Raw genomic sequence first — 55983 nt, 5'->3', positions numbered from 1 at the left:
GGGTGTTCATCGGCTACGTCGCCACCACCCCCCAGCTCTCCGAGCTGGTCGAGGCGCTGCGCGAGCGCGGCGGCTGGACCGAGCCGCGGGCCTGGGAGTCGCTGGTGCGCGACTGGCACGCCGAGGGACTGGCCGTACGCCCCGACCACCGGATGATCGCGCACACCGCGTTCCTGGTCTCCGCCCGCAAGCTCGCCCCCGGGGTCACCGCCCCGCCGCGCCGGCGCAAGCCCAGCAAGGGCGCCGAGGCGTACGCCGAGCGGCGGCAGGCGCTGCGCGCCGCCGAGGCGGCCCGGCAGGCGGCCGTCGAGGCCGAGCAGACCACCCCGGAGCCGGAGCAGTCGTGAGGCCCACCGGCGTGACCAGGAACGACGGGAACCGCCGCCGAAACCTGGGCAGCCGGTGGGTGAGCGAGGCGCGCAACCGCGTATCCTCGCCCGCGGCGTGGACCGGCCCTGGGGAGGGGGTGGCATGAGCGTGCGCAACGGCGTCCGGCGCGGCGCGGTCGACCGGTCGGAGGCGACCGCGTGAGCCGGGCCGGCTTCAACGGCGACGTGTCCGCAGTCTTTCCCGACTGGTCGCCGTACCAGGACCTGGAATCGGCCGCCCGGGCCTACCTGCGCGACCCCGACGTGGCCCTGGAGGCCCTCGGTGGGGTGCTGCGCGGCGCCTCCGTGCTCGGCTTCACCCTGGAACGCTTCGTCAACGAGGTCAACGGGGTCTGGCAGGAGGTCGTCGTCTGCGACGGCAGCCGGCTGGTGCTCTGGCACGGCGAGGACGTCCCGCCGGGGGAGGGGCCGCCGGGCTCGATGACCTCGTCGCTGCGGGTGGTGCCGGTGACCACCGTCACCGAGGTCGGCTGCCGGCGGCGGCTCACCCGGGCCGAGAGCGGTGAGATCCGGGTCGACAGCATCGACGTCTACCTGCTGCTCACCTCGCTGGACGAGGCGCCGCCCGGTGACGAGGTGGCCGGGGCGCCCCGGCACGACGCGCTGCGCTTCGGCAAGACCCTCGACGACGGCGGCGCCGGCCAGATCGCCCGGCTGGAGGAGTTCGCCCGGCTGGTCGCCTCGGTGGTCGGCCGGCCGGTGCTCTGAGCGCCGGCCCGCCGTCCGCCCCGGGCGCCGGTGGGCCGGTCAGTCCTCGGCGTCCGGGCCGGCCACCTCGACGCCGTCGCTGCCGCGCACTACGTGGATGCAGTCGCCCGGGCACTCCTTCGCCGAGTCGATCACCTCGAGGCGCAGGTGCTCCGGCACGTCGACCCGGCTGCCCGGGGCCAGCCGCAGCTCCCCGTCGGCGCCCTTGACGTACGCCAGGCCGTCGACGTCGAACTCGAAGACCTCCGGCGCGTACTGCACGCAGAGCCCGTCACCCGTGCAGAGATCCTGGTCCACCCAGACCTGCAACTGATCGGTCGCGACCTCGGCCACCGGTGCACCCCCCATGTTCTCCCGTCCCACGCCTCGACGGTACCCGAACGCCCGGACCTGCCCCGGAGGCCACCCTGGCGATCAAGGTTCAGTGACGAGGGCGTTGCGTGGGACCGAATCGGGCTCACAGCGGCTAGTGTTAGGCAAGAACGTTCAAGCCCCCCGGGGAGGTGGGACGTGGCACGCAGCGACGACGCGGACTCGCGCGCCGCACGGTGGGAGAAGGAGGCCCACGATCTCTCCACGCAGGTCGCGTTCCTTCAAGAGGAACTCGCTCTGGTGCGGCGCAAGTTGACCGAAAGCCCCCGACACGTCCGGCAGCTCGAAGAGCGGCTGGCGGCCACCCAGGCACAGTTGGCGCGGCTGACCGAGAACAACGACCGGCTGGTGAGCACCCTCAAGGAGGCTCGCGCGCAGATCGTGACGCTCAAGGAGGAGATCGACCGCCTCGCACAGCCGCCGAGTGGCTACGGCGTCTTCCTGGCGAAGCACGACGACGGGACGGTGGACGTGTTCACCGGTGGGCGCAAGCTCCGGGTCGCCGTCTCGCCCTCGCTGGACGTCGACGAGCTGCGACGCGGCCAGGAGGTCCTGCTCAACGACGCGCTCAACATCGTTGACGCGTTCGGCTACGAGCGGGTCGGCGAGGTGGTGATGCTCAAGGAGATCCTGGCGGGCCCCGAGGGCGCTCCGGGTGACCGGGCGCTGGTGGTCTCGCACTCCGACGAGGAACGGATCGTGCACCTGGCCGAGACCCTGATCGGTTCGCCGATCCGGGCCGGCGACTCGCTCATGATCGAGCCCCGCTCGGCGTACGCGTACGAGCGGATCCCGAAGAGCGAGGTCGAGGAGCTGGTCCTCGAGGAGGTTCCCGACGTCGACTACACCGACATCGGTGGCCTCCAGTCGCAGATCGAGCAGATCCGCGACGCCGTGGAACTGCCCTTCCTGCACGCCGACCTGTTCCGCGAGCACCAGCTCCGACCGCCCAAGGGCATCCTGCTCTACGGCCCGCCGGGCTGTGGCAAGACGCTCATCGCCAAGGCGGTGGCCAACTCGCTGGCCAAGAAGATCGCCGAGCGTGAGGGCAAGGAGCGGCACACCAGCTTCTTCCTCAACATCAAGGGCCCGGAGCTGCTCAACAAGTACGTCGGCGAGACCGAGCGGCACATCCGGCTGATCTTCCAGCGCGCCCGGGAGAAGGCCGGCGAGGGCACCCCGGTGATCGTGTTCTTCGACGAGATGGACTCGATCTTCCGGACCCGTGGCTCCGGTGTCTCCTCGGACGTGGAGAACACCATCGTCCCGCAGTTGCTCAGCGAGATCGACGGCGTGGAGGGGCTGGAGAACGTCATCGTGATCGGCGCCTCCAACCGGGAGGACATGATCGACCCGGCCATCCTGCGCCCCGGCCGGCTCGACGTGAAGATCAAGATCGAGCGTCCGGACGCCGAGGCGGCCAAGGACATCTTCACCAAGTACGTCCTCTCCGGGCTGCCGTTGCACTCCGACGACCTGGCCGAGCACGGTGGCGACCCTCAGGCCACCGTGGCCGCGATGATCGACGCCGTGGTGCTGCGGATGTACTCGGAGACCGAGGAGAACCGCTTCCTCGAGGTCACCTACGCCAACGGCGACAAGGAAGTCCTCTACTTCAAGGACTTCAACTCCGGCGCGATGATCCAGAACATCGTCGACCGGGGCAAGAAGATGGCCATCAAGGAGTTCCTCACCTCCGGGCGCAAGGGGCTGCGGCTCCAGCACCTCCTCGACGCCTGCGTCGACGAGTTCCGCGAGAACGAGGACCTGCCCAACACCACCAACCCCGACGACTGGGCCCGCATCTCCGGCAAGAAGGGCGAGCGGATCGTCTACATCCGCACGCTTGTCTCCGGCGGCAAGGGCGCCGAGGCCGGACGGTCGATAGAGACCGCCAGCAACACCGGCCAGTACCTGTAACCATCCAGCACCACGAAGGCCCGCGGCAGCCCGCCGCGGGCCTTCGCGCGTACCGGCCCGCGCGCCGACACCGTCGGCCCGCGCGGCCGCCAGGCCCCCATCGGGCGTGACGGCGACTACGCTCGACGTGACGGGGGGACCGGGACGGGCGAGCAGAGCGGTAGGTCGGATGAGCGTCAGACGGATCATGGGCACCGAGGTCGAGTACGGAATCTCCGTACCGACCCAGGCCGGGGCCAACCCGATGGTCACCTCCTCGCAGGTGGTCAACGCCTACGGGGCCCGCCCGGAACTCAACCGCGGCGGCCGGGCCCGTTGGGACTACGAGGAGGAGTCGCCGCTGCGCGACGCCCGCGGCTTCACCTACTCCGGGGCCGCGTACGACCCGGCGGAGGCGCTCGCCGACGAGGACCTGGGGCTGGCCAACGTCATACTCACCAACGGCGCCCGCCTCTACGTCGACCACGCGCACCCGGAGTACTCCACTCCGGAGGTGACCAACCCCCTCGACATCGTGCGCTGGGACAAGGCCGGGGAGCGGGTGATGGCCGAGGCCGCCCGCCGGGCCGCCACCATCCCCGGCACCCAGCCGATCCACCTCTACAAGAACAACACCGACAACAAGGGCGCCAGCTACGGCGCCCACGAGAACTACCTGATGCGCCGGCAGACCCCGTTCGCCGACATCGTCGCGTACCTGACGCCGTTCTTCGTCACCCGGCAGATCGTCTGCGGCGCCGGCCGGGTCGGCATCGGCCAGGACGGCGGCCAGGCCGGTTTCCAGATCTCGCAGCGCGCCGACTTCTTCGAGGTCGAGGTCGGTCTGGAGACCACCCTCAAGCGGCCCATCATCAACACCCGCGACGAGCCGCACGCCGACGCCGACAAGTACCGCCGGCTGCACGTCATCATCGGCGACGCCAACCTGTCGGAGATCTCCACCTACCTCAAGGTGGGCACCACGGCGCTGATCCTCACCATGATCGAGGAGAAGGCGCTCGGCGCCGACCTCGGCATCGCCGACCCGGTCGCCGAGCTGCGCGCGGTCAGCCACGACCCGTCGCTCGCGCACCTGATGCGGATGCGCGACGGCCGCCGGCTCACCGCCCTGGACGTCCAGTGGGCGTACCTGGAGCGGGTGCGCTCCTTCGTGGACGACCGGTACGGCGCCGACGCCGACGCGCAGACCGTCGACGTGCTGGACCGCTGGGAGAGCGTGCTGGACCGGCTCGGCCGCGACCCCTTCGAGTGCGCCACGGAGCTGGACTGGGTGGCCAAACTGCGGCTGCTGGAGGGCTACCGGGAGCGGGAGAAGCTGGCCTGGGGCTCGCACAAGCTGCAGCTGGTCGACCTCCAGTACTCCGACGTCCGGCCGGACAAGGGCCTCTACCACCGGCTGGTCACCCGCGGGTCGATGAAGACCCTGCTGACCGACGAGCAGACCCGCACGGCGATGACCGAGCCGCCGGAGGACACCCGGGCCTACTTCCGTGGCCGCTGCCTGGCCCAGTACGCCTCCGAGGTGGTGGCCGCCAGCTGGGACTCGGTCATCTTCGACATCGGCCGGGAGTCGCTGGTCCGGGTGCCGATGATGGAGCCGGAGCGGGGCACCCGCGCGCACGTCGGGGCGCTCTTCGACCGGTGCGACACCGCCAAGGATCTGCTGGAGACGCTGACCGGCGGCTGAGGCGTACGACCGCGGTGCCCGTCGCGCGCCGAATGCCGGCGCGCGGCGGGCTTTTCGTCGCTCCCGCGAGGTAAGTTCATCGCAGGCGATCGTGGAGGAGGACGACATGGCGCAAGAGGGCGGTCAGACCCAGTCCGGCGGGTCGAGCCAGGGCGACGAGGTCGACGAGGTCACCGCGCAGGCCAACCCCGAGGTGGCGGAGCGGCACGCCGAGATCACCGAGGACGTCGACGACCTGCTCGACGAGATCGACTCGGTCCTGGAGGAGAACGCAGAGGAATTCGTGAGAGGATATGTGCAGAAAGGGGGTCAGTGAGAAGAATGTCCGATTTGCCCGAGCGGTCGGACAAGGTTTGTCCCGAGTGTGAACGGCGCCTGCCCGTCACCGAGTTCCACCGCAACCGGCGGCGGGCGGACGGCCTCGCTTTCTACTGCAAGACCTGTGCGAGGGTCCGCTCTGAGGCGAGTCGCCGTAAGAGGGGGACCGCTCCTCAGAAGAGGCCCTCGGTGCCGGTCCCGGACGGTCTGAAGTGGTGCCCGGACTGCGACCAGTTCAAATCGCTCGAGGACTTCCCACGGATCAGGAAGGCGCCTGGGCGGCACACCTACTGCAAGCCGTGCCACAACGCTCGCGGCAACGAGACGAAGCAGCGACTCTACGGCGGCAACCGCGAGTACCACCTGCGGCGGCGCTACGGCGTCGGGCAGAAGGAGTTCGACGAACTCCTCGCCGAGCAGAACGGCGTCTGCGCCATCTGCGGGGGTGAAGATCCTCAACATCTGGATCACGACCATCGCACCGGCTGGGTGCGCGGGATACTCTGCTTCAATTGCAACGGTGGTCTTGGCCAGTTCCGGGACAGCCCCACGACGCTGGCCAGGGCGATCACGTACCTGAGAGGAACCACGTGGCAGCGGCTTTTGATCCATCCGGGCGTCTACCAGATGTGTTCACCAACGCGGGGACGTCCTCCTTCACCACGTTCCTGAGCCGGGTGGCTCCCGAGATGCTGCCCGGCCGCCGGCCGCTGCCGCCGGGCATGGCCGCCGACCTGGCGCCGCACGCCACCACGATCGTGGCCATCTCGGCCGTCGGCGGTGTGGTGATGGCCGGCGACCGGCGGGCCACCATGGGCAACCTGATCGCCCAGCGCGACATCGAGAAGGTGCACCCGGCCGACGCGTACTCGCTGGTCGGCATCGCGGGCACCGCCGGCATCGGCATCGAGCTGATGCGATTGTTCCAGGTGGAGCTGGAGCACTACGAGAAGATCGAGGGCGCGATGCTCTCGCTCGACGGCAAGGCCAACCGGCTCGCATCGATGATCCGCGGCAACCTCGGCGCGGCCATGCAGGGCCTCGCGGTGATCCCGCTCTTCGCCGGCTTCGACCTGGCCGCGAGCGACCCGGCGACGGCCGGCCGGATCTTCAGCTTCGACGTGACCGGCGGCCCTTACGGGGAGACCGGGTACGACGCGATCGGCTCCGGTTCGCTCTTCGCCAAGTCGGCGCTGAAGAAGCGCTACCGGGCGGGGATCTCCCTCGACGAAGCGGTCCGGCTGGCCGTCGAGGCGCTCTACGACGCCGCCGACGACGACACCGCGACCGGTGGACCGGACCTGACCCGCCGGATCTACCCGGTGGTGATGACCGCGTCCGCGGACGGCACCCATCGGCTGACCGACGCCGAGACGGCGACGATCGCCGAGGCCGTCGTCGCCGCGCGGATGGAGAACCCGGGCGGCTGAGCCGTCCCGTCCCGCCTCACCCCAGCAGTCGTCAGCACAGCGCCCTGAAGGAGAACCGCCGCCGTGGCCATGCAGTTCTACGCCTCGCCCGAGCAGATCATGCGCGACCGCTCCGAGCTGGCCCGCAAGGGCATCGCCCGGGGCCGCAGCGCGATGGTCCTGAGCTACGCCGACGGGGTGCTCTTCGTCGCGGAGAACCTCTCCAGCGCCCTGCACAAGGTCAGCGAGATCTACGACCGGATCGGCTTCGCCGCGGTGGGCCGGTACAACGAGTTCGAGAACCTGCGCCGGGCGGGCGTGCGGATGGCCGACCTGAACGGCCTGAGCTACGACCGGCGGGACGTCACCGGCCGGGCGTTGGCGAACGCGTTCGCGCAGACCCTGGGCGCGATCTTCACCGAGCAGTCCAAGCCGTTCGAGGTGGAGATCTGCGTCGCCCAGGTGGGGTCCGCGCCGGAGGACGACGAGCTCTACCGGCTGACCTACGACGGTTCGGTGAACGACGAGCCGGGGCGGATGGCGATGGGCGGGCAGGCCGACGCGATCACCGGGGTGTTGAAGTCGCAGCACCGGCCGGACATGTCGCTGGGCGAGGCGGTCCGGGCGGCGGTGGCCGCGCTGGCCAGCGTCGGCGGTGAGGGCGGTGCCGCGCGGACGATCGCCGCGCACCAGCTCGAGGTGGCGGTGCTGGACCGGCGCCGGGTGGGGCGTACGTTCCGCCGGATCACCGGTGCGGCGCTGACCGCGTTGCTCGACGGCGACAGCGCGGCCGACGTCGCGCCCGCGCCGGGGGTGGCGAAGACTCCGACGGTGCCCACCGAGGAGGCGCACAAGCCGACCACGTCGGCGGGCTCGGCGGACCTGGAGGGCCAGGCCGACCAGCCGGAGGCGTAGCGGCTCCCGCCGCTGGACCCCGACCCGGCGAGGGGATGCTCCGGGCTGCGGCAGGTGGTGCTGTCCCGGGCCGCTGATACGCCGGGCTGCGGCGTGTCGGGGCGGCGTGCTCGACCGGGGGCCGAATCGCGGTCAGCGGGCGCCGACCAGCGGTTCCCACCAGGCCCGGTTGTCCCGGTACCAGTCCACGGTGGCGGCCAGCCCGGTCGCCAGGTCGACCGTCGGCGTCCAGCCCAGTTCGGCGCGGGTGGTGCCGGTGTCGAGCGCGTAGCGCCGGTCGTGGCCCTTGCGGTCGGCGACCGGCCGGACCCGTTCCCAACCGGCCCCGCAGGCGGCGAGGAGCCGTCCGGTGAGCTCCCGGTTGGTCAGCTCGGTGCCGCCGCCCAGGTGGTAGACGCGGCCGGGCCGGCCGTGGCGCTGGGCCAGGGCGATGCCGTGGCAGTGGTCGTCGACGTGCAGCCAGTCGCGGACGTTGCCGCCGTCGCCGTAGAGCGGTACGTCGTGTCCGTCCAGCAGGTTGGTGACGAAGCGGGGGATCAGCTTCTCCGGGTGCTGGTACGGGCCGTACGTGTTGGCGCCGCGGGTGACGACCACGTCGAGCCCGTGGGTGCGGTGGTAGGCCAGGGCGAGCAGGTCCGCGCCGGCCTTCGACGCCGAGTACGGCGAACTGGGGTCCAGCGGGGACGCCTCGGTCCACGAGCCGGCGTCGATGGAGCCGTACACCTCGTCGGTCGAGACCTGGACGAAGCGGCGGGCGCCGTGGCGCAGCGCCGCGTCGAGCAGCGTCTGGGTGCCGAGCACGTTGGTGGTGACGAAGGGCGCGGCTCCGGCGATGGAGCGGTCCACGTGCGACTCGGCGGCGAGGTGGACGATCGTGTCGTGGCCTGCGACGGTGGCGTCGACGAGGGCGCCGTCGCGGATGTCGCCGTGGACGACGCGCAGCCGTGGGTCGGTGCGGACGGCCTCGAGGCCGCCGGCGGTGCCGGCGTAGGTGAAGGCGTCGAGCACGGTGACCGTCCCGATGTCCGGCAGCGCTGGTTCGGCGCCGGTGAGCAGGCGGCGGACGTACGCCGATCCGATGAAGCCGGCGCCGCCGGTGACCAGGATCCTCACGGCTGGCAAGGTACCCGCCGGGCCGGGTGCGCGCAGCCCGTGGGGCGGCGCGGCGCGTCCCGAGGGGTGGACCGGCGCCCTCCCGGGTGATGAGCAGTGCCCATCCGGGGCCCCGGGCGGCTAATGTCACATCATGGAGCGGCGAATCTTCGGCCTCGAGACCGAGTACGGCGTCACCTGCACCTACCGCGGGCAGCGCCGGCTTTCCCCCGACGAGGTCGCGCGGTACCTGTTCCGGCGGGTGGTGTCGTGGGGCCGGTCGAGCAACGTCTTTCTGCGCAACGGGGCCCGGCTCTACCTGGACGTCGGTTCGCATCCGGAGTACGCGACACCGGAGTGCGACTCGGTGACCGACCTGGTGGCGCACGACCGGGCGGGGGAGCGGATCCTGGAGGGGCTGCTCGTCGACGCGGAGAAGCGGCTGCACGACGAGGGCATCGCGGGTGAGATCTACCTGTTCAAGAACAACACCGATTCGGCCGGCAACTCGTACGGCTGCCACGAGAACTACCTGGTGTCCCGGCACGGGGAGTTCGGCCGGCTGGCCGACGTGCTGATCCCGTTCCTGGTCACCCGACAGTTGATCTGCGGGGCCGGCAAGGTGTTGCAGACCCCGCGCGGGGCGGTCTACTGCCTGTCGCAGCGGGCCGAGCACATCTGGGAGGGCGTCTCGTCGGCGACCACCCGCAGCCGGCCGATCATCAACACCCGGGACGAGCCGCACGCGGACGCGGAACGCTACCGCCGGCTGCACGTGATCGTGGGTGACTCGAACATGAACGAGGTCACCACGCTGCTGAAGGTGGGCAGTGCCGACATCGTGCTGCGGATGATCGAGGCCGGGGTGGTGATGCGGGACCTGTCGCTGGAGAACCCGATCCGGGCGATCCGCGAGGTGTCGCACGACATCACCGGGCGGCGCAAGGTGCGGCTGACCTCCGGCAAGGAGGTCAGCGCGCTGGAGATCCAGCAGGAATACCTGGCCAGGGCGACGGAGTTCGTGGAGCGCCGGGGTGGCGACCAGACCGCGAAGCGGGTGGTGGAGCTCTGGGGCCGGGTGCTGCGGGCGGTGGAGACCGGCGACCTGGACCCGGTGGCCCGCGAGATCGACTGGGTGACCAAGCTGAAGTTGATCGAGCGGTACCAGCGCAAGCACGACCTGCCGCTGTCGGCTCCTCGGGTGGCGCAGATGGACCTGGCCTACCACGACCTGCGCCGGGGCCGCGGCCTGTACGGGTTGCTGGAGCGGCGGGGAGAGGTGGACCGGGTGGCGACCGACCCGGAGATCTTCGAGGCGAAGGAGACCCCACCGCAGACCACCCGGGCGCGGTTGCGGGGGGAGTTCATCCGGCACGCGCAGGAGAAGCGGCGCGACTTCACCGTCGACTGGGTGCACCTGAAGTTGAACGACCAGGCGCAGCGCACGGTGCTCTGCAAGGACCCGTTCCGGGCGTACGACGAGCGGGTGGAGCGGTTGATCGCCAGCATGTGAGGCGGGGCGCCGGCCGGCGTGGGTGCCGGCCGGCGCCGGGCCGGTAGGCTGGCGGCGCGATGAACACTTCTGATCCCTCCGACCGCGACGGCGGCGCCGAGAAGCTGAACTGGATGGACCGGCGGCGGGCCAAGATCCGCGCCGAGGTCGAGCGCAACCGGCGTGGTGAGTACACCGTGCCGACCTGGGTGCTGGCGGTCGCGCTGGCCGTGATCGTGGGCGCCTGGCTTGCGTTGATCATCTTCGCCGGCTGAGCCGCGGCGGAGGCCGAGGCAGGCGAGGGCGTCCGGCCGGCGAGGTCGTCGAAGAGCCCGATCCACGGCGGCTGCCGAGCCGTCCGCTACCGCTCCGGACGGCCCCGCGCGTCACTGCGTGCCGGGTAGCCGGACCGTGACCAGGAGACCGCCGGCGGGCCGGGCGGTGAGGGTGAGCGTGCCGTGGTGCGCCCGGACGATGCTGCGCACGATGGCCAGGCCCAGGCCGACGCCGGCGTGCTCGTCGGTGCGTACCCGGTCGGTGGCGCGCCGGAAGGGCTCGGTGAGGGTCGGTACCAGCTCCGCCGGGAGCGGCTGCCCGGTGTTCTCGACCTGCAGCACGACGCTGTCGCCGTTGACCGCGGTGCGGACGGTGACGGTCCCACCGGCGGCCAGGTTGTGCACGACGGCGTTCTGGACGAGGTTGGCCACCATCCGGGCCAGGAGTTCTGTGGAGCCGCGGGTCGGCGCCGCCGCGCCGGTGACGTCCAGGGTGATCCGGCGCTGTTCGGCCAGGGGCAGCAGCGTCTCGGCGGACTCCTCGGCCAGCAGGGACAGGTCGACCGGCTCGCGGTCGAGGTCGGCCCGGTCGCCGCGGCTGAGCAGCAGGAGGGCCTCGGTCAGGTCGATCGCCCGCTGGTTGACCGTGTGCAGGCGTTCGACGAGCTGGTCCCGGTCCCGGGTGGGGTCCCGGCGGGCGACGTCGAGCAGCGTCCGGGTGATCGCCAGCGGGGTACGCAGTTCGTGGGAGGCGTTCGCGGCGAACCGCTGCTCCTCGGCGACGTGGAATTCGAGGCGTTCGAGCATGGTGTCGAAGGCGTCGGCGAGTTCCCGGAACTCGTCGCGGTGGCCGGGCAGCCGGATCCGGTGGGAGAGCGACCCGGCCGTGGCCCGGCGGGTGGCGTCGGTGATGCGGGCCAGCGGGGCGAGCATCCGGCCGGCCAGGAGCCATCCGCCCAGCAGGCCGAAGATCAGTAGGAAGACGAGCACCTCGGCCACCCGCGGGGCGAAGGCGCGGAGCAGGTCGCCCCGGCCGGGGCCGCCCAGCAGGGGCGGGTCGTACGGGCCGGCCGACGGCTGCCCGGCGGGCGTCTCGGGTACGTAGCGCAGGAGGAACACCCAGACGACCGCGAGCAGGAGCGCCCCGACGAGCAGCAGGAAGCCGGCGTAGCTGGCGGTGAGCTTGAGGCGGACGCTCAGGCCCGAGGCTCTGTCCATGAGCCACCCTCTCGTGCCGGGGTGTCGATGCGGTAGCCGACGCCCGGAACGGTGGCGATGACCCAGGGCTCGCCGAGCCGTTTGCGCAGCGCGGAGACGGTTATCCGTACGGCGTTGGTGAAGGGGTCGGCGTTGGCGTCCCAGGCCCGCTCCAGCAGCTCCTCGGCGCTGACCACCCCGCCGCCGGAGTCGACGAGGACCTCCAGCACGGCGAACTGCTTGCGGGTGAGCGCGACGTAGCGTCCGTCGCGGAACACCTCCCGGCGGAAGGGGTCCAGTCGCAGGCCGGCGAGCTCGCGGACCGGGGGTCGGGCGGGTGCGCGCCGACGGTCCAGCGCCCGCAGCCGCAGGACGAGTTCGCGCAGCTCGAACGGCTTGGTGAGGTAGTCGTCGGCGCCCGACTCGAACCCGGACGCCTTGTCGTCGATCCGGTCGGCGGCGGTGAGCATGAGGATCGGGATGCCGCTGCCGGAGGCGACGATGTGCCGGGCGACCTCGTCCCCCGACGGCCCGGGGATGTCGCGGTCGAGAACCACCAGGTCGTAGGAGTTCACGCCGAGCGCCGCCAGGGCGGCGTCGCCGTCGCCGGCGATGTCCGCGGCGATCGCCTCCAGCCGCAGGCCGTCGCGGACCGCTTCGGCCAGGTAGGGCTCGTCCTCCACGATCAGTACGCGCATGCGGGTCAGTCTGCCGGTGCCGGCGCGGGGCGGGGGCGGGTGGCCGTCGGCGTCGCCGTCCGGCGCCACCAGCGGCGCGACGCCAGCCCGAACAGCGCGGCGCCGGCGGCGTTGACCAGGACGTCGTCGACGGACGACACCCGGTCCAGCCGCAGGACGTACTGCAGGGTCTCCACGGCGACCGAGCAGCCCGCCCCGAGCGCCAGGATGCGTGGCAGGGACGCCAGGGCCGCGAAGCGGATCGGGGCGAAGCAGCCCAGCGCCGCGAAGATCAGCAGGTTGCCGGCGACCCCGAGCGGTCCCATGGTGGCCAGGTCCCGCAGCGGGACCAGGCTGGTCCGCCCCGGTGCGGTGCCGGCCCCCGGCCCGGGCATCAGGGTCAGCCAGACCATCGGCGCCGTCCCGTAGATCATGCCCACCTCGGCCAGCGACGCCCGCCACGCGGAGGGGGCGCCGGTGGCCCGCCGGTGGCGCGCCAGGGCCCACGCCACCACGGCGGCCGCCGGCAGGCCGACCAGCATCATGAGCAGCACGCCGTTCTCCGTGTCGCCGCAGCCGTGCCACCGTCCGGCCAGGCAGGCCGGGGCGGACATCAGCAGCGGCCGCCGCACGGCGTACGCCGCGCCCGCCAGGCCCAGCAGTGCCAGGCCGGCGAGCGCGACGACGCCGGTGCGGTGCCGTGGCGGTGACTGCTCCACGGCTCAGCCACCCGACCCGTCGCCGGGCGCGACGCCGGTCACGGCCCGCATCTCCCGGGCGATCATCTCCGGCAGTGGCGCGTCGTCGTGGTTGGCGAGGATGACGCCGACCCAGCCGGTGTCCGGGTAGCTGCTCCAGTTGGCCCCCACACCGGGGTCGCCGCCGGCCCGTTGGATCGCCCACTGGCCGCCGAGGATCTCGGCCGAGGGCCCGTACGTGCCGAACGAGGTGGGGCCGAGGGGGACCTTGGCCGCGGTGAGCACGTCGGCCCAGGGCCGGTCGAGCAGGGTGCCGTCGCCCAGCGCGCGGACGAACCGGACGAGGTCGGGTGCGGTGGCGAACCCGCCGTCGCCGAGGGCGTCGATGAAGGCGCGTCCCGGGTTCCGACCCAGCAGGTGCGGGTACGGGCTGCCCTGGTCGAGGTGGCGCAGGGCGTCGACCCGGCTTCCGTCGGCCAGGGTGAGGTACGGGTGCGCGATGTGCCGGTCGGTGAGCCACCGTGGTCGGGTGAAGAACGCCGAACCGGTCATCCCGCAGCGCCGGAAGATGTGCTCCGGGCCGGGTGGACGGGGGCCGCGTGGCCGACGGCGCCCCCGAGCGGTCCGCCGGCCGCCACCACCCCGGCGGCGGCCAGCCCGCCCCAGGCGACCAGCCGCCGCCGGCCGACACCTCCTACCGCTTTCGAGTCCATCCGCGGGTTCCCTTCCCGGTCGGGGACGCGGCGCCGTCGTCTGCGGCGCCGCGGTTCGTCCCCCAGCCAAGACGCCGGGCCGTTGCGGTGGCGTATGCGTTTCTCGATACGTCCCCGATACACCCGCCGGTGGGAGCGCCGGTCAGCGCAGCAGGCGTACGGCGTGCCGGCCGGCGGCGGCCGCGGCCAGGAAGTAGGCGTGGTCGGCGTCGAGCCCGCGACCCATCGTCGACAGGCCGACCGGGCTGGCCCGCAGCGCGGCGTCCAGCCCGTCGGTGGGCACCCGGACGATCCGGTGCCGGCCGGCCAGCGGGGTCAGCGCCGCGTCCACCTCGGCGGCCAGCGCCGGGTCGAGGCCGTCGGGCACCACCAGGTCCGCGCCGGTCAGGGCGACCCGGCCGTACGCGGTGAGGCTGTGGTGGGACACGCCGCGGTGCCGGGGGCGGGGGTCGGCGTCGGAGATCCGCAGTGAGCCGACCGGCCGCCCGCCCAGCGCGGCGACGGCGTTGACGGCCTCGCCGACGGCCACCCCGGAGAAGCCCCAACGGGTGCCGGTGCCGAGGTTGCCGGGTCCCTGGGCGACGATCGCCACGTCGGCGTGGAGCACGTGCCGGGCGGCGAGCAGGCCGCTGTGCAGGGTGCTGGCCTCCAGGTCGCCGCCGAAGGCCTGCCCGACGCTGACCGTGCCCGCGAGCTGGCCGGCGAGGCCGGCGAGGGTGCGGGAGAACCAGGCGGGCAGCGCCCCACCGTCGGTGAGCAGGTACGCCACCCGGGCGTCGGGCGCATCGGTGCGGACACCGGCGAGGACCGCCGGCAGGGCGGAGTGCAGGTCGGCGGTGACCACCGGCATCCCGGCGACGTCCTCGGCGGTGGCGAGCAGCTCCCGGTGCGGGGAGGCCTCCTCGTCGACCCCGAGCAGGATCGGCTGCAACGGGGTGTAGCGGGCCTTGACCAGGTGGCCGGCGTCGCGGGTGTCACCGATCTGCGGCGGGTCCGGGGGAAGCCGGTCGGGCAGGGCCACCACCAGCGCGTACCCGCCGGTGCCCAGCCCCATCAGCAGGGCGCCGGCGTTGAGCAGCACCCGGTCGCCGGGCTCGGGGTCGCCGACCAGCGCCGGGTAGGCCAGCGCCCGCATGGTGGAGCCGTCGGGCAGGGCGACGTCGAGCTCCACCGCGCCGGTCCACCGCCGTCGTACCACCGTGACCGTGCCGGACCGCCATCGCACCATCCCGGCACGGTATCCGCGCCGGGGGATCCGGTCGCGGCCGGGTCAGGGTTGCGGGGAGGCCGACTCCTGGGGGCTGCCCTCCTGGGTACGTCGGGCCCGCCGCCCCTCCAGGCCGGGCAGCGACCGGGTGGGGTCGAGGAAGACGTACGCGATCTCCGGGTAGCGCTCGGTGAGCCGCCGCTCGGCCTCGTCGGCGGCGGCCTCGATGTCGGCGCCGGTGGCGTCGTCGCGGAAGTCGACCTTGGCGGCGACCAGGATGTCCTCCGGCCCGAGCTGCATGGTCATCAGCGTGTCGATGCGGTCGACGGTCGGCAGGCCGGCCAGGTCGCGCTCGATCTCGCGGTGGATCCGCTCGGGCACCGCCCGGCCGACCAGCAGGGAGATGTTGCTGGTGGCCAGGATGGCGGCGACCACCAGCAGCAGCACGCCGATCAGGATGGAGGCGACGCCGTCGTAGAGTTCGTCGCCGGTGAGCTGCGACAGGCCGAGCCCGACGCCGGCGATGAGCAGGCCGATCAGCGCGGCGCTGTCCTCCAGGAAGACCGCCTTGACGGTCGTGTCGGCGGTGAGCCGCAGGAACCGGCGGGGACTGGTGCGCCAGCGGCGGGACTCGCTGCGGACCTGGCGCACCGCCCGGGCCAGGGAGATCGCCTCGATGACGAAGGAGATGGCCAGCACGACGTACGAGATCAGGTAGTTGCCGCTGTGCTCGTGCACGAGGATGGTGGTGACGCCGTGGGTGATGGCGAAACCGGCGCCGGCGACGAAGGTGAACAGCGCCGCCAGGAACGCCCAGACGTAGCTCTCCTTGCCGTACCCGAAGGGGTGTCGGGTGTCGGCGGGCTTCGCGCCGCGCCGCAGCGCCAGGTAGAGCAGCACCTCGGTGGTGGTGTCGGCGACCGAGTGGGCGGCCTCGGAGAGCATCGCCGCCGAGCCGGAGATCAGGCCGGCGACCAGCTTGGCGATGGCGATGGCGAGGTTGGCCGCGCCGGCGACCACGACCGTGCCGACGCTCTCGCTCTTGACTTCCGCTTCCGACATGGGCCTCACCCTAAGTCCGCCCGGTCCGGGCCGCCCGGCGACGGCTACCGGGGAACGCCGAATGTGGCGTACGGCGCGGCACGCCCGCGCGGGTCCCCGGCGCGGACGTGTGGGCTGCTAGCGTCTAACCGTGTCGCGGACCCGCACCGAACGCCTGGTCAACCTGGTGATCTGCCTGCTCTCCACCCGACGGTTCCTGACCGCCGCGCAGATCGCCGCGACCGTCCCCGGGTACGAGCACGACCCCGACGACGCCAAGGACCATGAGGCGTTCCAGCGCAAGTTCGAGCGGGACAAGGCCGAGCTGCGGGAGCTGGGGGTGCCGTTGGAGACCGGGACGGCGAGCGTCTTCGACGCCGAGCCCGGCTACCGGATCGCGCACCGGGAGTACGCGCTGCCCGACATCCCCCTGGAGCCGGACGAGGCCGCGGCGGTCGGGATCGCGGCCCGGTTGTGGCAGCACGCCGGGCTGGCCGCCGCCGCCTCCTCGGGGCTGGCGAAGCTGCGCGCCGCCGGGGTGGACGTGGACCCGCAGGCCACCCTCGGTCTGGAGCCGATGGTCACCGTCGACCCGGCGTTCGCGCCGCTGACCGCCGCCGCCCGGGACCGCCGGGAGGTCAGCTTCGACTACCGGGTCCCGGACCGGGACGAACCGACCACCCGCCGGTTGCAGCCGTGGGGCGTGGTCTGCTGGCGCGGCCGCTGGTACGTCGTCGGACACGACCTGGACCGGGGCGCCACCCGCTGCTTCCGGCTCTCCCGGGTGGTCGGCGCGGTCCGGCCGACCGGCGCGCCGGGCGCCTACCGGCCACCGGCCGACGTCGACCTGATCAGCCACGTCGCCCGCTGGTCGGGCCCGGTGGAGCGGACCGGGCGGGCCACCGTGCTGGTCACCCCCGGCCGGGTCGCCGGCCTGCGCCGTTGGGCGGTGGAGAACGCCTCCCGCCCGGACGGTGACCTCCTCGTCCTGCCGTACGCCGACGCGGACTACCTCGCCGGCCAGCTGGTCGGGTACGGGCCGGACGTGCGGGTGGTCGACCCACCGGAGGTGCGCGAGGCGGTCATCCAGCGGCTCAAGGAGATCGCCGCCCGCCACGACGAGCTGGCGGTGGCCCGGTGAGCCGGCCGACGCCCCGGGCCGGGTCCCGGACGTCCGCCGACCGGCTGGCCCGGCTGCTGAACCTGGTGCCCTACCTGCTGGCCCGGCCCGGCATCGAGATCGCCGAGGCGGCCGGTGACCTGGGGGTGAGCGAGCGGCAGCTGCGCGAGGACCTGGAGCTGCTCTGGGTGTGCGGGCTGCCCGGTTACGGCCCGGGTGACCTGATCGACATGGCGTTCGACGGTGACCGGGTGACCATCACCTACGACGCGGGCATCGACCGGCCGCTGCGGTTGACCCCGGACGAGGCGCTGGCCCTGGTGGTGGCGCTGCGGATGATCGCCGAGACGCCGGGCGTGGCCAACCGGGAGGCCGTCGAGCGGGCCCTGGCCAAGATCGAGAGCGCGGCCGGTGACCTGGCCGGGGCGCCGGTGGAGGTACGCCTGCCCGGTGACACCGCCCGGGTGCGGGAGCTGCGCGCGGCGGTCGAGGGTGGCCGGGCGCTGCGGATCACCTACTACACCGCGGCCCGGGACGAGACCACCGAGCGGGTGATCGACCCGCTGCGGATGCTGATGGTGGGTGGCCGGGCGTACGTCGAGGCGTGGTGTCGGCGCGCCGAGGCGGTCCGGCTGTTCCGGGTCGACCGGATCGACGCCGTCGCCGTGCTGGACGAACCGGCCGTGGCGCCGCCGCAGGCCCGCCCGCAGGACCTCAGCGACGGGGTGTTCCGCCCGTCGCCGGACCTGCCGCTGATCACCCTGCGGATCGGGCGGGGGGAGCGGTGGATCACCGAGTACTACCCCTGTGAGCGGGTGGAGCGCGGCACCGGTGACGAGTGGGTGGTGTCGCTGCGGGTGACCGACCTGGGCTGGGCCCGCCGGTTCGTGCTCGGCCTCGGGCCCGACGTGACGGTGGTGGCCCCGGCCGAGCTGGCCGAGCAGGTCCGTGCCCAGGCGACCGCGGCGCTGGCGGCGTACGCCACCCCGGCGGGCGACCCGGCGGTGGCCGCGGTCACCCAGTAGGCTGACCGCCGTGGTGAAGTGGATCGTGCTCGCGGTGCTGCTGTTCGCGCTCGTCGTGCTGGCCCTGGCGGCCCGGCCGGTGCTGGTGCGGCTGCCCCGGCTGCGCCGGGCGGCCGTGGCGTTGCAGCGGCGCCAGGGGGAGGCGGAGGCGCTGCGGGACGCCGCCGAGGAGCTCGCCGCGCGGGCCGGGGAGCTCCAGCGCCGCGCCGAGACCACCCAGCAGCGGGTGGAGCTGATCAAGGCCAGGCGCGGCCACTGATCGATCCCGGTCGGTGCCGTGTGCGCGGCTGCGCGTTCGCCGTCCGTTCCGCGCCGCGATGATCAGCCCCGGGTGGTTGACGGGACACTTCGTGGTGGTCGAGACTTCACCGGCCGGCACCCACCAGCAGGGGCCCGGCGGGTGGCAACGGCCCGCGACGCACGTACGATGGGCTGCGACACACCCTTCGACACAGAGCGACTGGAGCTTCCCATGGGTGCCCTCAAGCCGTGGCACATCGCCGTACTCGTGGTCGTGCTGATCCTGCTCTTCGGCGCGAAGCGGCTCCCCGACGCGGCCCGCTCGCTGGGCCGCTCGATGCGGATCATCAAGGCGGAGACCAAGAGCCTGCACGACGACGACGACCTCGCCGAGAAGGCCGACGCCCAGGCCGGCTACCAGCCGCTGCCGCCCCAGCAGCAGCCGTACGCCCAGCCGCAGCAGCAGCCGTACCCGCCGCAGCCGCAGGCCCAGCCGCAGCCGGTGCAGCAGCCGTACGCCCCGCCGGTCGACCCGGTGCAGCGCGTCCGCGACAACTGACCGAAGGGCCCGAGCACCGTGGCCATCGCCCTGCGCAAGCGCGGCCCGAGCAACTTCGACCGGGCCGCCGACGGCTCGATGACGCTCATCGAGCACATCCGCGAGCTGCGTACCCGACTGTTCCGCGCGTCGCTGGCCATCGTCGTCGGCTTCGGCGTCGGTTTCTGGCTCTCCAACCCGGTCCTGCACCTGCTGCAGGAGCCCTACTGCGGCCTGCCGAAGTCGAGGCTGGCCAACGGGGACTGCAACTTCGTCCAGCTCGGCCCGGCCGACCTGCTGCTGCTGCAGATGAAGGTGGCCCTCTGGGTGGGGCTGATCGTGGCCGCCCCGGTCTGGCTCTACCAGCTGTGGGCGTTCATCGCCCCGGGCCTGCACCGGCACGAGCGGCGGTACGCGTACATCTTCACCGCCCTGGCGGCGCCGCTGTTCGCCGGCGGCGCGGTGCTGGCGTACTTCGTCACCGCCAAGGGCCTGGAGTTCCTGCTCAACGTCTCCGCCGGTGGGAACATCACCACCACGCTGGAGATCACCCGCTACATCTCCTTCGTCACCAACCTGATCCTGCTGTTCGGGGTGGCGTTCGAGTTCCCGCTGATCGTGCTGATGCTCAACTTCGTCGGCCTGGCCAGCGCGAAGCGGCTGCTCAGCTGGTGGCGGGTGGCGATCTTCATCTTCTTCGCCTTCTCGGCGGTGGTCACCCCCACCCCCGACCCGTTCGGCATGACGGCGCTGGCGATCTGCCTCTCCGCGCTCTACTTCGGCGCGGTCGGGGTGGCGTTCCTCAACGACCGCCGCAAGGGCCGGGGCCGGGAACTCTACGCCGACGTGGCCGACGACGAGGTGTCGCCGCTGGACCTGAGCACCGAACCGGTAGAGGCGGGGCAGCGGGTCGACGTGGTCGCCCCGATCCCCGCACCCGAGCCGGTGGCCGCCCCGGCGCCGATCGAGCGGCGCTGGGACGAGATGACCTGACCGCCCGGCAGGCACGGCACACAAGGCGAACGCCGCCCCCGACCGCGGGGGCGGCGTTCGCCTTGTCCGGTCAGGGGGTGGGAGTCGCGCGCATCTCCCGGACCGCCTCGCCGGCGTACAGGCAGGCGGCCCGGTGGTCGCCGGTCACCGGGTCCAGGCCCGGGTCGGTGTCGGCGCAGTCGGGCCGGGCGCTGGGGCAGCGGGTCCGGAACCGGCAGCCGCTCGGCGGGTCCACCGGGCTGGGGATGTCACCGGCGAGGATGATCCGCCGGCGGTGCCGTTCCACCGCCGGGTCGGCCTCCGGGATCGCCGACAGCAGGGCGGCGGTGTACGGGTGGGCCGGCTGCTGCCAGAGCTGGGCGGGGCTGCCCGTCTCGACGATCCGGCCCAGGTACATCACGGCGACCCGGTCGCTCATGTGCTCCACGGCGGCCAGGTCGTGCGAGATGAACAGGTAGGTCAGCCCCAGCTCGCGTTGCAGCCGGCGCAGCAGGTTCATGATCTGCGCCTGGACGCTCAGGTCCAGCGACGCGATCGGCTCGTCCAGCACGATCAGGTCGGGCTCCCCGGCCAGGGCGCGGGCGATCCCCACCCGCTGCCGCTGGCCGCCGGAGAGTTCGTGCGGGTGCCGCCCGCCGAGCTCCGGGCGCAGGCCCACCAGGTCGAGCAGCTCGGCGACCCGCCGCCGTCGGGCGTCGGCGTCACCGCCCAGCCGGTGCACCACCAGCGGCTCGGCGACACTGGCCGCCACGGTGTGCCGCGGGTCCAGCGACGCCTGCGGGTCCTGGAACACCATGGCCACCTTCCGGCGTACGCCGCGCAGCCGGCGTCGGGACCAGCCGGTCACGTCCTGCCCGGCCACCCGGACCCGCCCGGTGGTGGGGTCGACCAGCCGGAGCAGGGCCAGCCCGGTGGTGGACTTGCCGCTGCCCGACTCGCCGACCAGGCCGAGCGTCTCGCCGGGGTGGATCCGCAGCGACACACCGTCCACCGCCCGGACCGCACCGCCGGCCACCGGGAACCACACCTTCAGGTCGTCCAGCTCGGCGACCACCTCGGCGCTCATCGGTCCTCCCCGGTGCGGTAGAAGCTGCGTACCCGATGGTCCGGCCCGACCGGCGTCAGCGGCGGTAGCTCGTGTTCGCAGCGGGCGTCGCCGCGGACCGGGCAGCGGGGCCAGAAGGCGCAACCGGCCGGCAGCTCCAGCGGGCTCGGCGGGGCGCCGGGGATGGCCGGCAGGTCGTCGCCGGCCCCGCCGGGCCGCGGCCGGGCGGCCAGCAGGGCCCGGGTGTACGGGTGCCCGGGCGCGGCGAAGACCGCGTCGACGGGCCCCTGCTCGACGATCCGGCCGCCGTACATCACGGCCACCGTGTCGGCGACCCCGGCGACCACCCCGAGGTCGTGGGTGATCCAGACCACGGCGGTCCCGAGTCGTCGCTGCAGTCCGGCGACCAGCTCGACGATCTGCGCCTGGGTGGTGACGTCCAGAGCGGTGGTCGGCTCGTCGGCGATCAGCAGCGCCGGGTCGCAGGCCAACGCCATCGCGATCACCACCCGTTGCCGCATTCCGCCGGAGAACTGGTGCGGGTGGTCGTCGACCCGGCGGGCCGCCGACGGGATGCCGACCAGCTCCAGCAGCTCCACGGCCCGGTCGCGGGCCTGCCGGCGGCTCATCCCGAGGTGTTCCTCGCACGCCTCGGTGACCTGCCGGCCGACGGTCAGCACCGGGTTCAGCGACGTCATCGGGTCCTGGAAGACGAAGCCGACGTGCCGGCCGCGCAGCTGCCGGCGCCGCCTCGGGTCCAGTGCGGTCAGCTCCTCGCCGAGCAGCCGCACCCGGCCGGTGACCCGGGCGGTACGCGGCGCCAGGCCGGTGGCGGCGAGCACGCTCATCGTCTTGCCGCTGCCCGACTCGCCGACCAGGGCGAGGGTCCGGCCGGGGTGGACGGACCAGTCGACGCCGGCGACGGCGCGGGCCGACCCGGAGCGGGTGCCCAGGGTGACGGTGAGTTCCTCGACGGCGAGCACGGGTCGGTCGGTCACGTGGTGCTCCTCGATGCCTCGCCGAGGGTCAGCTGACGGGGGTCGAGCACGTCGCGCAGCGCGTCCCCGACCAGGTTGAAGGCGAGCACGGTCAGGAAGATCGCCGCGCCGGGGAAGAAGCCCAGCCACCACGCCTCGGTGACGAAGCCGCGCCCGTCGAAGAGCATCCGGCCCCAGGCCGGGGCGGGCGGCTGGATGCCCAGGCCGAGGAAGGAGAGCGCCGCCTCCGAGAGGATGGCGAACGCCAGCGACAGCGAGGTCTGCACGATCAGCGGCGCGGCGATGTTCGGCAGCACGTGCCGGCGGATGATCCGCAGGTCGGACGCGCCGATGGAGACCGCCGCCCGGACGAAGACCTGCTCCCGCACCGAGAGCACACCGGCGCGGGTGACCCGGGCGAAGATCGGGGTGTAGACCACGCCGATGGCGATCATCGCGGTGAGCAGGCCGGGGCCGAGGACCGCCACGATGGCCACGGCCAGCAGCAGCACCGGGAAGGCGAACAGGACGTCCATGCCGCGCATCAGCACGTTGTCGACCCAGCCCCGGTAGTACCCGGCGACCAGCCCGATGCCGGCGCCGACCAGCAGCGCGATGCCGACGCTGACCACGCCGACCTCCAGCGAGACCCGGGCGGCCACCAGCACCCGGCTGAGCACGTCGCGGCCCAGCTCGTCGGTGCCGAACGGGTGCGCCCAGCTCGGCGGGTGCAGCATCTGGTCGACGTCGACGTCGTTGACGCCGGCCGGGGCGAGCCACCGCCCGGCGGTCCCCACCACCACGAGGGCCAGCAGCACCACCGCGCCGGCCACCGCGGGCGGGTCGTGCCGCAGCGCCGACAGGGCACGCCGCGCCTGGCTGTCCCGGGCGGCGCTCATCGGGCGGTGATCCGCGGGTCGAGGCGGGCGTAGAGGATGTCCACCAGCAGGTTCATCAGCAGGAACAGCGCGGCGACCAGCAGCACGGCGCCCTGGAGCACCGGATAGTCGCGGGCCTGGACGGCGTCGTAGGTGAGCCGGCCGATGCCGGGCCAGGCGAAGAGCACCTCGACCACGATCACCCCGCCGAGCAGGCTGGCGAGCTGCACCGCGACGACGGTGATCACCGGGATCAGGGCGTTGCGCAGCACGTGCCGCAGCACCACCACCCGGGTGCGCAGCCCCTTCGCCTCGGCGGTGCGGACGTAGTCGGCGGAGAGCACCTCCAGCACCGACGAGCGGATGAACCGGGTGAGGATGGAGGCGGTCACCAGCCCGACCGTGGCGGCGGGCAGCAGCACGTGCGCCAGCCAGCCCGCCGGGTCCTCGGTCAGCGGCACGTAGCCCGACGGCGGCAGCCAGCCGAGCACCCCGGCGAAGAGCAGGATGCCCATGATGCCCATCCAGAAGTCGGGCACCGAGACGCCGAACTGGCTGAACACCCGGGCCGCGTGGTCCAGCGCCGAGCCGCTGCGGACGGCGGCGAGCACGCCGAGCGGGAACGCGACCAGCACCGCGATCAGCACCGCGGTCAACGCCAGCGACAGCGTCGCCGGCAGGCGTTCCAGCACGATCCGGGTGACCGGCTGGCCGCTGCGGAAGCTCACCCCCAGGTCACCGGTGACCGCCCGGCCGACGTAGCTGAAGTACTGGGCGACCAGCGGCCGGTCCAGCCCGGCCCGGGTGCGCAGCGCCTCGTACGTCTGCGGGTCGAAGCGGGTGCCCAGCGCCACCCGGACCGGGTCGCCGGGAACCAGTTGCAGCAGCAGGAAGACCACCAGGGTCACCCCGAGCAGGACGACGGCCGACTGAAGCAGCCGGCGCAGGACGAAGCGGCTCACCGCGTACCCCGCCGGGTCACTTGGTCAGGGCGACGTCGCGGAAGCGGATCGCCCGGTCGGTGCGGGCCTGGTAGCCGGTGACCTTCTTCGACCAGCCCTGCACCACGTCCGGGTTGTACAGGTAGATGTAGCTGGCGTCGTCGACGATCTGCTTCGCCGCCTGGTCGTACGCCTGCTTGCGGGCGCCCTGGTCGGTCTGCGTACGGGCGGCGTCGAGCAGCCTGTCCACCGCCGGGTTGCGGTACTTCTGGAAGTTGAAGGCGCCGCCGCTGTGGTGCTGGGCGTAGTAGAACTCGTCCGGGTCGATGTTGCCCAGCCAGCCGAGCATGAACGCGTCGAAGGTGCCCCTGCCCTGCTCGTCGAGCCACTGGGCGAAGTCCAGGGTACGGATCTTCACGGTGATCCCGACCTCCTTGAGCTGGGCGGCGATCACCTGGGCGGCGCTGACCGTCTCCGGGTACTCGCTGGTCACCATCAGGTCCATGGTCAGCCCGCTCACCCCGGCCTGGCCGAGCAGCGCCTTGGCCTGCTCCGGGTCGTGCCGGTACGGCGCGTACTCGTAGTACCAGGAGCTGCCCTTGGGGATGGCGGTCTGGTTGACGGTGGCCAGCCCGAACTTGGCGGCCTTGGTGATCGCGGCCGGGTCGAGGGCGAAGGCGACGGCGCGCCGTACGTTCACGTCGCCGTAGGGCTTGCGGGCCTGGTTGAGCGCCAGGTACCAGTAGTCCGCGGACGGTTTGCGCTGCACGGTTAGCTCACCGCCGTCGGTCAGCGCCGGGACCTGCTGCGGCGGCAGGTTGTCGGTCCACTGGGCCTCGCCGCCGCGCAGGTTCTGCAACGCCACCGTCGGGTCCTTGACGAAGGTGAAGGTGACCCCGTCAAGCTTCGGTTTCGTGTTCCAGTAGTTGTCGTTGCGGACCAGCTTGACGCTGTCGCCGGAGGTGTACGACGCGACGGCGAACGGTCCGCTGCCGACCGGCTTGGTCTTGATCGCGCCCGACTCGACGTTGGACTTCTCGACGATGGCGACGCCCTTGAACCCGCCGAGGTTGGCCAGCAGGTTCGGGGTGGGCGCGGAGAGGGTGACGACCACCGTCGTCGGGTCGGGCGCCGCGACCGATTTCACCGCGGCGAACCGGTACGCCGCGTTCAGCTTCTCGCCGACGATGCGGTCGTAGGAGTACTTGACGTCCTCGGCGGTCAGCGGCGAGCCGTCGGAGAAGCGCACCCCGCCGCGCAGGGTGAACGTCCAGGTGAGCTGGTCGGCGCTGGTGGTCCACTTCGTCGCCAGTGACGGCTGCATCCGCAGGTTCTCGTCCGGCTCGACGAGGGTGTCGTAGACGTTCTCCAGCACCTCGAAGCTGTAGTACGCCGAGGTCCGGTGCGGGTCGAGCTGGTCGGGCTCGCCACCGATCGCGGCGGTCAGCACCCCGCCAGCGCCGCCCTGGGTGGCGGCACCGTCGACGTCGACGCTCTCACCGGAACTGCACCCGCCGACGGTGACCAGCGCGAGGGCGAGTGCGCCGCCGATCAACCTGGATCCGATTCTGGACACGGTCCCCCTCCGATGCCTCGCGGAACGAAGGTGCCATCGTTCTGCGAATCGGAGGTGATGTCAATCAATGGTGGGAAAGGCCGCCGACCGCCCCTTGTGGTGCGTACAGGAAATGTCTGTTAATGATCAGCTTCGATCGCGGTGGTCAGGCCGCCGAGCGGGACCGGCGGCGGTCCGGGCGCTGCGGCGCCGGCCCGCGCCGCTCGCCGGCCAGCGGCCAGGACCCGCGAGAGCCGGCCGGCCGGTCCACCGCCGGCTCACCGCCGGCGAGCCGGCGCGCCCGGTCGGCGTTGACCAGCGGACCGCAGGGCCCCCGCTGGCCGGCGCAGAGCAGATTGCGGCAGTTGCCGTTCTCGTCCGGCTGGTGGGCCGCGGCGACGTCCTCGGCGAGCCGCCAGAGCAGCGGGTCGGTCACGCCGGCGGGCAGGGGGCGGGACTGGCTGGGTCGGCTGCTGCTGGCCATCGGTGCTCCTCCGGTCGACGTCCTTCCAGCATTTCCCGACGGCCGGTCGATAAACGACCATCGGGGGCGTGACCTCGGCGACAACCTCGTCCAGAATTTCTCCGCCGGCGCTGTCCGGTTCGGCGGTGGCCGTTCGTCACCCTGGTCAGAGCCCCACAACCGAGGAGCGTCCACGATGAAGTACCTGATGTTCGTCTGCACCGACACCGAGCCGGACCCCGACACCGCCACCCACCCCGACGTCGAGACGTGGGTGGCCGACAACGACGCCAACGGCCGCCGGCTGGACGGCAGCGTGCTCGGGCCCGCCGACTCCGCCACCACCGTGCGGGTCCGCGGTGGGGAGCTGCTGGTCTCCGACGGCCCGTTCGCCGAGACCAAGGAGCTGATCGTCGGGTTCGACCTGCTCGAGTGCGCCGACCTGGACGAGGCGATCGAGGTGGCCCGGGCCCACCCGATGGCGTACGCGGGCCGCCTGGAGCTGCGCCCGCTGGTCGACCTGCCCGGTTCCGCGTGACCGACACCCGGCCGACCGCGGCGGCGCAGGCCGCCGCGGTCGCGGGGACCGAGTCGTACCCGCGGATCGTCGCCGCCCTGATCCGGGTCACCGGGGACTGGGCACTCGCCGAGGACTGTGCCCAGGAGGCCCTCGCAGCCGGCCTGGAGCGCTGGCCGCACGACGGCGTCCCGGCCAACCCGGGCGGCTGGCTGATGACGGTGGCCCGCAACCGGGCGTTGGACGTGCTGCGCCGCGCCTCGGTCGAGCGGCGCAAGCTGCGCGACCTGGCGGTGCTCGCCCTCACCGACGGCCCGGACGACGGGCCGGGGGAGGGGGAGGACCTGGTGGACGACCGGCTGCGGCTCGTCTTCACCTGCTGCCATCCGGCGCTGCGCCTCGCCGACCGGGTGGCGCTGACCCTGCGGACCGTCCTCGGTGTCCCCACCGCCGACGTCGCCCGTGCGCTGCTGGTCACCGAGGCCACCATGACCCGCCGGCTCACCCGGGCCAGGACCCGGATCAGGACGGCCGGCATCCCGTACCGGGTGCCGAGCGGACCGGCACTGCCCGAGCGGCTACCCGGTGTGCTGGCCGTGCTCTACCTGCTGTTCACCCTCGGCCACGACGCCGACGGGGAGCCGGCCTTCGCCGACGAGGCGATCCGGCTGACCCGCCTGGTGGCCCGGCTGATGCCCGAGCAACCGGAGGTCGCCGCGCTGCTGGCGCTGCTCCTGCTGCACCACTCCCGCCGCGACGCCCGCCGCGACGCCGACGGCACCCTGCTCACCCTCGACCGGCAGGACCGGTCCCGTTGGGACGCCGCCGCCATCGCCGAGGCGCGGGAGATCCTGGCCGGCCTGCCCGACGGCCCGTACGCGTGGCAGGCCCGGATCGCCGCCTGCCACGCCACCGCGCCGAGCACCGCGGGGACCGACTGGGCGGCCGTAGCCGCCGGGTACGACGCGCTGCTGCGGCTGCACCCGAGCCCGGTCGTGGCGCTGAACCGGGCGGTCGCCCACGGCCACGCGTACGGGCCGACGGCCGGGCTGCGGCTGCTGGCCGCCGCGCGCGGCGACGGAGAGCTGGACGGCAACGCGCACGCGGTCGCCGCCGAGGCCCACCTCACCGCCCGGTACGGCGACGCCCCGCGGGCCGCCCAGCTGTTCCGCCGCGCCGCCGAGCTGGCCCACGGTCCCGCCGAACGGCGGGCGCTGCTGGACCGCGCCGCGGAACTGGTGCCGTAGCGGCGCAACGTGCCCGGGTGCGCCACCGGGATAGGCTCGGTGCCCATGCGCACCAAGCAGGAGTTGGGGGCGGCCATCCGCCGGGACCGACGGGCCGCCCTGGTGGTCAACGCCCACTCCCGGCGCGGCCGCCGGCTCCACGACGGCGCCCGGTCCCGGCTGCTCGCCGCCGGGTTCACCCTGGTCCGGGACTGCCCGGTGGACCGACCGGGCGAGCTGGAGAAGCAGCTCGCCGAGGCCGCCGACCTCGGCCCTGACCTGCTGGTCGCCGGCGGCGGCGACGGCACCCTCGGCACCGCCGCCCGGCTGCTCGCGCACCGCGACATCGCGCTGGGCCTGCTGCCGCTGGGCACCACCAACAACTTCGCCCGCACCGTCGGCGTCCCGCTCGACCTCGACGCCGCGGTCGCGGTGCTCACCGACGGCAAGGTGATCGACGTCGACCTCGGACTGATCGGCGGGACGCGGTTCGCCAACCACGTCGGGGTGGGGCTCTCCGCCGACATCATGCTCCGCACCCCGCCGCGGCTGAAGCGGCTCACCGGCCGGCTGGCGTACCCGGCGACGGCGTTGGCGCTGCTGGCCCGGCACCGGCCGCTGCGGGTCACGCTGCGCGCCGGGGACACCGCGCGGGAACTGGTCACCCACCAGCTGTACGTGGCCAACGGCGGCTTCCAGGCCGGCCGGCCCATCACCGCGGACGCGAACGCCGACGACGGGTTGCTGGTGGCGTACCCGGTCGGCGGGGCCACCCGGCGCGGGCTGCTGCGCGAGACCACCCGCAACGCCGCCACCGGCCACCGTCGCAGCCTCGCCGACGAGCCGTTCCTCGCCGTCGGGGAGCTGTGGCTGGAGACCGACCGCCCGGCGCGGGTGGAGGTGGACGGCGAGCTCTGCGGCACCACGCCGATCCGGGTCGGACTGGACGTCAACGCGCTGCGGGTGATGGCCCCGGCCGACAGCCCCGACCGCTGAGGCGCCTCAGGCGACCCGGGCGATGCTGCCGGCCGGTGCGGCCGGCACGGCGTCGGGGTGCAGGATCGCGGCGATCGCCTCGACGCCGTCGACCAGCCGCGGGCCCGGGCGGACGATCAGCGCGTCGGCGTCGACCGCCCAGACCTCCGCGCCGGGGAAGCGGCCGGCCACCGTCCGGGCCTGTTCGACCGCGCCGTCGAGGTGGAACCCGCACGGGGTCACCAGCACGACCTGCGGGTCGGCGTCGGCGAGCTCGGCCCAGGTGGTCGGCGCCGACCGCCGCCCGGGTCGGCCCGCGACCGGCTCCCCGCCGGCGGCGGCGACCAGGTCCGGCACCCAGTGCCCGCCGGGGAACGGCGGGTCCACCCACTCCACCACGGCCACCCGCCGCCGGGGCCGGCCGGCGACCGCCGCCGAGACCGCCGCGAGCCGGGCGCGCAGGCCGTCCACCAGGGCGTGCGCCCGATCGGGTACGCCCGCCCGCTCGCCCACCGCGAGCACGGTGTCGAGCACCTCGTCGAGGGTGTGCGGGTCCAGCGAGAGCACGTCGGCGCGACAGCCGAGATGCTCCAGGGCGGCCGACACCTGTCCCGACGGCAGCGCGCAGACTCGGCACAGGTCCTGGGTGACGATCAGTTCCGGGTCCAGACCGGCGAGCGCGTCGCGGTGCAGGGTGTACAGGTCCGCCCCGGCGGCCGCCTGCGCCCGCACGTACGCGTCGATCTCGCCCGGGGTCATCCCGCGGGTGTCCCGGCCACCCACCACCACCGCCTTGCCGGCCCGGTCGGCGGCCGGCACCTCGCACTCGAAGGTGACCCCGACCAGCTCGTCACCGAGCCCCAGGGCGTAGACGATCTCCGTGGCGGAGGGCAGCAGCGAGACCAGACGCATCCGGCCATCCTGCCAGGCGCCGCCGGGGCGACCCCGGCGAGGCGTGGTTGGATGGCGGGGTGCAGTTCACCGTGACAGACGCGCCCGAGCGGGAGCGGTTCGAGGCGCGCGACGAGACCGGGGCGACCGCCGGTGTGGTCACCTACCAGCTGACCGGCGCGATCGTCGCCTACACCCACACCAGGGTGGAGCCGGAGTTCGAGGGCAGGGGCGTCGGGTCCACCCTGGCCCGCGCCGTGCTGGACGACGCGCGGGCCCGCAACCGGATGGTCGTGCCGATCTGCCCGTTCATCGCCGAGTGGCTGACCCGCCACCCGGAGTACGACGACATCGTCGTCCGCTCCACCCGCAAGGTGAAGTGACCGCAGCTCAGGTCACCCGGGACGGCTCGCCCGGCACCTGCTCGTACGTGCGCCGCTCGACGATGTCGCGCAGCCGGTCCATCGCGTCCCACACGTCCACGAAGCGGGTGTAGAGCGGCGCCGGCCCGAGCCGCAGCCGGTCCGGGGCCCGGTAGTCACCGACCACCCCCGCGCCGGCCAGCGCCCGGGAGATCCGCAGCGCCTCCGGGTGGTGCAGCGAGACGTGACTGCCCCGCCGCGCCGCATCGCGCGGGGAGGCGACCGTGAAGCCGTGCGGGGTGAGCCAGGCGTCGGCCAGCGCGACGATCAGCTCGCCGAGGCGTACCCCCTTGGCCCGGACCCGGTCGATGCCGGCCTCGGCCAGCACGTCCAGCGCCGGGTCCAGCGCCGCCATCCCGAGGACCGGCGGGGTGCCCACCTGGAACCGGTCCACCGTCGGCACCGGATCGTAGTGCGGGCCCATCGTGAACTGGTCACGCTGGCCGAACCAGCCCTGGATCGGCTGGCGCAGCCGCTGCTGGAGCTCCCGGCGCACGTAGAGGAAGGCCGGCGCGCCCGGACCGCCGTTGAGGTACTTGTAGGTGCAGCCGACCGCGAGGTCCGCGCCGCTCGCGGTCAGCTCGACCGGCACCGACCCCACCGCGTGCGACAGGTCCCACAGCACGTACGCGCCGACCTCGCGGGCCGCCGCGTTCACCGCCGCCATGTCCAGCAGCGCACCGCACCGGTACGACACGGCGGAGAGCACCACCAGCGCGACGTCCTCGGTCAGCGCGTCCCGCAGGGTTCGCGGGTCGAGCCCCTCGTCGAGGTCGGAGGGGAGCATCGTCAGGGTGAGCCCACGCGCCTCGGCCAGCCCCTGGAGGACGTACCGGTCGGTGGGGAAGTCCTCGGCGTCGACCAGGACGGTCCGCCGGCCCGGGTTCGCGTCCAGCGCCGCCGCGGCGAGCTTGTAGAGGTTCACCGAGGTCGAGTCGGAGACCACCACCTCGCCCGGTCGGGCGCCCACGGCGTGCGCGGCGATCCGGTCGCCGATCCGTCCGGCCCACTCGACCCAGGTCGGCCAGCCGCGGACGAGCTGCCCGCCCCAGCCGTCGCGGACCAGCCGGGCCAGGTGCTCGGGGGTGGCCGCGGGCAGCCGGCCCAGCGAGTTGCCGTCCAGGTAGATGAGCTGCTCGTCGGGGATGACGAACCGGTCCCGCAGGTCGGCGAGGGGATCCTCGGCGTCCCATTCCTTGCACCGGTAACGGGGGAACTCGTCGGGCACGTGCACTCCTCGGCATGACCGTCGCCGTCGGCGGGCGACCGCAGCCAGCCTAGGCGGCGCCGCGACCGGGCCGGCCGGGGACCGCCACCGGCGCCCACCCGGCGGGACCGGCTCAGTGCGGCGAACGGCCGAACTGCGCGCCGAACGCCAGGCCGGCCGTGCAGGACAGCTCGCCGGGGGCGAGCTGCACCCGGGACGGGCGCCACAGCTGCGCCCCGTCGACGGTGACCCGGGCCACCAGGCAGTCGTACCGGGTGGCCCGCAACGCCACCCCGACCCGGCCGTCGGCGGCGGTCACCTCCTGGCGTACCCGGGGATCCAGCCGCAGGCCGGCCAGCGCGGCCCGGACGGCGGCCTGATCCGGACCGGTGCCGGCCAGGGCCCGCCGCAGCCGGTCGTCCACCCCGTCCAGCGTCGGGTCGGGCACGACGGGCGAGGGCTCACCGGCCGGGCAGGGGATGTCGTCGTCCTGGTCGTCGTCCTGCGGGCCCAGCTGCACGCGAAAGCAGATCGGCAGGTCACGGTCGCGGATCACCGAACCGTCGGCGCCGATCGCCACGCCGTGCCCGACGACCCGCAGCACCAGCGTCACCCCGGTTCCCCAGTGCGTCTCGCCGCGCACCGACAGCACGGAGACGCCGGGCTGCTGGCCGGCGGCGTGCGCGTACTCGTCGGCTCGGTAGAGATGGTCGAGCTTGAAGCCCTGCCGGACCCGCTGGACCGTCCGGCCGGCGTCGGCGACGGCGCTGGCGTGCGCCTCGGCGTCCGGACCGCCCCGGCCCGGCATCGACCAGCGGCCGAGCAGCGACCACCCCAGCAGCTGCACCCCGAGGATCACCGCCAGGGCGAGCACGGCGAGCACCAGCAGAATCCTGAGCGCGCCTGCGCCGGAGCGTCCACCCACCGGTCGATTGTCCGCCCGCGACGCCGGACGCGCTGCCCCGCTCCGGGCCCCGGGGTGAGCCCGGACACGGCGGGCGGCCGGCGGGCGGCACCCGGCCGGTCGCCGGACTACCGTCGGGCGGGCCGCTGCGGCACCCGCTCCGCGGCGCGGACCCGCCACCGATCACTGTCGATCCCGAGGACGGCCCATGCGCGCAACCGTGATCCACGGACCGAACGACATCCGCGTCGAGGAGGTGCCCGACGCGACCGTCCGCAACCCCACCGACGCGGTGGTCCGCGTGGTCAGCGCCTGCATCTGCGGCAGCGACCTGTGGGCGTACCGGGGCGTCGCGAAGCGGGAGCCCGGCCAGCGGATCGGCCACGAGTTCCTCGGCGTGGTGGAGGCCACCGGCGCCGACGTCACCTCGGTGCGGGTCGGCGACCTGGTGGTGGCGCCGTTCGTCTGGTCCGACGGGGTCTGCGACTTCTGCCGGGAGGGCCTGCACACCTCCTGCCCGCACGGCGGCTTCTGGGGCTCCGCCGGCTCCGACGGCGGTCAGGGCGAGGCCGTGCGCGTCCCGTACGCCGACGGCACCCTGGTGCGGCTGCCCGCCGAGGCGGCCGGCGACGAGCGGCTGCTGGCCGCGATGCTGGCGCTGTCCGACGTGATGTCCACCGGCCACCACGCCGCCCTGGCCGCCCGGGTCCGCCCCGGGGTCACGGTCGCGGTCGTCGGTGACGGTGCGGTCGGGCTGTGCGGGGTGCTGGCCGCGAAGCGGCTCGGCGCCGAGCAGATCATCGCGCTGGGGCGGCACACCGCCCGCACCGACATCGCCCGCGCCTTCGGCGCCACCGACGTGGTCGCCGAGCGCGGTGAGGCGGCGATCGCCGCGGTGCGGGAGCTGACCAAGGGCCAGGGCGCGCACGCCGTGATCGAGGCCGTGGGCACCGAGCAGTCGATGCGTACGGCGATCTCCATCGCCCGCGACGGCGGTGCGGTCGGCTACGTCGGCGTTCCGCACGGCGGCAGCGCCGGGGTCGACATCGGCCAGATGTTCGGCCGCAACGTGGCCGTCGGCGGCGGGGTCGCGCCGGCCCGGGCGTACATCCCGGAGCTGCTGGCCGACGTGCTCGACGGCACGATCGACCCGTCGCCGGTCTTCGACCGGGTGGTCGGCCTGGACGAGGTTCCCGAGGGCTACCGGGCGATGGACGAGCGGACGGCGCTGAAGGTCCGGATCGCCTTCTGAGCCGTCCGGGCGGAAAACGTCCTCGGTGGGTGCATCCGTTCCGGTCGTCGCGGGCGAAGCAAGGGTCGTGACGAGACGTCACTGATCTGGTCGCCTCGACGAAAGGCTCACCGATGAAGATCGCCCGACTCGCCGCCCGGCTCGCCGTGGGCGCGATGGCCACCGCCGTGGCCGCAACCGCCGTCGCCGTACCGGCGCAGGCCTCCGGCCGGGACCTCGGCAACCGGTCGCTGGCCGCGGTGCTGACCCGCGACACCGGGGGTTTCGACCACAACTCCCGGGACTTCGACGTGCTCACCGCGGCGGTGCTCGCGGTGCTCCAGGCCAAGCCCGACTCGCCGGTGAAGGTGCTCACCGACGGGACGGTCGCGCTGACCGCGTTCGTGCCCACCGACGCCGCGTTCCGGGAGCTGGTCCGCGACCTCACCGGCGCCCACCGGCTGCCCAGCGAGCAGGCGGCGTTCACCGCGGTCGCCGGCCTCGGCATCGACACGGTGGAGAACGTGCTGCTCTACCACGTGGTGCCGGGCGCCACGATCGACCGGAAGGCGGCGCTGAAGGCCGACGGGGCCGACCTGACCACCGCCCTCGGCACCACCGTCGAGGTCGACGTGCGGCACACCTGGTTCGGCCGGCAGGTGCGGCTGGTCGACGCCGACACCAGCGACCGCAACGCCCGGGTGGTGGTCTTCGACATCAACAAGGGCAACAAGCAGATCGCCCACGCGGTCGACCGGGTGCTGCGCCCGATCGACCTGCCCTGACAGCACGCTCCCACGACGGCGCCCGGCCCGGCCGGGCGCCGTTCGTGTCGGCCCTGGTGGCCGGCCTGGCCCGTGCCGTACGGTGCTCGCCGTGACCGCGCACGATCATGTTCCGTCCGGCCCCGTCGCCGTGCTCGCCAACCCCACCGCCGGTCGGGGACGGCACGCCGGCCTGCTGCCCGCCGTACTGGACCGGCTGGCCGCCGCCGGGCGCCCCGTCGAGCTGCTCGCGGCGGCCACCCCGGCGCAGGCGGAGGCGGCCTGCCACGCGGCGGTGACCGGTGGCGCCGGCGCCCTGGTCGCGGTCGGCGGGGACGGCACGGTGCACCGGGCGTTGCAGGCGGTGGCCGGCACCGAGGTGCCGTTCGGGCCGGTCCCGGCCGGCACCGGCAACGACTTCGCCGTCGAGACCGGCTTTCCGGCCGACCCGCTCGCCGCCGCCGAGGTGATCGCCACGGCGTTGCGCGAGGGCCGCAGTCGCCCGGTCGACCTGGCCCGGATGACCAACCCCGACGGCGGTGACCGCTGGTACGGCGCGGTGCTCGCCGCCGGCTTCGACGCGATCGTTAACGAGCGGGCCAACCGGATGCGCCGTCCGCGCGGACCCCGCCGCTACGACCTGGCGATCCTGGTGGAGCTGGCCCGGCTGCGCCCCCGCCGTTACGTGCTGCGGCTCGACGGCGAGGAGCACCGGGTCGACGCGGTGCTGGTGGCGGTGGGCAACTGCGCCAGCTACGGCGGCGGGATGCGGATCTGCCCGGCCGCCGACCCGACCGACGGGCTGCTGGACGTGGTGGTGGGCGGGGAGTTCGACCGGCGCACCCTGATCCGGGTGAAGCCGCGGATCTACCGGGGCACCCACGTGGACCACCCGCTGGTGCGCAGCTACCGGGCCCGGACCGTCGAGGTGGCCGCCGAGGGCATCACCACGTACGCCGACGGCGAGCGCTCGCTGGACCTGCCGGTGCGGATCAGCGCGGTGCCGGCGGCGGTGCGGCTGCTGCGCTGACCGACGGCGCGGGCGCCTTCGCGGGCCCGCCGGCGCGGACCGCCCCGATGCTCGCGGCGATCACCAGCGCGATGGCGACCATCTCGCGCACGTGCAGCGCCTGCCCGAGCACCAGCCAGCCGGCCAGCGCGGCGATCGCCGGCCCCAGGCTCATCAGCACGGCGAAGGTGGCGGTGGGCAGCCGGCGCAGCGCCAGCAGCTCCAGCGTGTACGGCAGGACCGAGGCGAGCAGCGCCAACCCGGCGCCGAGCCCGAGCACGACCGGGTGCCAGAGCCGGCCGCCGGCGTCCAGCAGCCCGATCGGCAGGGTGACCAGCGCCGCCACCGCGAGCGCGAGGGCCAGCCCGTCGGCGCGGGGGAACCGTCCGCCGACCCGCGCCGAGCAGACGATGTACGCCGCCCACAGCGCCCCGGCGCCCAGCGCCAGCCCCGCGCCCACCGGGTCGAGGCGTTCGAAGCCGCCCTGGCCGAGCAGGGCCACCCCGGCCAGGGCCAGGCCCGCCCAGCACCAGGCGGCGAGCCGGCGGGCGGTGAACACCGACAGGGCGAGCGGGCCGAGCACCTCCAGGGTGACCGCCGGGCCGAGCGGGATCCGCTCGATGGCGTGGTAGAAGATCGAGTTCATGCCGGCCAGGGCCAGCCCGAACGCCCCCACCGCCACCCAGTCGGCGCGGTCGTGCCCGCGCAGCCGGGGCCGGCAGACCAGCAGCATCACCAGCGCCCCGAGGGTCAGCCGCAGCGTCACCGCGCCCGAGACCCCGGTGCGGGGAAAGATCGACGCGGCGACCGCCGAGCCGAACTGCACCGACAGCGCCCCGCCGAGCACCAGCCCGATCGCGCCGACCCGCCCGGTCACCGGGCCGGTCCCGGGCCGCCCCCCGCCGCTCCCCGGCGGGTTTGCCCTGCCCGCGCCGGTACCGACCGGGCCGGCAGCAGGCACGCCGGGACCGGCCGGGCCGTGGGCGGGAGTCTGCGCGGGGCGGGCGGCAGGGTTCACGCCTGCGAGGCTAGGCCCGCCGGCCCCCGCCGGACACTGCGCCCCGGCCACCCGTGCCGCAGATCGCCCACCCCGCCCCCGCCCCCGCCCCCGCCCCCGCCGGGCCAACGGCGTCGATCATGAAGTTAGCGTCGATGTTGATCTCCTTTAACGCCGCTAACTTCATGATCAACGGGGCGGGGTTGAGGGCGGGGGCGGGGGGTGGGGGTCGGTGAGGCGGGTCAGCCATTCGTCGAGGAGGGCGCGTTCGGCGGGGGTTAGGTCGGCGGGAAGCGTCGGCAGGGCGGTCCGCAGGGCGACGGCGTGGCGTACCGCCGGTTGGGGGCGGTGGGCGCGGGCCAGCGGGCTGTCGGTGCAGACCGCCGCCAGCACCGCGTCCCGGGTGGTGGGGGAGAGTTGCGGCTCGCGGTCCGGCTCCGGGGTCTGGATCAGGGTGAGGGTGACGCCGCAGCCCGCCGCGTGGATCATGGCGGCGGCCCGGTCCACCCCGGTACGCAGCCGGCCCGCCTCGGCGACCCGGGTGACCAGTTGGCGCAGGATGTCGGCGGCGACCCGGGCGGCGGTGCTCTGCACACCGGGGCGGGGATCGCCGTACATCAGCGCGTGGAAGGCGGGGTTCGCGACGCCGAACTCGACCTGCATGTCCCAGCCGGCGCGCAGGTCGTCCACCGGGTCGCCGGCCGGCTCGCGGGCGGCCTGGTCGTGCAGGTACGCGGCGAAGCCGTAGCTCGCCGCCGCGTCCAGCAGGCCCCGCATGTCGCCGAACTGCCGGTAGATGGTGGGGGCCCGGCTGACGGCCCGGGTGGAGACCGCGTCCCGACCGCCCTCGGCGAGCAGCGTGGCGGCGGCCCGCATGATCCGGTCCCGGGGTGAGGTGTCCAGCGCGTTCACGACAGCGACGATAACGTCGGTGCGTTAGCGCCGCATGTTAACGCGAGAGTCGCCTCACCGTTATCGACGCTAACGATCAGTCGCGCAGGGCCAGGTCGAGGACCGCGCCGAGGCCGTTGCTGCGTCCCGGGTCGGCGCAGGGCAGGACCAGCACCGCGCAACCGGCGCGCACCGCGCCCGCGTCGGCCGGCGTGTCACCCACCATCAGCGTCCGCTCCGGGTCGACGCCGAGCATGCCGCAGGCGCGCAGGAAGATCCCCGGGTCGGGCTTGCAGCGCCCCACCTCGTACGACAGGGCGTAGGCGTCGACCAGGTCGGCCAGCCCCCAGGCGGCGACCAACGGTCGGATGTCGAAGCCGACGTTGCTCACCACCGCCACCTTGACCCCGGCCTGCCGCAGCCCCTTGAGCACCGCCTCGACGTCCGGGTACGGCACCCAGCCCTCGGGGGCCAGCAGCCGCTCGTAGAGCGCCTCGGCCAGCCCCTCGATGCCGGAGTCGACGGTCGCGGCCAGGCCGGTGTACGCGCCGCGGTGCGCGTACTCGTAGAGGTCGCGGTCGGCCCAGAGCTCGGCCAGCGGGGGCGGCACCCGCGCCGGCGGCGGCCCGCCGGGGCGACCCGCGGTGAGCAGCCGGTCGGCCAGCACGGTGGCCCGGGTCCGCTCCAGCGTCACCCCGCAGGTGGCCGCGGCGGCGGTGACCCAGTCGCGGGCCTCCTCCACCTGGGCCAGGGTCCCGTGGAAGTCGAGGAGCACGGCCTCCACCGGTCGGCGGGGCACCCGCGGGTCGACGGCGTCCTCGGCGTCCCCCGGGGCGGGTTCGTGGGTGGGTCGGGCATGGTCCGGCACGCCGTGCACCCTACCGACCGCCCCCGACGACCCCTCCGGACGCCTTGCCGGGTGGCGTGCCGGCGCACGCATTAATCTTGGTGACATGTCGAGTCCCGCCGAGCGGTACGCCGCGGCGCGCCGCCGGGCCGCGTACGCATCCGAGTTCCCGGCCCTGGACGAGTTCGCCCGCGATCTGGGGTTCGACCTGGACGACTTCCAGCGGGAGGCGTGCCAGTCCCTGGAGCGCGGCAGCGGCGTGCTGGTCTGCGCCCCGACCGGCGCCGGCAAGACGGTGGTGGGCGAGTTCGCCGTACACCTGGCGTTGCGCGGGACGCCCGACCAGCCGTCGGTCGCCGACGGCGGCCCGTCCGGCACCACCCGGCGCAAGTGCTTCTACACCACGCCGATCAAGGCGCTGTCCAACCAGAAGTACCACGACCTGGTCGACCGGTACGGCGCCGAGCAGGTCGGCCTGCTCACCGGTGACAACGCAATCAACGGCGACGCGCCGGTGGTGGTGATGACCACCGAGGTGCTGCGCAACATGCTCTACGCCGGCTCCAGCACCCTCGAGGGGCTGGCCTACGTGGTGATGGACGAGGTGCACTACCTGGCCGACCGGTTCCGCGGCGGGGTGTGGGAAGAGGTGATCATCCACCTGCCCGCCTCGGTCACCCTGGTCTCGCTCTCGGCGACCGTGTCCAACGCCGAGGAGTTCGCCGACTGGCTGGTCACCGTGCGGGGCGAGACCGCCGTGGTGGTCAGCGAGCACCGGCCGGTGCCGCTGTGGCAGCACATGCTGGTCGGCAAACGGATGTTCGACCTGTTCCACGACGCCGACGCCGCCCGCAAGCACGACGTGCACCCGGAGCTGCTGCGCTACACCCGCGACACGGTGCGCCGGCTGGAGCTGGGCGAGGGGCGCAGCGCCGGCCCCGGCGGGGGTCGCCGCGGCCCCCGCTGGCGCGGTCCGCTGCGCCCGGACATCGTCGACCGGCTGGACCGGGAGGGCCTGCTGCCGGCGATCCTGTTCATCTTCAGCCGGGCCGGCTGCGCCGCCGCCGTGCAGCAGTGCCTCGCCGCCGGCCTGCGGCTGACCTCGCCGGACGAGCGCGCCGAGATCCGCCGGGTGGTCGAGTCCCGGGTGACCGCCATCCCCGGCGAGGACCTGTCGGTGCTCGGCTACTGGGAATGGCTCGACGGCCTGGAGCGCGGCCTGGCCGCCCACCACGCCGGCATGCTGCCGGTGTTCAAGGAGATCGTCGAGGAGCTCTTCGTCCGCGGGCTGGTCAAGGCGGTCTTCGCCACCGAGACCCTGGCGCTGGGCATCAACATGCCGGCCCGCTGCGTCGTGCTGGAACGCCTGGTCAAGTACAACGGCGAGGCCCACGTCGACCTCACCCCGGGGGAGTACACGCAGCTCACCGGGCGGGCCGGCCGGCGCGGCATCGACGTCGAGGGGCACGCGGTCGTGGTCTGGTCGCCGGAGACCGACCCCCGGCACGTCGCCGGCCTGGCCTCCACCCGCACCTACCCGCTGCGGTCCAGCTTCCGGCCGTCGTACAACATGGCGGTCAACCTGGTCGGGACGGTCGGCGCCGAACCGGCCCGGGCGCTGCTGGAGTCGTCGTTCGCCCAGTTCCAGGCGGACCGGTCGGTGGTCGGCCTGGCCCGGCAGGTGCAGCGCAACACCGAGACGATCGAGGCGTACGGCGCGGAGGCGGCCTGCCACCACGGCGACTTCGACGAGTACTTCGCGCTGCGGGTGGCCATCACCGAGCGGGAGCGCGCGATCGCCCGGCAGGGGCAGACCCAGCGCAAGGCCGCCGCGGTCGAGTCGCTGGAGCGGCTGCGGGTCGGTGACGTGATCCGGGTGCCGTCCGGGCGGCGGGCCGGCCTCGCGGTGGTGCTCGACCCGGCCACCGGCGGCTTCGGGGAACCGCGCCCGCTGGTGCTCACCCAGGACCGCTGGGCCGGCCGGGTCAGCCCCGGCGACTTCACCACCCCGGCCGAGGTGCTGGCCCGGATCCGGGTGCCGAAGCACTTCAACCACCGCTCGCCGGCCGCCCGGCGGGACCTGGCCGCCGAGGTCAGCGGCACCGGCCTGGACCGGCACGGCGGTCGCCGGGGCGGCCGGTCCCGGCAGGCCGCGGGGGAGGACCACCGGCTCAGCCAGCTCCGCGGCGAGCTGCGCCGGCACCCGTGCCACTCCTGTCCCGAGCGGGAGGAGCACGCCCGCTGGGCGGAGCGGGCGCGGCGGCTGGAACGCGACACCGAGGAGCTGCGGCAGCGGGTCGCCGGGCGGACCGGTTCGTTGGCCCGTACCTTCGACCGGATCGTGGCGCTGCTGACCGCCCGCGGTTACCTCGCCGCGGACGGCACGGTCACCGACGCCGGCCGGATGCTCGGCCGGATCTGGACCGAGGCGGACCTGCTGGTCGCCGAGTGCCTGCGGCGCGGCGTCTGGGACGGGCTCTCCCCGGCCGAGCTGGCCGCGGCGGTCTCGGTGGTGGTGTTCGAGGCGCGTCGGGACGTCGACGAGCGGGCCGGGCTGCCGCGCGGTCCGGTCTCCGACGCGGTCGGCGAGACGCTCAAGCTGTGGGGCGAGATCGAGACCGACGAGGCCGACCGCGGGCTGACGGTCACCCGGGAGCCGGACCTCGGCTTCGCCTGGCCGATCTACCGCTGGGCCCGGGGCGAGGTGCTGGCCAAGGTGCTGGCCAGCGGCCACCAGATCGAGGGCGAGATGCCGGCCGGCGACTTCGTCCGGTGGGCGCGGCAGGTCGTCGACCTGTTGGGCCAGCTCGCCGACTCCGGCGGCGCGTCGACCGAGCTGCGGGCCACCGCCCGCCAGGCGATCGCCGCGGTGAACCGGGGAGTGCTCGCCTACCACGTCGGATGATGGTCACAATCGGTCACTGCTGGTCCCGCCGGCGGGACTGCGCAGGGTTACGACAACGGCACCCCCCGAATTGTCCGGGGGGTGCCGTTGCGGCTGCTGATGCCCTCACCGATCATTGTCCGGGCGCGACTGCTACGCGCCGGTAGCTCTTTGGGGGGAAGCCGCGGTGGCGGAGATCAATCACTTTGAGTACGGATGGATCACACCGGCGCTCAGCTACGCGCTGTCGGTGCTGGGGTCCTTCCTCGGGCTGGTCTGCGCCGGCCGGATCCGTACCGCGTCGAGCCCCGGGCAGCGCGCCTGGTGGGGGCTGCTCGCCGCCTGGGCGATCGGCGGCACGGCCATCTGGGCGATGCACTTCATGGCCATGCTCGGCTTCGCCGTGGCCGGCACCCGCATCCGGTACGACATCCCGATCACCGCGGCCAGCACCCTGATCGCCGTGGTCGCCGTCGGTATCGGTCTGGCCATCGTCGGCACGGGTCGACTCTCGGCGCCCCGGCTGTTGGTCGGCGGCCTGTTCACCGGCGCCGGCGTCGCCGCCATGCACTACACCGGCATGGCGGCCATGCGGCTGGACGGCACCCTCGGGTACGACTCGACCCGGGTGGCGCTCTCCGTCGTCATCGCCCTGGTCGCCGCCACCGTCGCGCTCTGGCTGTCGATGACCGTCCGGCGTGGTCTGGCCATGGCCGCCTCCGCGCTGGTGATGGGGATCGCCGTCAACGGCATGCACTTCACCGGGATGAGCGCCCTCTCGGTGCACCTGCACGAGCGGCGCGGCGAACTGACCGGCGCCGAGGTCAGCGGCCTGCTGGTGCCGATCGTGCTCGCAGTCATCTTCGGCGTGGTCGGGCTGATCTACGCGCTGCTCGCCGCGCCGACCGACGAGGACCGGGCCGGGTTCGCCTACGTGGACGCGCGCCTCACCCCGGACCCGGCCGGTCCGACGACCGCCGCGGTGCCGCAGCCCGCCCCGGACCCGGTAGGGCTGCGCGCCCGCTCCACCCTCGGCCGGCCCGGTACGCCCTTCCCCTCGCGGCGCGACACCACGCCCCGCTGACCGCAGCCCCTCCCGCCGCCCGCACCCACCGGCATTGACAACGGTGAGTGCGGGCGGAAGGCTGTAACGGCACGCGTCGTGGCCTCGGTGCACGGGGGAGTGGCTCATGAGGCGCCCACGCATCAAACCGGAGCACGCCCCGTACCGGGTGGCCGGCTCCGCGGTCCGCATCGGCGGGCCCACCTACGGCGTCGCCGCGCAGGTCGACGACCCGGACGGCGCGGTCTGGACGCTGCTGGAGAGCATGGACGGCTCCCGCGACGTCGACGAGATCGTCCGGCGGGTCCACGCCGCCCACCCGACCGAGACCCCGGACGGGATCCGGGCCGCGCTGCGCCGCTTCGTCGAAGCGGGCTACGTCGAGGACGTCGGCGCGCCCGAGCCGGCGGAGCTGAGCGGGCGGGACCGGGAACGCTTCGACCGCAGCCGGGCGTACTTCCGCTGGCTGGACCTCACCCCGCGGGCCAGCACCTGGGAGCCGCAGGTCGCGCTGAGCCGGGCCCGGGTCACCCTGGTCGGCGTGGGCGGCACCGGCGGGGTCGCGGCGATGGCCCTGGCGGCCAGCGGGGTCGGCCGGCTGGTCTGCGTCGACCCCGACGTGGTGGAGCTGTCCAACCTCAACCGGCAGGTGCTCTACCAGGAGCGGGACATCGGCCGGCCCAAGGCGGACGCGGCCGCGCACCGGCTGCGCCGGCTGAACTCCGCGGTGCGGGTGACCGGGCTCCGGCAGCGGATCACCGGCCCCGACGACGTCGCCGCGCTGGCCGCGCGGTGCGACGTGCTGGTGCTCTCGGCCGACCGGCCGCAACCCGACGTGCGGATCTGGACCAACCGGGCCTGCCTGGCCACCGGCACGCCGTGGGTGGACGCCGGCTACCACGGCCCGTTGGTCCAGGTCGGCTCCTACGTGCCCGGTGCCGGGCCCTGCTGGGAGTGCGTACGCGCCGCCGACGCCGACCGGCACCACGCCGCCGGGGTGCGCTACGCCGACGCCGAACGGCGCAACGCGGCGGTGGCCAACGCCGTCGCGGCGCCGTCGGCGGGGATCTCCGGCTACCTGGCCGCCCACCACGCCCTGGCGCTGATCACCGGGGTGCCGGCCCGGCCGCCCGGCCGGGTCGACGCGGTGAACCTGATGGCGCTGGACGCGACCTTCACGCTCGACGACCCGCGGCGGCCCGACTGCCCGGCCTGCGGGACGCTCCGATGAGCGCTCCCGTCGCCGCCTCCCTGACGGTCGACGGCTCCACGCGGGTGCGGCTGCACCCGCTGCACATGCGTGACGAGGGCGGGTCGTGGATCGTCGGCCGGGTCGAGACCGGTGAGTTCGTCGCCCTGCCCCCGGTCGGGCAGCGGGCCGTCGCCCTGCTCGCCGACCACACCGTCGAGCAGGTACGCCGGCGGCTGCGCGCCGAGGCCGGCAGCGACGTGGACGTGGCCGCGTTCGTGACGTCCCTGGTGGAGCTCGGCTTCGTCGCCGCGCTCGACGACCGGCCGCTGCCGCAGGCGCCGGTGCCCGCGCCGATGTTCCCCCGGCTGCGTCCGCGGCACGTGCGCTGGCTGCTGCACCCCGCGCCGGCCCTGGCGGTCGGGGCCCTCCTGATCGCCGCGTTGGTGGCGGTCGCCGTGGACCCGGCCCTGGCCCCCGACCCCGGGCGGCTGGTCTGGAGCGACAGCGGTGCGGCGGTGCTGCTCGGCAACTTCGTCATCGTCTGGTCGCTGATCCTCCTGCACGAGCTCGCCCACCTGTTCACCGCCCGCGCGGCGGGCGCACCCGGGCGGATGAGCCTCGGCACCCGGTTGCAGTTCCTGGTGGCGCAGACCGACGTCAGCGGGGTGTGGGCCGCGCCCCGCCGGGCCCGGCTCACCGTCTACCTCGCCGGCATCGCGGTGAACCTGGTGGTCTCGGCCGTCGCCGTGCTGCTGCCCGCCGCCACGCACCTCGTCGGTGTCGCCGGGGACCTGGTCGCCGCCGTGGGGCTGCTCTCGCTGACCCTGGTCCCCGTCCAGTTCCTGGTCTTCATGCGCACCGACGTCTACTTCATGCTCCAGGACCTGGCCGGCTGCGCCAACCTGTACGCCGACGGCTCCGCCTACGCCCGGCACCTCGCGCGTCGGCTGGTGCGGGTGGGCGGCCCTGAGCCGGACCCGAGCGAGCGGCTGACCCCGCGGGAACGCCTCGCCGTGCGGGTCTACACCGTCGTGCTGGTGCTCGGGACGGCGGGCTGCCTGGCGGTGGCCGCCCTGGTCACCCTGCCGGTGAGCGTCGAGCTGTCCACCACGGCCGCGCGCACGGTGCTCGTCGGCGGCTCCACCGCGGAGGTCCTCGACGCGGCGGCCTTCGCCGGCATCAGCGCCCTGTGCCTCGCGCTGTGGACCTGGGCCTGGTGGCGCCGGCACGGTCCGCGGATCCGCCGGAAGATCAGCCGTACCCGTCGACGGGGTGGAAGGAGGTGATGGCATGAAGAAGCCCGAGAGCCGCAAGGTCGAGAAGAAGGAGACCGGCAAGCTCGACACGATCGAGATCCGCAAGCTGGACAAGATCGAGACGACGGCGCTGAACAGCAACCCGTCCGGCTGATGCCGGCGCCCGGGCCGGTCCGCTCCGGGCCGGTCCGGGCGCGGTCCGCCCGGTTCCCGCCGTCGTCGGCCTCGGCCTCCTTAGCCGACGATTAAGTCCGAGGGCGGTCGGTGCGGGGCGTGGGCGCACTGTGCAGACTGGGCCGATGCCCGCTCACCGCCGCCGTAGCCGCACGCCCGTCGCCGTGATCGTCCTGCTCGCCGTGGCGGTCACGGCCGGGGCCTGGTCACTGCACGGGCGGATGGTGGGCAACCCGATCGCCGCGGGCACCGGCGGGACGACCGCCGCCCCGTCGCCCACCGCGCTCCCCTCCGGCGCCTCACGCTGCGCCGGGCAGGTCCCCCGGGCGACCCGCGAGCTGCGCGGCATGTGGATCACCACGGTGAACAACATCGACTGGCCGAGCCGCCCCGGGCTGCCGGCCGAGACCGTCCGGGCCGAGTTCCGCGGCTGGCTGGACCTGGCCGTACGGCACCACCACAACGCCGTGTTCGTGCACGTCCGGCCGAGCGGGGACGCGCTCTGGCCGTCGGCGTACGCGCCGTGGTCGCAGTGGCTGACCGGCCGACGGGACGGCCGTGACCCGGGCTGGGACCCGATGGAGTTCATGGTCGCCGAGGCGCACGCCCGCAACCTGGAGTTCCACGCCTGGTTCAACCCGTACCGGGGCGGGCAGCCGGCCACCGTGGGTGGTCCCGGGCCGCGGCTGGACCAGCTCGCGCCGGACCACCCGCTGCGCCGGCACCCCGAGTGGGTGGTCACCTACCCCAGCGCCGACAAGCCCGGCAGCCGGCTGTACTTCAACCCCGGGGTGCCCGAGGCGCGCCGGTTCGTCGAGGACGCCATGCTGGAGGCGGTCGGCCGGTACGACGTCGACGGGGTGCACTTCGACGACTTCTTCTACCCGTACCCGGAGGCCGGCCAGGACTTCCCGGACGGCGCGGCGTACGCCCGCTACGGCCGCGGGTCCGCCGACCGGGACGCCTGGCGGCGGGAGAACGTGAACACGCTGGTCCGGGAGATGAGCGAGCGGATCAAGGCGATCAAGCCGTGGGTGAAGTTCGGCATCAGCCCGTTCGGCATCTGGCGCAACGCCCGTACCGACCCGGCCGGCTCGCCCACCGCCGGCCTGCAGAGCTACGACGACATCCACGCCGACACCCGGCTGTGGGTACGCCGGCAGTGGCTGGACTACGTCGTGCCGCAGCTCTACTGGCACATCGGCTTCGACCGGGCCGACTACGCGAAGCTGCTGCCCTGGTGGGCGCAGACCGTGCGGGGCACCCGGGTGCAGCTCTGGATCGGCCAGGCCGACTACCGGGTCGGTGAGCGCGGCACCTGGAGCGACCCGGGGGAGCTGGACCGCCAGCTCGCGCTCAACCGCCGCTACCCGGTCAGCGGCAGCGTCCACTTCAGCGCCGCCCAGGTACGCGCCGACCGGCTCGGCGCGGTCACCCGCTACAGCCGGGCGCACTACGCCGAGCCGGCGCTGCTGCCAACGATGGCGCAGCTGCCGGCGGCCCCGCCGGCCGCCCCGACAGTGACCGGGGCCCGGCGGGACGGCACCGGCGGGGTGGCCCTGACCTGGCGGGGAGAGGGTGCCACCAGCTTCGCCGTCTACCGGGTGGACTCCGGCGGCGCCCGGCTGGTCGCCACCACCCGGTCGACCGCCTGGGTCGACGGCGCCGCCCCGGCCGGCGGGTCGGTCTCGTACTGCGTGTCCGGGCTGGACCGCAGCGGCAACGAGGGGAGCCTGAGCGGGGCGGTCGCCGTCGCCGCGGCCGGCAGCTGACCGGGGGCGGGGTCAGCGGGCCAGCAGGAGGCGCAGTTCGCGGCTGACCTCCGTGGGCGCCTCCTCGGCCATGAAGTGCCCCGCCTTGGTGGTGACGTGGGCGAGGTCCGGGGCCCAGGCCCGCCAGAGCGCGTCCGCGTCGTAGCCGAGCACCGCGCCCCAGTCCTGCTGCACCACGGTCACCGGCATGGTCAGCCGGTTAGCGGCCGCCCGGTCGGCCCGGTCGTGGTCGACGTCGATCCCGGCCGAGGCGCGGTAGTCGGCGACGATCGACGGGACCGCCTCGCGGGACGCCCTCAGGTACTCGGCGCGTACCTCCGCCGGGATGGCGTCGGGGTTGCCGCCCCAGAGGTCGAGGAAGTGGCCGAAGAACGCGTCGGCGCTGGCGCTGATCATCCGTTCGGGCAGGCCGGGCGGCTGGGCCATCAGGTAGAGGTGGAACGCGACCGCCGCGCCGGCGCCGTGCAGGACGTCCCACATGTCCAGGGTGGGCAGCACGTCGAGGGCGGCGAGGTGGGTGATCGCGTCGGGGTGGTCCAGGCCCGCCCGGACGGCCACCAGGGCGCCCCGGTCGTGGCCGGCGAGGGCGAACCGCGGGTGGCCGAGCCGGCCGGCCACGGTCACCACGTCGGCGGCCATGGTCCGCTTGGAGTACGTCCCGGCGTCGCGCGCGGCGGGCTTGTCGCTGGCGCCGTACCCGCGCAGGTCCGGGCAGATCACCGTGTGGTCGGCGGCCAGGTCGGCGGCGACGTGCCGCCACATCAGGTGGGTCTGCGGGAAGCCGTGCAGCAGCACGAGCGGGCTTCCCGAGCCGCCCACCGCCACGTTCAGCGACACGTCGTCGTCGACGGCGACCCGCTGGTAGTCGAAGTCGGGGATGGCGATGGCCATGGTGAGGTCCTTCCGCTGGTCGGGTGGGCTGCGACCAGCCTGCGGGGCGCCGATGAGCAACCGATGAGCGCGCTACGGTGATCTCCGGTGGGGGGTGGTCCGGTGGAGGTCCGGTTCGGGGTGCTGGGACCGGTGACGGCCTGGGACGGCGCCGGCGCGCCGATCGACCTGCGGGGGCCGGCGCACCGGGCCGTCCTGGCCCGCCTGGTGGTCGCCCGCGGGCACGTCGTACCCGTCGGGCGCCTCGTGGACGACCTGTGGGAGGAGCCCCCGGCGGGCGCGGTGGGCGCGGTCCGCACGTTCGTGGCGGCGCTGCGCCGCGCGCTGGAGCCGCGGCGCGCACCCCGGCAGCCGGCCCGGCTGCTGGTCACCGAGGGCCCCGGGTACGCGCTGCGGGCGCCCGCCGACGCGGTGGACGCCTGGTGGTTCGAGGCGCGGGTCGGCCGGGCCGCGCAGGTCGCGCCGCAGCGGGCGCTGGAGCTGCTCGACGAGGCCCTGGGCCGCTGGCGGGGCCCGGCGTACGCCGACTTCGCCGACGCGTCGTGGGCCCGGGCGGAGCGGCACCGGCTCGACCAGCTCCGGTTGCACACGGTCGAACTGCGGGCCGCAACGCTGCTCACCGTCGGCCGGGCCGCCGAGGTGGTGCCGGACCTGGACGCCCTGGTGGCCGAGCACCCGTGGCGGGAGGAGTCGTGGCGGCTGCTGGCCCTGGCCCTCTACCGCACCGGCCGCCAGGGTGACGCCCTCGCGGTGCTGCGCCGCGCCCGGGAGCTGCTCCGCGACCAGCTCGGGGTGGATCCGGGTCCAGCCCTGCGCCGGGTGGAGACCGACATCCTGCGCCAGGCCGACCAGCCCGCCGGCGCCGCCGCGGAGCGGATCTGGGCGGAGGCCGCCGCGACGTACGACCGGGCCGTGGCCGCCGGCGCGAGGGGGCGCCTGGAGTCCACGGTCGGCCTGCTGCGCAGCCTGGCGGTGGCCGGTGCGGGCGGGCTGACCGCCGCCCGCGAACAGCGGTACCCGGCGATCGCCGCCGCCGAGCGGCTCGGCGACCCGGAGCTCACCGCGCGGGTGATCGGCGGCTACGACGTGCCGGCGATCTGGACCCGCTCGGACGACCCGGCGCAGGCCGCCCGGATCGTGGACGCGGCGGAGCGGGCGCTGGCCGCCCTCGGCCCCGGCTCACCCGACGGCGCCCGGGCCCGCCTGCTGGCCACCGTCGCGGTGGAGTCCCGGGGCACCCGGGCGGCCCGTGGGCCGCAGGCCGCCCGGGAGGCAGAGCGGATCGCGCGGGGACTGGGCGATCCGGCGCTGCTGGCGTTCGCCCTCAACGGCGTGTTCATGCAGACCTTCCACCGCGCGGGCCTGGCCCCCGAACGGGACGCGATCGGCGCCGAACTGGTGGCGCTGTCCACCCGGCACGGGCTGACCACGTACCAGATCCTCGGCCACCTGGTCCGCCTCCAGGCCGGTGGCGCGCTCGGCGACTTCGCCGGCGCCGACGAGCACGCCACGGCCGTGGACCGGCTCGCCGCGCGGGACGAGCGACCGCTGGCCGGGGTGTTCACCCGGTGGTACCGGGCCATGCGGCTGGCCGCGTGCGGTGCGGCCGTGCCGCGGGCGCGGGACGCCTACCGGGAGGCGGCGGCGCACCTGGACGGCGCCGGCATGCCCGGGGTCGAGCGGGGCCTGCTCCCGTTGGCCCTGCTCTGCCTGGACACCTGGCACGGGCGGCCCACCGACCTCGACGACGACACCGACTGGGGGCCGTACGCGCCGTGGGCCCGCCCGCTGGTGCTGCTGGCGCGGGACCGTCCGGCCGACGCCGCCCAGGCCCTGCGCCGGACCCCGCAGCCCCCGCGCGACCTGCTCTTCGAGGCGCTGTGGGTGCTCACCGGCGAGGCCGCGATCCGGCTCGACGACCGGGCGACGGTCCGCCGGGCCCTGGCCGAGCTCGCTCCGGCCGCGGGCGAGCTGGCCGGGGCGGGCAGCGGCATGCTCACCGCCGGCCCGGTCGCGCACCACCTCGACCGGCTCACCGCCGCCCTGGGCTGAGCGCGGCACGTCAGCCGGGTGGCGGCGGGCGCAGGCCGGCGACGAAGAGGGCGACCAGCTGGTTGCCGACCTCGGCGAAGCTCAGCGGCCCGTCCGGGTGGAACCAGGTGTGCGTGCTGCCGAGGGCGCTGAGGAAGGCGTGGGTGATCACGGTGGCGGAGACGTCGGTGCGGACCACGCCGCGCTCCTGTCCCTCGCGGACCAGGTCCCGGAAGAGCTCGTGGTAGCGGCGGCGTTCCCGCCGGGTCGCCTCGGCCTGCTCGTCGTCGAGCAGGTGCGCCGAGCGGGCCCAGACGGTCAGCTCGGCGACGTGCGCGGCGGTGTGCGCGACGACGTCGAGGGCGGCGGCCCGCAGCCGCTCCTCGACCGGGCCGGCGCCGCCGGCGATCGTGGCCAGGCGGGACGTCTGCTCGGCCAGCAGCTCCCGGTAGATGCTGGTGAGCAGCTCCGACTTCGAGCCGAACCAGTGGTACAGCGCGCCCTTGGTGACCTGCGCGGTGGCCACGATCTCCTGGACGCTGGTCGCCTCGTAGCCACGGCGGGCGAACAGCTCGGTGGCGGCGGTGACGATGGCGTGTCGGGCCGAGCCGCGGGGCGCCCGCCGTCGGCCGGCCGGGGCGTCCGGCGCCGCCACGGTCACCGCGGCCCCAGCTGGCGGCGGATCTCCCGCCGGGCCACGTCGCGCACGTGCACCTCGTCCGGGCCGTCGGCGATCCGCAGGGTACGGGCGCCGGCGTACATCGCGGCGAGGGGGACGTCGTCGGAGACGCCGGCGCCGCCGTGCACCTGGATGGCCCGGTCGAGCACGTCCAGGGCGACCCGCGGGGCGATCACCTTGATCGCGGCGATCTCGGTGCGGGCCGCCTTGGCGCCGTACCGGTCGATCATCCAGGCGGCCTTGAGGGTGAGCAGCCGGGCCTGCTCGATGGCCATCCGGGACTCGGCGATCTGCTGCTGCACCACGCCCTGCTCGGCCAGCGGCCGGCCGAAGGCGACCCGGCTCGCCGCGCGGTGCACCATCAGCTCCAGGGCCCGTTCGGCCAGCCCGATCGCGCGCATGCAGTGGTGGATGCGGCCGGGCCCGAGCCGGGCCTGGGCCAGGGCGAAGCCGCCGCCCTCCTCGCCGAGCAGGTTGCCCACCGGCACCCGGACGTCGGTGAAGAGCACCTCGCCGTGGCCGTGCTGGTCGTGGTAGCCGAAGACCGGCAGCGACCGGAGCACCTGGACGCCGGGGGTGTCCACCGGCACCAGGACCATCGACTGCTGCCGGTGGGTGTCGGCCGACGGGTCGGTCTTGCCCATCAGGATCATGACCTGGCAGCGCGGGTCGGCGATGCCGGTGGTCCACCACTTGCGGCCGTTGATCACGTACGAGTCGCCGTCGCGCTCGATCCGGGTGGAGATGTTGGTGGCGTCGCTGGAGGCGACGTCCGGCTCGGTCATCGCGAACGCCGAGCGGATCTCGCCGGCGAGCAGCGGACGCAGCCAGCGTTCCTGCTGCTCGGGGGAGCCGAACATGTGCAGGATCTCCATGTTGCCGGTGTCCGGGGCGGCGCAGTTGGTGGCCTCCGGGGCGAGTTCGATGGAGCGGCCCATCAGCTCGGCGAGCGGGGCGTACTCGACGTTGGTCAGCCCGGACAGCGCCGGCAGGAAGAGGTTCCACAGCTCGCGACGGCGGGCCTCTGCCTTGAGCTCCTCGACCACGGCGGGCAGCTGGTGCGGGGTGCCGGCGGCGGCGAGCTCGGCGCGCTGGGCGGCGTAGACCGCCTCGGCGGGATGGACGTGGGAGTCCATGAAGTCCTGGAGCCGCGCCAGGTGCTCGGCGGCCCGGGCGGTCGGTTCGAAGTCCATGGCTTCCTCCCCATTGACGCGCGTGTCGGCGGCTCGCTACCGTCGCCGGACGCCGAACATACCGGCTGGTCGGTATGGCGTCCAGAGCAGAACGAAGCAGGGAGCACCGACGTGAGCGTGATGGACCGGTTCCGCCTCGACGGGAAGGTCGCCGTGGTCACCGGCGCCTCGTCCGGCCTGGGGGTGTCGTTCGCCCGCGCGCTCGCCGAGGCCGGCGCCGACGTCGTCCTCGGGGCCCGCCGCGCCGACCGCCTGCCGCAGACCGGCGCGCTGGTCGAGGCGGCCGGCCGGCGGTACGCCGCCCGCGCCACCGACGTCACCGACCCGGCCGACTGCGAGGCGCTGATCGCCACCGCCGTCGAGCGCTTCGGACGGGTCGACGTGCTGGTCAACAACGCCGGGGTCGGCACCGCCGTGCCGGCCACCCGGGAGACCCCGGAGCAGTTCCGCTCGGTGGTCGACGTCAACCTGATGGGCAGCTACTGGATGGCCCAGGCCTTCGCCCGGGCGGCGCGCGACGGCGGCGCCGTGGTCAACGTCTCCAGCGTCATCGGGCTGCGCCCCGGCGGCATCCCGCAGGCCGCGTACGCCTCCAGCAAGGCCGCCGTGATCGGCCTGACCCGGGACCTGGCCGCCCAGTGGACCGGCCGCAAGGGCATCCGGGTCAACTGCCTCGCCCCCGGCTTCTTCCCGTCGGAGATGAGCGACCAGCTGGAGCCGGGCACCCTCGAGATGGTCAAGGCCCTCGCCCCGGCCGGCCGGCTCGGCGACCCCGAGGAGCTGGCCGCCACGCTGATCTGGCTGGCCAGCGACGCCTCGTCCTACGTCACCGGGGTGACCGTCCCGGTCGACGGCGGCCTCGTCATGCCTTGACGCCCGGCGGGGGCAGGGCGTAGACCAGCTTTCACGTTCCTCGATGCAGCCCACCCGGAGGAGACCCGATGAGCTTCAACCTCGCCACCATCCTCCGGGAACCCCGCCGGGCGCATCCGGACAAGCCGCTCTGCCACCTGGGCGAGCTGACCTTCAGCTATGCCCAGGTCGACGAGATCTCCGGCCGGGTCGCCGCCGCGCTGCTCGGGTCGGGCCTGCGTCGCGGCGACAAGGTGGCCGTGCAGCTGCCCAACGTGCCGCAGTTCCTCTTCACCTACTTCGCCATCCTCAAGGCCGGGCTGGTGATGGTGCCGCTCAACCCGCTGCTGCGCGCCGGTGAGATCGCCTACCACCTGGCCGACTCGGAGACCCGGGTCCTGGTCACCTTCGAACTCTTCGCCGACGAGGCGGTCAGGGGCGCCGCCGGGGTCGAGGGCGTCAGGACGTACGTGGTGAACCTGCCCGGCAGCGACCGCCGGCCGGACGGCACCCGCTCCTACGACGAGTTGTACGCCGCGCAGGACACCGGGGAGATCGCCCCCACCGAGGCCGACGACACGGCGGTGCTGCTCTACACCAGCGGCACCACCGGCCGGCCCAAGGGCGCCGAGCTGACCCACTTCAACCTCTACATGAACTGCACCGTCGGCGGTGAGCTGTTCGGCTTCCGGGACGACGACATCGGCCTGGCCGTGCTGCCGCTGTTCCACGTCTTCGGGCTCTCCAGCGTGCTCAACGTGGCCGTCCGCTACGGCGGCACGATCGTGCTGGTGCCGCGCTTCGAGGTGGAGCCGGTGGTGGCCGCGATCGAACGGCACCGCTGCACGATCTTCTCCGGCGTACCCACCATGTACTTCGCCCTGGTGCAGGCGGACCTCACCGGACGGGACCTGGGCTCGCTGCGGGTCGGGGTCTCCGGCGGCGCGGCGATCCCCGGCGAGGTGATCCGGGCCTTCGAGGAGAAGGTGCCGGGTGTGGTGATCCTGGAGGGGTACGGCCTGTCCGAGACCGCCAGCACCACCACCTTCAACATCAGCGCCGAGCAGCGCAAGGTGCTCTCGGTCGGCAAGCCGATCTGGGGCGTGCAGACCCGGGTCGTCGACGAGGCCGACCGGCCGCTGCCCGCCGGCCCCGACCAGGTCGGCGAGATCGTGGTCCGCGGCCACAACGTCATGAAGGGCTACTACAGGAACCCCGAGGCGACCGCGGAGGCGCTGCGCGGCGGCTGGTTCCACACCGGAGACCTCGGGTACGCCGACGACGACGGCTACCTCTTCATCGTGGACCGCAAGAAGGACATGATCATCCGCGGTGGCTTCAACGTGTACCCCCGCGAGGTCGAGGAGGTGCTCTACGCCCACCCGGCGGTGGTGGAGGCCGCCGTGATCGGCCGCCCCGACGCCAAGCTCGGCGAGGAGGTCGTCGCGGTGCTCAGCCTCACCCCCGACGCCCAGGTCACCGGCGAGGAGCTGGTCGCCTGGTGCCGGGAGCGGCTGGCCGCCTACAAGTACCCCCGCCAGGTACGCGTCGTCGCCGAGCTGCCCAAGGGCCCCACCGGCAAGCTGCTCAAGCGGGAGTTGAAGAAGGAGCTGGGATGAGCCCGGTCCACACCGTACGCGGGCCGGTCGACAGCGCCGACCTGGGCCGCACCTACATGCACGAGCACATCTTCGTGCTCACCGCCGACGTGCAGGCCAACCACCCGCAGGAGTGGGGCAGCGAGGAGGACCGGGTCGCCGACGCGGTGCAGAAGCTGCGCGCCCTCGCCGCCCAGGGCGTGACGACGCTCGTCGACCCGACGGTGGTCGGCCTCGGCCGCTACGTCCCCCGCATCCAGCGCATCGCCGAGCAGGTCCCGGACCTGAACATCGTCGTGGCCACCGGCATCTACACGTACGACAGCGTGCCGTTCCACTTCCACCACCGCGGGCCGGCTCTGGCCGCGGTGCTCGGCACCGAACTGCCCGACCCGATGGTGGACCTGTTCGTCGACGACATCACCGACGGCATCGCCGGCACCGGCGTGCGGGCGGGCATGCTCAAGTGCGCCATCGACGAGCCGGGGCTCACCCCGGGAGTCGAGCGGGTGATGCGGGCCGTCGCCCGCGCCCACCACGCCACCGGCACGCCGATCACCGTGCACACCCATCCGGGTACGCGGACGGCAATGGACGTCAAGCGGGTGCTCTGCGACTCCGAGGGAGTCGACCCGGGGCGCATAGTGCTGGCCCACAGCGGCGACACCACCGACTGCGACCACCTCACCGCCCTGGCCGACGCCGGCTTCGTCCTCGGGATGGACCGGTTCGGCCTCAACCTCGGGGACACCACCTTCGAGACCCGGGCCGACACCCTGGTCGAGATGTGCCGGCGCGGGTACGCCGAGCGAATGGTGCTGTCCCAGGACGCCTCCTGCTACATCGACTGGATCGACCCGATGGTCATGCCCTTCCTGCCGCAGTGGCACTACCTGCACCTCGGCGCGGAGGTGCTGCCGTACGTCCGCGAGCGCGGGGTGACCGAGGAGCAGATCGACACCATGCTGGTGGCCAACCCGCGCCGGTTCTTCGAGACCGGCCGACCGACCCCGGCGCCGCCGGACGCGATTGGTGCACCAGGGGTGCGGTGACCCGCGGCGGGTCCGGCTCGGCGGCCCGGTGGCCGTCCTGGTCGGACCCGCCGACGTCACAGCGGCGTAACGAAACATCGATCGACGCCATTTGATCAGTACACTCCCGGTGTAACAACGCCAGCCCCATGCTTCGCCCTGACAAGAGGTGAACATGAGCGTCGAACCCCGCGCCGGCATCGATCTGGCCCTGCACCACGTCGGCGTGCGGTTCGGTGGACTGGTCGCCCTCGACGACGTCTCGTTGCGGGTGCCGCCCGGCCGCATCGTCGGAGTGATCGGTCCCAACGGCGCCGGCAAGACCACCCTGTTCAACGTGGTCTGCGGGTTCGTCCCGCCGACCAGCGGCACGCTCACCCTCGACGGCGCGGCGTTCCGGCCCCGCCCGCACCGGCTCACCCGCCTCGGCGTCGCCCGCACCCTGCAGGGCGTCGGCCTCTTCCCCGGGCTCAGCGTCCTGGAGAACGTGCTGGCCGGCGCCAGCCACACCGCCCGAGCCGGCTTCGCCACCGCCCTGCTCGGCCTGCCCGGCAGCGACCGCGACGAGCGGCGGCTACGCGAGGAGGCCCGGGCTCTGCTCGCCGAGCTGGGCGTTGAACGGTACGCCGGCGCGGCCCCCGGCACCCTGCCGTACGCGACCCGCAAACGGGTCGCCCTCGCCCGGGCCCTGATCGCCCGCCCCCGGCTGCTGCTGCTCGACGAGCCCGCCGGTGGCCTCGGCGCCGACGACATCGCCGAACTGGCGGCGCTGGTCACCACGCTGCCCGACCGCGCGCACGGCACCTGCTCGGTCATGCTGGTCGAACACCACATGGACCTGGTCATGTCCGTCTGCCACGAGATCGTGGTGCTCGACTTCGGCCGGGTCGTCGCCGTCGGGACCCCCGCGCAGATCCGCGACGACCCGCTGGTGACCGAGGCCTACCTGGGCGCCGAGGTACCGCCCCGGCCCACCGGCGTGGGGCCGGCGTCGTGACCGCCATCCTGGAGGTCGACGAGCTCAGTTCCGGCTACGGACCGGTGCCGGTGCTGCGCGACGTCACGTTCGAGGTCCCCACCGGCACCGTCACCGCCATCCTCGGCGCCAACGGCGCCGGCAAGACCACCCTGCTGCGCACCCTGTCCGGCCTGCTGCGACCCACCACTGGCCGGGTCCGCTTCGACGGCGAGGACCTGCGCGGCGTACCCGTCGAACGGCTGGTGCGGCGGGGCCTGGCCCACGTGCCGGAGGGGCGCGGCGTCGTCGCCGAGCTGACCGTCGAGGAGAACCTGCGCCTCGGCGGGCTGTGGCGCCGGGACCGCGCCGACGCCCGCCGGGCGCAGGACGAGGTGTATCAGCTCTTCGACCCGCTGGCCCGCCGCCGCCGGCACGCCGGGCACCAGCTCTCCGGCGGGGAACGGCAGATGCTCGCCCTCGGCCGGGCGCTGATCGCCCGACCCCGGCTGCTGCTGCTCGACGAGCCGTCGCTCGGGCTGGCGCCCCGGGTGAGCGGCCAGATCATGACGCTGCTGCGCCAGCTCTGCGACGGCAGCGGCCTGACCGTCCTGCTCGTCGAGCAGAACGTCCGCAGCGCCCTGGG

56 protein-coding genes (2 of these 56 only partly in view) are annotated in these 55983 nt (G+C 74.1%); 33 read left to right on the top strand and 23 right to left on the bottom strand.

The window, feature by feature from the left end; genetic code table 11:
* Together GA0070564_RS15615 and GA0070564_RS15610 are read left to right on the top strand one after the other, a co-directional pair.
* Positions 1–347: the 3' portion of a tRNA (adenine-N1)-methyltransferase gene (locus tag GA0070564_RS15615; protein WP_176730686.1), read on the top strand. It extends 640 nt beyond the left edge of the window; the window shows 347 of its 987 coding nt (coding positions 641–987); its start codon lies beyond the left edge, outside the window; the stop codon is at positions 345–347.
* Positions 348–527: 180 nt separating this feature from the next.
* Positions 528–1097: a hypothetical protein gene (locus GA0070564_RS15610; protein ID WP_088971332.1), complete on the top strand. Its 570-nt coding sequence runs from the start codon at positions 528–530 to the stop codon at positions 1095–1097.
* A gap of 39 nt (positions 1098–1136) precedes the next feature.
* On the opposite strand, the gene GA0070564_RS15605 is transcribed toward GA0070564_RS15610, so the two are convergent.
* The gene (locus tag GA0070564_RS15605) at positions 1137–1430 is read right to left on the bottom strand and encodes a ferredoxin (RefSeq protein ID WP_088973737.1); all 294 of its coding nucleotides are present in this window, start codon (positions 1428–1430) and stop codon (positions 1137–1139) included.
* 177 nt (positions 1431–1607) lie between these two features.
* Between GA0070564_RS15605 and arc the strand changes: the two genes are divergently transcribed.
* The 6 genes from arc to prcA all read left to right on the top strand — a co-directional run bounded on the left by arc (position 1608) and on the right by prcA (position 7718).
* Entirely contained in the window at positions 1608–3389 is a 1782-nt protein-coding gene (gene arc, locus GA0070564_RS15600; protein WP_091609371.1) for a proteasome ATPase, read from the top strand.
* 169 nt (positions 3390–3558) lie between these two features.
* Positions 3559–5076, top strand: coding sequence for a depupylase/deamidase Dop (gene dop / locus GA0070564_RS15595; protein WP_091609370.1), 1518 nt, complete (start codon positions 3559–3561; stop codon positions 5074–5076).
* 106 nt (positions 5077–5182) lie between these two features.
* Positions 5183–5392, top strand: a complete 210-nt coding sequence (locus tag GA0070564_RS15590; RefSeq protein WP_091609663.1) for a ubiquitin-like protein Pup — start codon at positions 5183–5185, stop codon at positions 5390–5392.
* Positions 5393–5583: 191 nt separating this feature from the next.
* On the top strand, positions 5584–6066 hold the full coding sequence (locus GA0070564_RS15585) for an endonuclease VII domain-containing protein (protein ID WP_245670022.1): 483 nt from the start codon (positions 5584–5586) through the stop codon (positions 6064–6066).
* Positions 5985–6824: a proteasome subunit beta gene (gene prcB / locus GA0070564_RS15580; protein WP_176730685.1), complete on the top strand. Its 840-nt coding sequence runs from the start codon at positions 5985–5987 to the stop codon at positions 6822–6824. Before GA0070564_RS15585 ends, prcB begins: the two co-directional genes overlap by 82 nt.
* A 63-nt stretch (positions 6825–6887) precedes the next feature.
* Positions 6888–7718, top strand: coding sequence for a proteasome subunit alpha (gene prcA, locus GA0070564_RS15575; protein ID WP_091609367.1), 831 nt, complete (start codon positions 6888–6890; stop codon positions 7716–7718).
* A gap of 132 nt (positions 7719–7850) precedes the next feature.
* On the opposite strand, the gene rfbB is transcribed toward prcA, so the two are convergent.
* Positions 7851–8831, bottom strand: coding sequence for a dTDP-glucose 4,6-dehydratase (gene rfbB, locus GA0070564_RS15570; RefSeq protein ID WP_091609366.1), 981 nt, complete (start codon positions 8829–8831; stop codon positions 7851–7853).
* A 133-nt stretch (positions 8832–8964) separates the two neighbouring features.
* Here rfbB and pafA point away from each other — a divergent pair, with 133 nt between their 5' ends.
* Together pafA and GA0070564_RS15560 are read left to right on the top strand one after the other, a co-directional pair.
* A complete protein-coding gene (gene pafA, locus GA0070564_RS15565; RefSeq protein WP_091609365.1) occupies positions 8965–10323 on the top strand; it encodes a Pup--protein ligase in 1359 nt (452 codons plus the stop codon).
* 59 nt (positions 10324–10382) lie between these two features.
* The gene (locus GA0070564_RS15560) at positions 10383–10577 is read left to right on the top strand and encodes a hypothetical protein (protein WP_091609364.1); all 195 of its coding nucleotides are present in this window, start codon (positions 10383–10385) and stop codon (positions 10575–10577) included.
* A 111-nt stretch (positions 10578–10688) separates the two neighbouring features.
* Here the strand turns inward: GA0070564_RS15560 and GA0070564_RS15555 are convergent, their stop codons facing one another.
* From GA0070564_RS15555 to GA0070564_RS15530, 6 genes are all read right to left on the bottom strand, one after another.
* On the bottom strand, positions 10689–11795 hold the full coding sequence (locus GA0070564_RS15555) for a sensor histidine kinase (RefSeq protein ID WP_091609363.1): 1107 nt from the start codon (positions 11793–11795) through the stop codon (positions 10689–10691).
* On the bottom strand, positions 11774–12472 hold the full coding sequence (locus GA0070564_RS15550; RefSeq protein WP_091609662.1) for a response regulator transcription factor: 699 nt from the start codon (positions 12470–12472) through the stop codon (positions 11774–11776). The genes GA0070564_RS15555 and GA0070564_RS15550 overlap by 22 nt, the downstream gene beginning before the upstream one ends.
* 5 nt (positions 12473–12477) lie before the next feature.
* Entirely contained in the window at positions 12478–13170 is a 693-nt protein-coding gene (locus GA0070564_RS15545; protein WP_245670020.1) for a VanZ family protein, read from the bottom strand.
* Positions 13171–13173: 3 nt separating this feature from the next.
* Positions 13174–13932, bottom strand: a complete 759-nt coding sequence (locus GA0070564_RS15540) for a serine hydrolase (RefSeq protein WP_342672551.1) — start codon at positions 13930–13932, stop codon at positions 13174–13176.
* A 72-nt stretch (positions 13933–14004) separates the two neighbouring features.
* Positions 14005–15090: a DUF3866 family protein gene (locus GA0070564_RS15535; RefSeq protein ID WP_091609362.1), complete on the bottom strand. Its 1086-nt coding sequence runs from the start codon at positions 15088–15090 to the stop codon at positions 14005–14007.
* Positions 15091–15132: 42 nt separating this feature from the next.
* Positions 15133–16131 carry a cation diffusion facilitator family transporter gene (locus GA0070564_RS15530; protein ID WP_091609361.1) on the bottom strand — a complete coding sequence of 333 codons (999 nt, stop codon included), beginning with the start codon at positions 16129–16131 and terminating at the stop codon, positions 15133–15135.
* Positions 16132–16261: 130 nt separating this feature from the next.
* Between GA0070564_RS15530 and GA0070564_RS15525 the strand changes: the two genes are divergently transcribed.
* The 5 genes from GA0070564_RS15525 to tatC all read left to right on the top strand — a co-directional run bounded on the left by GA0070564_RS15525 (position 16262) and on the right by tatC (position 20026).
* Positions 16262–17251 carry a helix-turn-helix transcriptional regulator gene (locus GA0070564_RS15525; protein WP_091609360.1) on the top strand — a complete coding sequence of 330 codons (990 nt, stop codon included), beginning with the start codon at positions 16262–16264 and terminating at the stop codon, positions 17249–17251.
* On the top strand, positions 17248–18255 hold the full coding sequence (locus GA0070564_RS15520; RefSeq protein WP_091609359.1) for a helix-turn-helix transcriptional regulator: 1008 nt from the start codon (positions 17248–17250) through the stop codon (positions 18253–18255). Before GA0070564_RS15525 ends, GA0070564_RS15520 begins: the two co-directional genes overlap by 4 nt.
* A gap of 10 nt (positions 18256–18265) precedes the next feature.
* A complete protein-coding gene (locus GA0070564_RS15515) occupies positions 18266–18514 on the top strand; it encodes a hypothetical protein (RefSeq protein ID WP_091609358.1) in 249 nt (82 codons plus the stop codon).
* A 213-nt stretch (positions 18515–18727) separates the two neighbouring features.
* Positions 18728–19054: a Sec-independent protein translocase subunit TatA gene (tatA, locus tag GA0070564_RS15510; RefSeq protein WP_091609357.1), complete on the top strand. Its 327-nt coding sequence runs from the start codon at positions 18728–18730 to the stop codon at positions 19052–19054.
* An 18-nt stretch (positions 19055–19072) separates the two neighbouring features.
* Positions 19073–20026 (top strand): twin-arginine translocase subunit TatC, encoded by a 954-nt coding sequence (gene tatC, locus GA0070564_RS15505; protein WP_091609356.1) that lies wholly within the window; start codon positions 19073–19075, stop codon positions 20024–20026.
* Between the two features lie 70 nt (positions 20027–20096).
* Here the strand turns inward: tatC and GA0070564_RS15500 are convergent, their stop codons facing one another.
* The 6 genes from GA0070564_RS15500 to GA0070564_RS15475 form a co-directional block, all read right to left on the bottom strand.
* Entirely contained in the window at positions 20097–21092 is a 996-nt protein-coding gene (locus GA0070564_RS15500; protein WP_091609355.1) for an ABC transporter ATP-binding protein, read from the bottom strand.
* The gene (locus GA0070564_RS15495) at positions 21089–22069 is read right to left on the bottom strand and encodes an ABC transporter ATP-binding protein (protein WP_091609354.1); all 981 of its coding nucleotides are present in this window, start codon (positions 22067–22069) and stop codon (positions 21089–21091) included. Before GA0070564_RS15495 ends, GA0070564_RS15500 begins: the two co-directional genes overlap by 4 nt.
* Entirely contained in the window at positions 22066–22947 is an 882-nt protein-coding gene (locus tag GA0070564_RS15490) for an ABC transporter permease (RefSeq protein WP_091609353.1), read from the bottom strand. Before GA0070564_RS15490 ends, GA0070564_RS15495 begins: the two co-directional genes overlap by 4 nt.
* The gene (locus GA0070564_RS15485; protein ID WP_091609352.1) at positions 22944–23888 is read right to left on the bottom strand and encodes an ABC transporter permease; all 945 of its coding nucleotides are present in this window, start codon (positions 23886–23888) and stop codon (positions 22944–22946) included. The genes GA0070564_RS15490 and GA0070564_RS15485 overlap by 4 nt, the downstream gene beginning before the upstream one ends.
* A 16-nt stretch (positions 23889–23904) precedes the next feature.
* Positions 23905–25443, bottom strand: coding sequence for an ABC transporter substrate-binding protein (locus tag GA0070564_RS15480; protein WP_091609351.1), 1539 nt, complete (start codon positions 25441–25443; stop codon positions 23905–23907).
* 145 nt (positions 25444–25588) lie between these two features.
* The gene (locus tag GA0070564_RS15475) at positions 25589–25906 is read right to left on the bottom strand and encodes a hypothetical protein (protein WP_091609350.1); all 318 of its coding nucleotides are present in this window, start codon (positions 25904–25906) and stop codon (positions 25589–25591) included.
* 175 nt (positions 25907–26081) lie between these two features.
* Here GA0070564_RS15475 and GA0070564_RS15470 point away from each other — a divergent pair, with 175 nt between their 5' ends.
* Genes GA0070564_RS15470 through GA0070564_RS15460 form a run of 3 tightly spaced genes read left to right on the top strand, consistent with a single transcriptional unit; the run spans position 26082 to position 28624 of the window.
* On the top strand, positions 26082–26423 hold the full coding sequence (locus GA0070564_RS15470; protein ID WP_091609349.1) for a YciI family protein: 342 nt from the start codon (positions 26082–26084) through the stop codon (positions 26421–26423).
* Complete coding sequence (locus tag GA0070564_RS15465) at positions 26420–27649, top strand: RNA polymerase sigma factor (protein WP_091609348.1); 1230 nt, start codon at positions 26420–26422, stop codon at positions 27647–27649. The genes GA0070564_RS15470 and GA0070564_RS15465 overlap by 4 nt, the downstream gene beginning before the upstream one ends.
* Before the next feature lie 45 nt (positions 27650–27694).
* Positions 27695–28624 carry a diacylglycerol/lipid kinase family protein gene (locus tag GA0070564_RS15460; RefSeq protein ID WP_091609347.1) on the top strand — a complete coding sequence of 310 codons (930 nt, stop codon included), beginning with the start codon at positions 27695–27697 and terminating at the stop codon, positions 28622–28624.
* 6 nt (positions 28625–28630) lie between these two features.
* On the opposite strand, the gene GA0070564_RS15455 is transcribed toward GA0070564_RS15460, so the two are convergent.
* On the bottom strand, positions 28631–29515 hold the full coding sequence (locus GA0070564_RS15455) for an ABC transporter substrate-binding protein (protein WP_091609346.1): 885 nt from the start codon (positions 29513–29515) through the stop codon (positions 28631–28633).
* A 71-nt stretch (positions 29516–29586) separates the two neighbouring features.
* On the opposite strand from GA0070564_RS15455, the gene GA0070564_RS15450 reads away from it, so the two are divergent.
* The gene (locus GA0070564_RS15450; protein WP_342672550.1) at positions 29587–29877 is read left to right on the top strand and encodes a GNAT family N-acetyltransferase; all 291 of its coding nucleotides are present in this window, start codon (positions 29587–29589) and stop codon (positions 29875–29877) included.
* 7 nt (positions 29878–29884) lie between these two features.
* Here GA0070564_RS15450 and kynU read toward each other — a convergent pair whose 3' ends face one another.
* Both kynU and GA0070564_RS15440 read right to left on the bottom strand, forming a co-directional pair.
* Positions 29885–31144, bottom strand: coding sequence for a kynureninase (gene kynU, locus GA0070564_RS15445; protein WP_091609660.1), 1260 nt, complete (start codon positions 31142–31144; stop codon positions 29885–29887).
* Positions 31145–31256: 112 nt separating this feature from the next.
* Positions 31257–32048 carry a hypothetical protein gene (locus GA0070564_RS15440; RefSeq protein WP_141714777.1) on the bottom strand — a complete coding sequence of 264 codons (792 nt, stop codon included), beginning with the start codon at positions 32046–32048 and terminating at the stop codon, positions 31257–31259.
* Between the two features lie 187 nt (positions 32049–32235).
* Between GA0070564_RS15440 and GA0070564_RS15435 the strand changes: the two genes are divergently transcribed.
* From GA0070564_RS15435 to GA0070564_RS15425, 3 genes are all read left to right on the top strand, one after another.
* Positions 32236–33279, top strand: a complete 1044-nt coding sequence (locus GA0070564_RS15435) for a zinc-dependent alcohol dehydrogenase family protein (protein WP_091609343.1) — start codon at positions 32236–32238, stop codon at positions 33277–33279.
* Between the two features lie 113 nt (positions 33280–33392).
* Positions 33393–34043, top strand: a complete 651-nt coding sequence (locus tag GA0070564_RS15430) for a fasciclin domain-containing protein (protein WP_091609342.1) — start codon at positions 33393–33395, stop codon at positions 34041–34043.
* Between the two features lie 82 nt (positions 34044–34125).
* On the top strand, positions 34126–35052 hold the full coding sequence (locus GA0070564_RS15425) for a diacylglycerol kinase (protein WP_091609341.1): 927 nt from the start codon (positions 34126–34128) through the stop codon (positions 35050–35052).
* Here GA0070564_RS15425 and GA0070564_RS15420 read toward each other — a convergent pair.
* The 3 genes from GA0070564_RS15420 to GA0070564_RS15410 form a co-directional block, all read right to left on the bottom strand.
* Positions 35015–35908: an EamA family transporter gene (locus GA0070564_RS15420; protein ID WP_218104931.1), complete on the bottom strand. Its 894-nt coding sequence runs from the start codon at positions 35906–35908 to the stop codon at positions 35015–35017. The genes GA0070564_RS15425 and GA0070564_RS15420 overlap by 38 nt on opposite strands.
* A gap of 309 nt (positions 35909–36217) precedes the next feature.
* Entirely contained in the window at positions 36218–36940 is a 723-nt protein-coding gene (locus tag GA0070564_RS15415; protein WP_245670019.1) for a TetR/AcrR family transcriptional regulator, read from the bottom strand.
* A gap of 76 nt (positions 36941–37016) precedes the next feature.
* Entirely contained in the window at positions 37017–37703 is a 687-nt protein-coding gene (locus GA0070564_RS15410) for an HAD family hydrolase (protein ID WP_425412489.1), read from the bottom strand.
* Between the two features lie 169 nt (positions 37704–37872).
* Between GA0070564_RS15410 and GA0070564_RS15405 the strand changes: the two genes are divergently transcribed.
* The 5 genes from GA0070564_RS15405 (at position 37873) to GA0070564_RS15385 (ending at position 46107) form a co-directional block, all read left to right on the top strand.
* Positions 37873–40671 carry a DEAD/DEAH box helicase gene (locus GA0070564_RS15405; protein WP_091609338.1) on the top strand — a complete coding sequence of 933 codons (2799 nt, stop codon included), beginning with the start codon at positions 37873–37875 and terminating at the stop codon, positions 40669–40671.
* Positions 40672–40837: 166 nt separating this feature from the next.
* Positions 40838–41734 carry an MHYT domain-containing protein gene (locus GA0070564_RS15400; protein ID WP_091609337.1) on the top strand — a complete coding sequence of 299 codons (897 nt, stop codon included), beginning with the start codon at positions 40838–40840 and terminating at the stop codon, positions 41732–41734.
* Between the two features lie 106 nt (positions 41735–41840).
* Positions 41841–42944 (top strand): HesA/MoeB/ThiF family protein, encoded by a 1104-nt coding sequence (locus tag GA0070564_RS15395; RefSeq protein ID WP_218104930.1) that lies wholly within the window; start codon positions 41841–41843, stop codon positions 42942–42944.
* Positions 42941–44191, top strand: a complete 1251-nt coding sequence (locus GA0070564_RS15390) for a zinc metalloprotease (protein WP_091609336.1) — start codon at positions 42941–42943, stop codon at positions 44189–44191. Before GA0070564_RS15395 ends, GA0070564_RS15390 begins: the two co-directional genes overlap by 4 nt.
* 269 nt (positions 44192–44460) lie before the next feature.
* Entirely contained in the window at positions 44461–46107 is a 1647-nt protein-coding gene (locus tag GA0070564_RS15385) for a glycoside hydrolase family 10-like protein (RefSeq protein ID WP_245670018.1), read from the top strand.
* 12 nt (positions 46108–46119) lie between these two features.
* Here GA0070564_RS15385 and GA0070564_RS15380 read toward each other — a convergent pair whose 3' ends face one another.
* Positions 46120–46998, bottom strand: a complete 879-nt coding sequence (locus GA0070564_RS15380; protein WP_091609335.1) for an alpha/beta fold hydrolase — start codon at positions 46996–46998, stop codon at positions 46120–46122.
* Positions 46999–47100: 102 nt separating this feature from the next.
* On the opposite strand from GA0070564_RS15380, the gene GA0070564_RS15375 reads away from it, so the two are divergent.
* Positions 47101–49050 (top strand): AfsR/SARP family transcriptional regulator, encoded by a 1950-nt coding sequence (locus tag GA0070564_RS15375; RefSeq protein ID WP_091609334.1) that lies wholly within the window; start codon positions 47101–47103, stop codon positions 49048–49050.
* Between the two features lie 10 nt (positions 49051–49060).
* On the opposite strand, the gene GA0070564_RS15370 is transcribed toward GA0070564_RS15375, so the two are convergent.
* Together GA0070564_RS15370 and GA0070564_RS15365 are read right to left on the bottom strand one after the other, a co-directional pair.
* Entirely contained in the window at positions 49061–49690 is a 630-nt protein-coding gene (locus tag GA0070564_RS15370) for a TetR/AcrR family transcriptional regulator (protein WP_218104929.1), read from the bottom strand.
* The gene (locus tag GA0070564_RS15365) at positions 49687–50901 is read right to left on the bottom strand and encodes an acyl-CoA dehydrogenase family protein (RefSeq protein WP_091609333.1); all 1215 of its coding nucleotides are present in this window, start codon (positions 50899–50901) and stop codon (positions 49687–49689) included. The genes GA0070564_RS15370 and GA0070564_RS15365 overlap by 4 nt, the downstream gene beginning before the upstream one ends.
* 120 nt (positions 50902–51021) lie before the next feature.
* Between GA0070564_RS15365 and GA0070564_RS15360 the strand changes: the two genes are divergently transcribed.
* From GA0070564_RS15360 to GA0070564_RS15340, 5 genes are all read left to right on the top strand, one after another.
* On the top strand, positions 51022–51774 hold the full coding sequence (locus GA0070564_RS15360; protein ID WP_245670080.1) for an SDR family NAD(P)-dependent oxidoreductase: 753 nt from the start codon (positions 51022–51024) through the stop codon (positions 51772–51774).
* A 68-nt stretch (positions 51775–51842) separates the two neighbouring features.
* On the top strand, positions 51843–53372 hold the full coding sequence (locus GA0070564_RS15355; RefSeq protein ID WP_091609331.1) for a long-chain-fatty-acid--CoA ligase: 1530 nt from the start codon (positions 51843–51845) through the stop codon (positions 53370–53372).
* Entirely contained in the window at positions 53369–54403 is a 1035-nt protein-coding gene (locus tag GA0070564_RS15350) for a phosphotriesterase family protein (protein WP_091609330.1), read from the top strand. Before GA0070564_RS15355 ends, GA0070564_RS15350 begins: the two co-directional genes overlap by 4 nt.
* A 154-nt stretch (positions 54404–54557) precedes the next feature.
* On the top strand, positions 54558–55379 hold the full coding sequence (locus tag GA0070564_RS15345) for an ABC transporter ATP-binding protein (RefSeq protein WP_091609329.1): 822 nt from the start codon (positions 54558–54560) through the stop codon (positions 55377–55379).
* On the top strand, positions 55376–55983 hold the 5' portion of the coding sequence (locus GA0070564_RS15340; protein WP_091609328.1) for an ABC transporter ATP-binding protein. The gene runs 109 nt beyond the window's last position; the window shows 608 of its 717 coding nt (coding positions 1–608); it begins with the start codon at positions 55376–55378; its stop codon lies off the right edge, out of view. Before GA0070564_RS15345 ends, GA0070564_RS15340 begins: the two co-directional genes overlap by 4 nt.

The organism is Micromonospora mirobrigensis (assembly GCF_900091555.1).
In the GTDB taxonomy this organism is placed as follows: Bacteria; Actinomycetota; Actinomycetes; order Mycobacteriales; family Micromonosporaceae; genus Micromonospora; species Micromonospora mirobrigensis.
This window is presented reverse-complemented; position numbering and strand designations above follow the sequence as displayed.

What these genes read in the sequence shown, in the direction of transcription:
- dop (WP_091609370.1), top strand. Translation starts at nt 3,559, where the DNA reads ATGAGCGTCAGACGGATCATGGGCACCGAGGTCGAGTACGGAATCTCC.
- GA0070564_RS15590 (WP_091609663.1), top strand. Translation starts at nt 5,183, where the DNA reads ATGGCGCAAGAGGGCGGTCAGACCCAGTCCGGCGGGTCGAGCCAGGGC.
- pafA (WP_091609365.1), top strand. Translation starts at nt 8,965, where the DNA reads ATGGAGCGGCGAATCTTCGGCCTCGAGACCGAGTACGGCGTCACCTGC.
- GA0070564_RS15560 (WP_091609364.1), top strand. Translation starts at nt 10,383, where the DNA reads ATGAACACTTCTGATCCCTCCGACCGCGACGGCGGCGCCGAGAAGCTG.
- GA0070564_RS15555 (WP_091609363.1), bottom strand. Translation starts at nt 11,795, where the DNA reads ATGGACAGAGCCTCGGGCCTGAGCGTCCGCCTCAAGCTCACCGCCAGC.
- GA0070564_RS15550 (WP_091609662.1), bottom strand. Translation starts at nt 12,472, where the DNA reads ATGCGCGTACTGATCGTGGAGGACGAGCCCTACCTGGCCGAAGCGGTC.
- GA0070564_RS15535 (WP_091609362.1), bottom strand. Translation starts at nt 15,090, where the DNA reads ATGGTGCGATGGCGGTCCGGCACGGTCACGGTGGTACGACGGCGGTGG.
- GA0070564_RS15530 (WP_091609361.1), bottom strand. Translation starts at nt 16,131, where the DNA reads ATGTCGGAAGCGGAAGTCAAGAGCGAGAGCGTCGGCACGGTCGTGGTC.
- tatA (WP_091609357.1), top strand. Translation starts at nt 18,728, where the DNA reads ATGGGTGCCCTCAAGCCGTGGCACATCGCCGTACTCGTGGTCGTGCTG.
- GA0070564_RS15500 (WP_091609355.1), bottom strand. Translation starts at nt 21,092, where the DNA reads ATGAGCGCCGAGGTGGTCGCCGAGCTGGACGACCTGAAGGTGTGGTTC.
- GA0070564_RS15490 (WP_091609353.1), bottom strand. Translation starts at nt 22,947, where the DNA reads ATGAGCGCCGCCCGGGACAGCCAGGCGCGGCGTGCCCTGTCGGCGCTG.
- GA0070564_RS15475 (WP_091609350.1), bottom strand. Translation starts at nt 25,906, where the DNA reads ATGGCCAGCAGCAGCCGACCCAGCCAGTCCCGCCCCCTGCCCGCCGGC.
- GA0070564_RS15470 (WP_091609349.1), top strand. Translation starts at nt 26,082, where the DNA reads ATGAAGTACCTGATGTTCGTCTGCACCGACACCGAGCCGGACCCCGAC.
- GA0070564_RS15460 (WP_091609347.1), top strand. Translation starts at nt 27,695, where the DNA reads ATGCGCACCAAGCAGGAGTTGGGGGCGGCCATCCGCCGGGACCGACGG.
- GA0070564_RS15455 (WP_091609346.1), bottom strand. Translation starts at nt 29,515, where the DNA reads ATGCGTCTGGTCTCGCTGCTGCCCTCCGCCACGGAGATCGTCTACGCC.
- GA0070564_RS15435 (WP_091609343.1), top strand. Translation starts at nt 32,236, where the DNA reads ATGCGCGCAACCGTGATCCACGGACCGAACGACATCCGCGTCGAGGAG.
- GA0070564_RS15430 (WP_091609342.1), top strand. Translation starts at nt 33,393, where the DNA reads ATGAAGATCGCCCGACTCGCCGCCCGGCTCGCCGTGGGCGCGATGGCC.
- GA0070564_RS15405 (WP_091609338.1), top strand. Translation starts at nt 37,873, where the DNA reads ATGTCGAGTCCCGCCGAGCGGTACGCCGCGGCGCGCCGCCGGGCCGCG.
- GA0070564_RS15395 (WP_218104930.1), top strand. Translation starts at nt 41,841, where the DNA reads ATGAGGCGCCCACGCATCAAACCGGAGCACGCCCCGTACCGGGTGGCC.
- GA0070564_RS15390 (WP_091609336.1), top strand. Translation starts at nt 42,941, where the DNA reads ATGAGCGCTCCCGTCGCCGCCTCCCTGACGGTCGACGGCTCCACGCGG.
- GA0070564_RS15385 (WP_245670018.1), top strand. Translation starts at nt 44,461, where the DNA reads ATGCCCGCTCACCGCCGCCGTAGCCGCACGCCCGTCGCCGTGATCGTC.
- GA0070564_RS15380 (WP_091609335.1), bottom strand. Translation starts at nt 46,998, where the DNA reads ATGGCCATCGCCATCCCCGACTTCGACTACCAGCGGGTCGCCGTCGAC.
- GA0070564_RS15365 (WP_091609333.1), bottom strand. Translation starts at nt 50,901, where the DNA reads ATGGACTTCGAACCGACCGCCCGGGCCGCCGAGCACCTGGCGCGGCTC.
- GA0070564_RS15360 (WP_245670080.1), top strand. Translation starts at nt 51,022, where the DNA reads ATGGACCGGTTCCGCCTCGACGGGAAGGTCGCCGTGGTCACCGGCGCC.
- GA0070564_RS15355 (WP_091609331.1), top strand. Translation starts at nt 51,843, where the DNA reads ATGAGCTTCAACCTCGCCACCATCCTCCGGGAACCCCGCCGGGCGCAT.
- GA0070564_RS15350 (WP_091609330.1), top strand. Translation starts at nt 53,369, where the DNA reads ATGAGCCCGGTCCACACCGTACGCGGGCCGGTCGACAGCGCCGACCTG.
- GA0070564_RS15345 (WP_091609329.1), top strand. Translation starts at nt 54,558, where the DNA reads ATGAGCGTCGAACCCCGCGCCGGCATCGATCTGGCCCTGCACCACGTC.